A 57,322-nucleotide genomic window follows, 5' to 3' on the forward strand; every position below is an offset into this window, starting at 1 on the left:
CGCGGGACCGTGTAGCGTGCGCTCAGCGCCGCCTTGACCATGGGGCGGACCACCAAGTGACCGTAGCGGCGCTCCATGGCTCTCGCCCCCCGTTTGGTATCCTCACCACGGGCCGGTCCAGTCCGTACTCGAAAACTGCGCTGGACGGACGTGAGCGGAGCAACGCCGTGCCACTGGCCATACATTCGCACTCCCCTGCTCGCCGTCCCGCGGGTGCCTGAGGCCGGGCCCACCGCCCTATGTGAGCCCGCGCGAGTTCCCGTTTGTGACCGCCTCTGATGCCGACCCACGGCCTGGCTGCCAACGTCGTCGCTGCACTGCTGCCACTGGCCAGCTATCCACTCCGGGGTGACGCCACTGCCCGAACGCTCGGGCGGCACCCCGCCCGGCTGCCGCCCTTCGGTTCATTTGAGCGAGTTGAACCGCCCTCCAGATGCTCGGCCCTGGGCGTTGCGGGGATCCTCGTCGCAGCCGGAGTGCACTAGAGGAAGGCTCGGCGGCCGTTCCATCCATTGATCTCAGCTCGTACGGCCGGTGGATACGGCGGTGGATATCCCTGTGGATAACTTTGTGGATTAAGAGTCATCCTTGTGGTACGGTAACGGGTCCGGGTGACATAGTCGAGGGCCTTCATCGACGCCTTGATAACCGTTGCGCATAGTGCGCGGCGATGTTTCACGTGAAACGCGACACCACGCAGTCCCCTATTGGCCGGAGCCTTCGTATTCGCGCTAGAAATCTACATCACCAGGTTAATTTCAGAAGGTTTTCCCCCGGATGAAATGGAGCATATTGAACTCCCGTCTCATCCAATCATCCACAAGGTCACCCCGGACTCGGCAATCGTGAGCCCCATAGCGGACAGGGGGTCAAACGGGCGTGGGAGGGCCTGTGGATAGAGCTGTGTGTAATCTCTCAGGCGCATGTGGAAAACTATGTGCATAAGTCCTGCGGAGAAAGGTGCGTCGCGACCCGACCAGGGGCCGTATGCCCGATGAGGCGTCGATGCGACGAGCCGACATTTTAGGATTACCTGGCCGCAAATTCGCTCGGTCACACCGGAGGAAGGGACTGCCGAAGCCGCGATCGTGTTCGCCGGAACCGAGGGACTGGACTCCATTCGGGCTTACCTTGTGCATCACTCAGCAAGACGGTGTCTAGCACTTCCCTCCGTCGGGCACTCCCCGCCGCTGGATCGGCCGCTTGCTGCGTGACCCACGTTGACCAGCGGGATCAGCTCACCGTACGGTCGGACCAGCCGACAGCGTCCGTGAACCAGGTTCCGCGGATGGGTTTCCCCTTACCAATCGGGCGGCGAAGGATCACTGGGCTGTGGGCGGAGGAAGCTGGGTACTGGCAGACTCCCAGGTCTATGAGCCGTGGGAACTGCTGACAGCAGCTGCGCGCGGTGTCGACACACAGTGTCTGCTGGCCCCGACCTCAGCGACGAGACAGAGCCCTATGACTGGGCAGACCGAGCTCGGTGGGACCGGCCAGGTCCGGACAGGTGTCAGGGCGTCGGGGGCAGCGTGCAGGATCCTTACCGGTACACCCTCGTCTCGCTGCGTGGGTGTGGCCGACCTACGAGTCCTGTGACGACTCAGGACCCCTACCCTGATCGTGGTTCGCAGGACGGTCTAAGTGTTGGTTGTCTCCACTGCAGAAAGCTCACGCCCCACGGCTGGAAGATCTCCCGTAGGCAACTATCGGGAGCCCGGCCCTATGCCATGAGTTACCTGCCGGCGTGCGAGGGGTCAGTTGAGCGGACGGACGGGGAAAACCCAAGGCCCAGATGTCGTCGTTGAATTGGTGGCTCCATTCCTGAACCCGTAGCGCTGCTACCTGAGCGCGCTCTTAGCGGGCCTAAAAGATGCCCCGGCTTCATCCCCCGTGGCGCGGTGCCGATGGCCGCTTGACCGTCGGAGGCGTAATGAATGACGATCACGAAGCGCCTTCACTGCTGCGATGAGGCTACTGCGTCCCGCCTGTGAATGCTCAGTCGGAAGATTACGCGGATCGGAGACGCAAGCCATGTGTTGATCGTCGGCAACGGCCAAGGGGCACCACACAACCGGTAACCGGCAACCAGAGCCTGCAAAAAATGGTGGCCAAATGCAGTCGACGATCGCCTGCCGCGCTCAACTACCGTTTCACGTGAAACATACATGTCCTGGCGGCGGAAGTTTGTTCGGGGCTTGCATTGCCGCCGCTCTTGTTCGGGTTGGCACGTTCCGGTTGGCACATCATCTATCGGATTTCGCCGTGGACTGACGGGCTCAGTGCGGCAGACTGCTCCCGCTCTGCCACCAGGGCTGACCGGGTGGCCTGCACCGTATGCCGTGTGAAGCACTGTTCGCGACTTGAGCGTCGCCTGGCGTACAAACCGATGAGTTGCGGGAAATTGCGGGCCCAACCTGGCTCCTGAAGCACAGTATTCGATATCCAACTATCGTTAGTCATGCGGTTCGGCGAGGTGGCAGGCCAAGCCAAGTCGCTGGGAAGTGGGGTGCCAGCTGCGCTGGACGTCGCATGTTTCACGTGAAACGCTCAAGCTCATCGCCTATTGTCGGACAGCGCGAGCACTAGGCAGTCGGCTTGGGTAGTACGCTGCCAGGCGGGATTTCGGGGGGCGCAATTTTTTTGGTGAACTTGCCGTTGTCGATGCGTCACAAGATACCCGTATTCAGGCTCATTAGGCTTGTCCGCAGACGCAACGGTCCCCCACTGCGGGGGTAGTTGCACCGTACAAAGTGAATGACTTGTGGAGGCGTAGCTCAACCTGACGGTCAACATATACCTCTTCGCCTCGTAATTCGTCCTGGGAATTCAAACGGATCAGAAAAGAAGACACTGGCGCCGGCCCGGTTTCACGTGAAACACTGGCACGCCTTGTTTCACGTGAAACATCGTACAAAGACGTAGTGCTCTCCGTGGTCGCTCCATTCGACTGGACAGTCAAGAGCAAAGGTGGGGTCGGAGCCGCGCGTCTTTCGGACCACCATCAGCAATTGCAGGGTGGAGTGGCTTCGATACCCTCGGGGAGCCGCTGGCGACACTAGACCACGTACTGGTTCAGAATGGCCGATCGAAAGACGCGTCCGCCGTGTTTCACGTGAAACCACACCGTAGATTGGTCGCCGCGTCGCAGCCGCAACAACCTGCTCAGTTGCGCCAAGCCGTCCTAAACTCACCGCCCCTTGCTAAGCGCCCGGTTCGGAGTTGCTCAGAACCACCGATCGGCACGCCGCAAGCGGTCCCACTGGTCGAGTAGACAAGCGAGGTCCACCAAGGACGCCGGGCAGCCACAATCATACAAAAAGTGTTGTTCACCCGGCCGCGATTCCCTGGGCAACGCCTGAACGGGTGGGCCGCTCCTGACGCCCCTCCCCTCACTGAGTCCGGAGCATTCAGGGCAAAAGAATGGCGGCTCCCTCACAATGAGGGAGCCGCCACGCAGGCAGACCCTGCGAAGGGCCGCCCGGACGAAGATTGCCCGGTTAGGACAAGACGTCCGCGAATTCCTTTTCGAAGAACTGCTTGGGCTTGGCACCGATGACCGTGCTCTTCACTTCCCCGCCCTGGAACAGGTAGACAGCCGGAATGGAGGTGATGCCGTATTCGGCTGCGATTGCCGGGTTGTCATCAACGTTCACCTTGACAACGTTGACCTTCTCGGCGTATTCGACCGAGATCTCGTCCAGGATGGGGCCGAGCTTGCGGCAGGGACCGCACCATTCCGCCCAGAAGTCCACGATGACCGGCTTGTCGGCTCCCAGCACATCGGTGCTGAAGCTGGCGTCAGTTACGTCTTTAGCGTTGCTCATAACCTTGTCTCTCTCTTGGGTTGCTTGCCGCGCGCTGATTAGGCGTGGAGGTCTGCGAGGTAGTGCTCGACGTCGAGGGCGGCAACGCAGCCGGACCCCGAGGCGGTGATGGCCTGGCGGTACGTCGGGTCGATCACGTCGCCGGCGGCAAAGACGCCCTTGATGCTCGTCTTGGAGGTACGACCCTGGACGGCGATCGTGCCTTCCGGCGACAGGTCCAGCTTGCCCTTCACCAAGTCGGTGCGGGGATCGTTGCCAATCGCCACGAAGACGCCGGTGACGGCAAGTTCGGTTTCGGTGCCGTCAACGAGGTTCTTCAACCGGAGGCCGGTGACTTTGTCCCCGCCGAGGACGTCCTCCACCCCGCTGTTCCAGATGAAGTTGATCTTTTCGTGCGCCAGGGCACGGTCGGCCATGATCTTGGAGGCGCGCAGGGTGTCGCGGCGGTGGACCACCGTGACGGACTTCGCGAACTTGGTGAGGAACAAGGCCTCTTCCATGGCGGAGTCGCCACCGCCGATGACGGCGATGTCCTGGTCCTTGAAAAAGAAACCGTCGCAGGTTGCACACCAGCTCACGCCGTGTCCCGAGAGGCGCTTCTCGTTGGGCAGGCCGAGTTCGCGGTAGGCCGATCCGGTCGACAGGATGATGGAGCGGGCCTGGAAGGTCTCCCCCGTCGCGATGGTGACGGTCTTGATGTCGCCGTCGAGGTCCAGTTCGGTAACGTCCTCAAACTGGATTTCAGTGCCGAAGCGTTCGGCCTGCTTCTCGAAGTTTTCCATCAGGTCCGGGCCCATGATGCCGTCCGGGAATCCCGGGTAGTTCTCGACGTCGGTGGTGTTCATCAGCTCGCCGCCGGCGGTCACAGAACCGGCCAGCAGCAGCGGCTTCAGGTTGGCGCGTGCCGTGTACACCGCGGCGGTGTAGCCCGCGGGGCCGGAGCCGACGATGATGACATCACGTACTTCGGACGCGGTGTTTTCTGCGTTGCTCACTGAACGGTGAACCTCTTCCTTTGTCGATGCGCCCGCCTGGGTGGCCGGCCACATGGCACAACTACCTTGGAGACACGAATATTCCGCCCTCGCCGCTCACAGCGAGGGTATCCATAACTACTCAGCGTACCGGTGGGCCGGTAAAGGCTGCTCCCGCCGCCTCCGGGTTACGACCGGCGGCTACTGGATTTTGATCTCGGCCAGGCGCAGGCCGAAGCCGTAGCGGGTCTTGGGTGCGGCCAGCTTGGGCAGGCTCTTGATGGACACAATCACATACTGTGCCGTGACGGGCTCCGGCAGCGGCAGGGTGAGCTCCGGCGAAGTGAAGCTGTTGCTGCCCACCTGCTTGGCGCCGTCCAGCGAGGGCCGGTCGTTAGTGAAGACGCTGATGTTGCCGCCGGAGGCACCGAGCTGGCTTAGGGTTACCGAGGAGATCTGCGCCGGGCCCTTGAGCTTGACGACGAGCGGAACGCCGTCGGGCGCGAAGCCGCCCCAGCTGTCGGTGGCAAATTCCATGTCGGACCAGTAGCTGGCGGCATTGCCGTCGTAGGTCTTCACCAAGTCACCGTCGTAGGTGGCGGCGAAATCGAAGTTCCCCTGGCGGGTGACTGACTCAATGGCCGGCGGCACGGCTGCCGGCGGCGCACTTTGGCTTGCCGAGGCGGTCCCCGACTGCGCCGGAGTTCCGGTTGCAGGCGTGGTTTTGGCAGCCTCGGGCGTCCCGCCCTTGAAGAGGCCGCCCAGGTTGGTAACGGCGAAGATCAGGCCGATCACCAGTACGGCGGCGAGCAAGGCACCGACCAGCCAGCGCATGGAGCGCGGCTCGCGGCGTGGCTCATCGTCGTCGTTGTCGTCATCGGCGTCGTAGTCGCGGTACTGATCCTCCGCCGCGTCCTTCCGGGCGAAGGCCGGGAAGCTTCCCGCGGCCCGGCCGCCGCCGGCGCCCTTGGAGCCAGCCTTCTCCATCGAGGTGGTCCGCTGCTCGGTCTCGGCGTAGTCGTAGTTCTCGTCCTCCCACAGGGACACCTTCGGCGTCTCGCCGGCCGGTGCCTCCTGCGCCGAGGGTGCCGCGGCCTGCGTCGGCTGGACCGGGTGCGCGGCGGTTGGCTGGGGCGCCGCGTCCTGCGGCGCGGTCTTGGGGGCCTTGGCGGCGCTGGCAGCGGCCGCCCCTGCAGCTACTCCGGCAGCGCCGGCAGCCGCACCCGCCACTCCCGCACCACGGGCGCCTGCACCCGCACCGCGGGCACCCGCGGACGGAGACGCCGCGGGCGGGACCGGAACGCGCTGCGGAGGGGCTGACGGCGTCGCGGGACGCTGACCAACCGGCCGCTGCGGGTCCCCGTAGTTGATGTACCCGGCTTCGACTTCCTCGTCGTCGTAGAGTCCGTCGTACGTCTCGGGTTCGGTGGAGCGGGCCTGCCCGAAAATTTCACTGCCCAGCGTGTCGGTGAAGAACGGCTCCACATACGGCGGGTTGGAACTGACCACCAGGTCCAGGAGGTCGGCGGCCGAGGTGTGGTTCGTGATCAGGTAGGTGGCGGCGTCGCTCACCCCGAGGTCGAGGATCTGGACGTGTCCGGGACGTTCTCCGGTCGCCACCTCGCGGGCGCTCTGGGCCACCTGGTCGGCGTTCCCCGGGCCGGCGACGAGGATGCTCACCGGGCGGTTGAGCACCTGGTCCACTCCGTCCAGCACCAGATCCTGGTCATGCGAGGTCAGTACCGTGGCTGTGACCTTGTAGCGGCCGCCAAGTACTGATCCGACATCGATCGGGTGGGACACGGGTTCCTCCTAGACTGTCCGGGAACTGCCGGCCTTGATGACGACAACAGTCACCGCAGGCCCCCCGGTAAGCCGGTGGACCTCAGGTCTGCAACTCCCCTTGTTAGTCTTCGATCCTAGCCGATGCAGTGTCCGCGCCGCGTGATTCCGGCATCCGGAAGCGCGGGCACGTCATTTTTTCTTCCGCCGGCCGAACGGGAAGTACGGGTTGTGGCCCGCCTGGCCCTGGTAGGTCCGGCGGCCAGGCAGCGGTATTTCGGACCGGCCCTGGCTGCCCTGGGCTGTGCTGGGAACCTCTTCCTCCGGGAGGTAGCCGCCGTCGGCGCCCCAGCCGCGGCCATCGTCGTGGAGGTCGGGGCCGGCGCGGAACGAGGCGGCGTCGAATTCGCCGGAGATCCGGGGGATCAGGCCGGTATCCACCGAGGTGGTGGCCCGCTGCGGCGCCGGGCGGACTGGGGCCGGAGCCTCGTGCGCCACAGCCTCGCCGGCGCCGGTGTCCTCGGCGGTTTCCGGGCCGGGCGCGGCGGGGGCGCGGCGGAGCCGGCCCAGCAGCGGCTGCAGCAAATCCTGCAGTTCCGTCACACGGAGGACCTTGAGCAGGACGAAATAGACGGCGAGCATAACCGGGCCGACGACGACGATCGTCACCAGGGCCGCGGGCCTGCTGCTCCAGGCGAAGCCGTCGGCCCGGTAGCTGCCCATGAGCCAGAGGGCTCCGGCCCCGGCCAGTGCCGAGCCCAGCGCCGCGTAGCCCATCCGGATGTAGGAGCTGGCCACCCGGGGCCCGTCGAGGTGCCCGAGCAGCCGGCGCAGGAAGAACGCACTGACGATGACCGAGAGGACGTTTCCGCCGGTATAGAGGACGGCAATCGCGAAGATGATCTGGTCGAAGGGCAGGAATTGGATGAAGAAGGCCGCCACGACGTTGACGGCGGCCAGCACCAGCTGGATGAAGAACGGGGTCCGGGCGTCCTCGTTGGCGTAGAACACCCTGGACATCATGAAGTTGGCGCTCATAAACGGGGTGCTGAGGGCCAGGATGGTGAGCGTCTGGGCCAGCATGACGCCGTCCTGCCGGTTTTCGCCCGAGAAGAACATGCCCAGCGGGCCCGCAAGGGCGAAGAGCGCCAGGGCCCCGAAAACCGTGGCGACGGCCATGGTCCGCAGGCCGTGCGACAGCGCCCGCCGCAGCTCGGCCCGGTTGCCGTCCTGGGAGGCGCGGGTCATCCGGTTAAACAGGACCGTGGCGAGCGAGAGCGCGATGATCGAGTGCGGGAGCAGGTAAAGCTGGCTGGCCACTTCCAGCACGGCGTTGCCGGGCAGGGTGGACGCCGCCGCGTGCTCGCCGGCGCGTTCGAGCCGGAGGCGTTCTGCGCCGGGGATCGTGGCGATGCGCATGACGTAGAGGAAGGCCAGCTGGCCGGCGGCGGCGGTGGCCAGCGTCCATACGCTCAACTTCGCGGCCTGCCCCAGGCCCACGCCGCGCCAGCCGAAGCGCGGCCGCAGGCCTAGCCGCAGCCGGAAAACGGGGACCAGCAGGATGGCGGTCTGCGCTACGACGCCGATGGTGGAGAAGCCGGCCACCAGGAAGGTCTGGAAGGAGCCCCAGTTGTCGAGCGTGTGCGGGTTGGCCGCGTTGGCGCCGAGGATCCAGATGAACATACCCAGACCGGCAATGGCGACGATGTTGTTCAGGATGGGTGCCCACATGGCGGGCCCGAAGGCGCCGTTGGCGTTCAGGACCTGGGTGAGCAGGGCGTATAGGCCGTAGAAGAAGATCTGCGGGAGGCACCAGAAGGCAAAGGACACGGCCAGTGACTTCTGCTGCGGTGAATAGCCCTGCGTGGTCAGTTCGATCACCCAGGGGGCCAGCAGCGTGACCAGCAGCGTCAGCGAGAGCAACACCACCACGGCCAGGGTCAGCAGCCGGCTGATGTAGTCCGCGCCGCGGTCCGGTCCCTTGCTGGCCTTGATGATCTGCGGCACCAGGACGGCGTTGAAGACGCCGCCGGCCACCAGCAGGAAGATCAGGTTGGGCAGGTTGTTGGCGTTGATGAATGTGTCGGTAACCGTGGAGCCGAGACCGAGGGCTGCGGCCAGCATCCAGGTCTTCCCGAAGCCCAGGAAGCGTGAAACAAGCGTTCCCGCGGCCATAACGGCGCTCGAACGGGCCTCTCCGGAACGGGCGGCCTGGGCGGCGGCTGCCCCGGAGGGGGCGGGCTTTTCTGAGGGGGGCTTGGCTGCAGACATTGTCTTCATCGTCTCACCCGGGCGCGCGTTTGTACGCACGCCGGCCCCGGGGCGCCTTAGCGGTGTTCGGGCAGGACTTCCCGGGCGAGGTCCGCGATGCGGCGCTCATTCGGGAAGGAGAGCTTGCGGGCCAGTTCGTGGAGCGGGACCCAGGCGACGTCGACGGCCTCCTGGTCCGGATCGTTCTCGATGGTCAGTTCCCCGCCCGTGGACTGCAGCAGGTAGTGGTGGACCGTCTTGTGCACACGGTGTCCGCTGACCGTAAACCAATAGTCGATGCTGCCCAGCGGCGCCAGGATCTTGCCTTCAATTCCGGTTTCCTCCGCGATCTCGCGGACCGCGGCTTCCTCGTTGCTTTCCTCACCCTCCGGATGGCCCTTCGGCAGGCACCATTCGAGGCGTCCGCCGCGGTTGAGGCGGGCGATGATGGCGACCCTCAATTCGGCGTCGGACGTGTCCACCACTACGCCGCCGGCGGAGACTTCCTCGACGGTCGGCAGCGAAGCCTGTCCCGGGTGCTGCGCGGGCGCGACGTTGGCACCGATTGCCGAAGGCAACGGTGCGTTTGTCCTCCTGCCGGGAGCACTCGGTACGGGATGGGCCATGAGGTCCACTCTAACGACTCTTGCCCGGACTTGATGACCTAAACATGACGGGAACGTGGCCGAGCGGAAAACCGGCGTTGCCTTCCGGCCGCGTCGCGCAGCGGCCACCGGCGGATCGTGCACACGGCTCCGGTGTGGTGCTGGCCCGGATTTCTGACAAGCTTAAGAGACTATGGCGCACGCACATCACCAGACTGACTCCCACACCGTCGACTTCCAGGTGGACCCGGTGGTCCTTGAACTTGGGCAGCGCTTTGTCGACGCCGGTCATGAGCTGTCCCTGGTGGGCGGCCCGGTGCGTGACCTCTTCCTAGGCCGGGTCTCGCCGGACCTGGACTTCACCACTGACGCGACGCCGGATGAGACGGTGGCGCTGATCAAAAAGTGGGCCGACAACTACTGGGAGATCGGGCGCGCCTTCGGAACGATCGGCATGCACAAAGCCGGGTTCCAGATCGAGATCACCACCTACCGGGCCGAGGCCTACGATCCGGAGTCCCGCAAGCCGGTGGTGGCGTTCGGTTCATCGCTCACCGACGACCTGCTGCGCCGCGACTTCACTATCAACGCCATGGCCCTGCGGCTGCCGGCGATGGAACTTGTGGACCCCTTCGGCGGCGTCCGGGACCTGCACTCCTCCACCCTCGCCACCCCCGGATCACCGGAGGACTCCTTCTCCGATGACCCGCTGCGGATGATGCGCGCGGCCCGCTTCGCGGCCCAGCTGGGTGTCACCGTGCACCCGGACGTGCGCCAGGCCATGACGAAAATGGCCGAGCGGATCAAGATCATCTCCGCTGAACGGGTGCGGGACGAACTCGTCAAGCTCATTTGCGCTCCCCGGCCGCGGATTGGTGTGGACCTGCTGGTGGAGACCGGGCTGGCCGAGTTCGTGCTGCCCGAGGTCTCCGCGCTGCGGCTGGAATCCGATGAGCACCACCGCCACAAGGACGTTTACCAGCACTCGCTGCAGGTCCTGGAGCAAGCCGCCGCGCTCGAATCGGAGGCCGACGGGCCCGTGCCCGGCCCGGACTTCGTGCTGCGATTCGCGGCGCTGATGCACGACGTCGGGAAGCCCGCGACGCGCCGCTTCGAGTCCGGCGGTGCGGTGAGCTTCCGGCACCATGACATGGTCGGGTCCAAACTGACGTCCAAACGGATGAAGGCTCTGCGCTTCGACAACGACACCATTAAAGCCGTGGCCAGGCTGGTGGAGCTGCACATGCGCTTCTACGGCTACGGCGACGCCGGCTGGAGCGATTCCGCCGTGCGCCGCTACGTCACCGACGCCGGACCGCTCCTGGAGCGCCTGCACCGCCTGACCCGTTCGGATGTGACCACCCGCAACCAGCGCAAGGCGGAGCGGCTCGCCTTCGCCTACGACGACCTCGAGGCGCGCATCGCGGCGCTGCGCGAGCGGGAATCCCTCGAAGCCGTCCGGCCGGACCTGGACGGCGGCCGGATCATGGCGCTGCTGGGGCTCAAGCCGGGTCCCGTGGTGGGCCGGGCCTACAAGTTCCTGCTGGAGGAACGGATGGAGCACGGCCCGCTCGATCCGGAAGTGGCCGAGGCCAAGCTGCACGAATGGTGGGCGGCGCAACCCGAAGCCGCCGCCGTCGACGTTTCCCCGACAGAGGAGTCCTAAGTGATTGCATCGTCTGGCGGACCCCGCCCCCAGCTCTGGATCCTGCGCCACGGCGAAACGGAATGGTCCAAGAGCGGGCAGTACACCGGCCTCACCGACCTCCCGCTCACCGTGGAAGGTGAGCAGCAGGCCGTCGAAGCGCGGAAGGTGCTCGACGCCGTCGACTTCGACCTGGTGCTGACCTCGCCGCTGCGCCGGGCACGCCGGACCGCGGAGCTGGCGGGCTTCCCCGACGCCCAGCTGGAACCCCTCGCGGTGGAATGGGACTACGGCGAGTACGAAGGCATCAGTTCCGACCTGATCCGCAAGGACAACCCCGACTATCTGATCTGGACGCACGGCGTGCCCAACGGGGAAGCCCTCGACGACGTCGCCGCCCGCGCGGACAAAATCGTGGCCCGGGTGCTCGAATCCGGCCTGGACAACGTGCTCATTGTGGCGCACGGCCATTTCTCCCGGATCCTGACCGCGCGGTGGCTCGGCCTCGACCCCCACGAGGGCCGGCACTTTGTGCTCGGCACCGCGAAAGTGTGCACCCTGGGCTGGGATAAGAAGACCCCCGCGATCGTCCGCTGGGGACTATAAAGCCCGCCGCAAAAGTTTTTCTGAAATTCCTTATGAATTGTGTGGTCAATGGCCGCATTCATGGTGTATTTTTATTCCTGACCCCAGTGCGACTTGCCAGGGTCACGGCGCGCGTCGCCCGGCCAGTACGCCGGAGCCACGGCAGAACAGAAAAGGAGGTTGGGAAAATGATTACTACTTTGACTCGCGGATGGATGTATACCTTCACCGCCACCCCGGCCTCTGACGCTGCCGCGCGCCCGAAAGTCGGACGTTCCGCCTGCTAGAAACCCCGGCCCTGAGCCGGCGCCGGTAGCTTGCCAGGGCCTCTCCTCCGGGGAGGGCCTGGAAGGAACGTCGGACCCAGCGGACCCGCGCGGTTGCGCAGTCACCCCATAGTTCGGAACCCAGCTTCTTTGTTGGGGCTGCGGCGCACTGCGTTCGGGGGCCATTCATTCACGGTTGTTCTTCACGGCTGCGAAACCACCTCATTAGTATCGGGCATTCCCGTGTCTAATTCAGGGTCTTTTTCATCAATTCAAGGGGCTCTAATTGTCGTGGCCAAATTCTTTTCCACTTACCCACAATGAAAGGTCCACCGTGACTCTTGCACCAAGTTCCGCCGCCCGACCCGCCGCCGTGCGGAACCAACGTCTCCACCGAAACCCCCGAAGGGAGGTGACCCCCATGCTCCGAAAACTGCACGACGTACTCGTCTTCAGCCCAAGCCCGGCACGCCGGGAGAACACCCAGTTCAACGCCCAGCTGCTGGAACAGCGGCGCGAAGATGCTTTCCTCGCCATGTACCGGCTGGGAATGCTCCGCTGATGCGCCGGCGATTCGGCCCGTCCCCGGCAGGGAAACCTGCCCGGCGAAGGAGGAACTGGTGACAGCCATGGCTACCGATCCGCAAGGAGCCCACGCGGCGACGCGTGGGCTCCCCCGTTTAACCGCCGCGCCGTCCCGGTAAGCTCGAGGCATGCAGGAGACAAAGCCGCCGGAGAACCGCAAGCGGACCCGACTGGTAGTCCCCAGCCGCAGTGACCTGCTGCTGCGGAACTTCACGGAACTCATCGGCGGCCCGCTCGGCCGGCGCACCGCTCCCGGCGTCGTCTCCCCCGGATTCTTCACCGTGGAACGTGTCCTGGTGGTGCTCACCGTCCTCGCCGCCCTGCTGGGGATCCTGCTCAAGGGCTACTGCCGCGCCAACGGGTGGGGATCCCCCGGCCAGTTCTACGCCACCTGCTATTCGGACTTCCCCGAGCTGTTCCGCAACCGCGGACTCGGCGACGGCGCCTTCCCGTTCGTCACCGCCGGCAGCTTCTTCGAGTACCCCGTGCTGATGGGATTCATCGCCGGCGCCACAGCCCTGCTGGTCCCCGGCGACGGCGTCACCGACTCCCGCGTCCTGGCCTATTTCGACGTCAACGCCACGCTGATCGCCGCCGTCTGGATTGTCACCGTGTTGGCCACCGCCCGCACCGCCCGCCGCCGGGCCTGGGACGCCGCCATGGTGGCCCTCGCCCCCGGCATTGTCCTCGCCGGCTTCATCAACTGGGACATGTGGGCCGTCGCGCTGCTGGCCCTGGGCATGTACTTCTTCGCCAAGGACAGACTGCTTCTGGCCGGCCTCTTTGTTGGCCTTGGCACCGCGACCAAGCTTTACCCGCTGTTGATCCTGGGCGCGGTGGTGCTGCTGGCCATCCGCACCGGCAGGATCCGCGCCTTCCTCGTCACCGCCGGGGCTGCCGCCGCCACCTGGCTGGCCGTGAACATCCCGGCCGCCACCAGCGACCCGGCGGGCTGGAAGTACTTCTACCAGTTCACCGAGTCACGCCCTGCCGGCTACAGCTCCCCGTGGTTCGCCTACAACCTCGTCGCCGGACGCCTCGGCTGGAAGCCGCTGGAGGCCGAAGCCATCAACGCCCTGGCCCTCGACCTCTTCCTGGTGGCCTGTGTGCTGATCGCGGTGCTTGCCCTCGCGGCGCCGCGCCGGCCGCGGCTGGCCCAGCTGGTGTTCCTGATCGTGGCCGCCTTTATCCTCACCAACAAGGTGTATTCGCCGCAGTTCGTGATCTGGCTGATCCCGCTGCTGGCCCTGGCGCGGCCCCGCTGGCGCGACTTCCTGATCTGGCAGGCCGTCGAGGGCCTGCACTGGGCCGCCATCTGGATGTACCTCGGCCAGGTCACCAGCGGGGGCGCCACCCAGCACAACATCGACATGCCCTATTACGTCCTCGCGGTCCTCGCCCACATGCTCGCCACCGGGTACCTGATGGCGCGGGTGGTCTGGGACATCATCGACCCGGGCTACGACGTCATCCGCCGGCATGGCGTGGATGATCCGCACGGCGGCCCCTTCGACCGCGCCCCGGACTGGTTCCGGCTCGATCTGGCTCGCCCGTCGGCGTCCGTGCTGCCGTGGCGGCGCGCCCGCACCGGAGCCTGATCCGGGTGCCCGACGTCGCCGTCGTTGGATCCGGGCCGAACGGGCTGGCGGCCGCGGTGACGATGGCGCGGGCCGGGCTGGCGGTGCACGTCTACGAAGCGGCCGGGTCCGCGGGCGGCGGGCTCCGTACCGCCGAGCTGATTGAACCCGGACACTTCCACGACGTGTGCTCGGCGGTGCATCCGATGGCTTTGGCCTCGCCGTTCTTCAAGGCCTTCGAACTGTCCCGGCGGGTCCGGCTGGAGGTGCCCGAGCTCTCTCACGGCGCGCCCCTCGACGGCGGCCGGGCCGCCCTCGGCTACCGCTCGCTGGAGCGGACCGTCGCCGGCCTGGAGCGCGACGGCGGAGCGTACCGGCGGCTGATGGGGCCGTTGCTGGACCGGCTGGACGGGATCACCGACGTGGCCCTCAACCAGCTGCTCCGGGTTCCTAGGGACCCGCTGGGGGCCGCGGTCTTCGGCCTGCGGACGCTCGAACAGGGCTCGGCCCTGTGGGGACTGAGGTTCCGTGGCGACCTGGCACCGGCACTGCTCAGCGGGGTGGCCGCCCACGCCGTCGCGCCGCTGCCCACGCTGCCCGCGGCGGCAGCGGGCCTGCTGCTCGGCGCCCTGGGCCACGCCGGCGGCTGGCCCATCCCGGTGGGCGGCTCAGCCGCGATCGCCGGAGCGATGGTGGCCGACATCGAGGCCCACGGCGGCGTGGTGGAGACCGGGGTGAGGATCGACTCGCTGGCGCAATTACCCCCGGCCAAGGCCACGCTGCTGGACGTCGCGCCGCCGGGGCTGCTGCGGATTGCCGGCGACCGGCTGCCTTCCCGTTACCGCCGTGCGCTCGGGCAGTTCCGCTTCGGCAACGCCGCCTGCAAGGTGGACTTCATCCTTGACGGGCCGGTGCCGTGGGCCGCCCCGGAACTCGCCGACGCCGGCACCGTCCACGCGGGCGGCACCCGGGCCGAGACGGCGGCTGCCGAACGCCTCGTGGCCGCCGGCCGGCATCCCGCGAAGCCGTATGTCCTGGCCTCCCAGCCGTCCCGCTTCGATCCCGGCCGTGCCCCCGGCGGCCGCCAGGTTCTCTGGACCTACTGCCATGTTCCCGCCGGGTCCACGGTGGACATGGGCGACGCGGTCACCGCCCAGCTGGAACGCTTCGCTCCGGGCTTCCGCGACCTCGTAGTCGGCCGCCGCGTGACAACGGCCGCGGAGCTGGCGCACTACAACGAGAACTACGTCGGCGGCGACTTCAGTGCCGGCGTAATGGACCTGCGCGGCCTGATCCGGCGGCCCGTGCTCGGTCCCGTCCCGTGGCGGACCCCCCTCCCCGGCGTGTACCTCTGCTCCTCGTCCACGCCGCCCGGTCCCGGAGTGACGGGCATGTCCGGCTTCCACGCGGCAAAACATGCCCTGAAGGACATCTTCGGCCTGTCCCTGCCGGCCCTGGCGCCCTAGCGGGCATCCGCGAGGACCCCGGCCGACAGGCGGCCGTCGCGCATGGTCGCCACCGCGTCGGTGAAGGACAGCAGCCCGGTGTCGTGGGTGACCATCAGGGTTCCGACGCCGAACTCGTCCGTGACCTCGCGCAGGAGCCGGACAATCTCCTCGCTCCGGCCGTGGTCCAGTGCCGCCGTGGGCTCGTCCACCAGCAGCACCGCCGGGCTGGCCATCAGCGCCCGCGCGATGTTCACCCGCTGCCGCTGCCCGCCGGAGAGTTGGTGCGGCCGCTTGTCGAGGACCGACGCCAGCCCGACGCGTCCGAGCAGGCCCGCGGCCTTTCGCCTCGCATCCCCGAGCGGTTCGGCCCGCAGGTGGGCGGCGACCAGAAGCTGTTCCACCGCGGTGAGGGACGGCAACAGGTTTGGCTGCTGGAAGATGATGCCGATGCTCTCCCGGCGCAGGGCGGTCCTGCCGGCGTCCGTGAGTGAACCGGCGTCCTGGCCGGCCACCGTAACGGATCCGGCCGTGGGCCGCACCAGCGTGGCGGCCACGGCCAGCAGCGAGGACTTTCCGGAGCCTGACGGGCCGACCAGGGAGACGAATTCCCCCCGTCGGAGGTCCAGGCTGACGTCGTCGAGGGCGCGCAGGGTCCCCTCGCCGTCGGGATATTCGAGGGTGACGTGGCTCAGGTGCAGGACGGTTTCCATAAATATGCCTTTCGAAGAATGTTTTTCCTGGCGGCGGCCGGCGGGCGCCGGCAGCCGGGAGGTTGGTCAGTTGCCGCCGAGGGCCAGGAGCGGGTCGATCCGGGTGATGCCGCGGACCGCCAGCGCCGCGCCGGCGAGGCCCAGGACCACAATTCCGGCGACGGGGAGCACCGTGGTCTGCACGGTGGTGAGGAACGGCGCCGCCTGGGCGGCCAAGAGGCCGCCGACCACGCCGGCTGCGCCGCCGGTGGCGGCCCCGGCGACGAGGACGACCGCCGCCTGCACCATGGCGTCCTTGAGCACGTACGTCGTGGAGCCGCCGAGTGCTTTGAGGACGGCGATGTCCCGGGTGCGCTGCACCGTCCACACCGTCAGGAACGCCACGATCACCAGCGCGGAGATGCCATAGAGGAAGGCCTGCATGAGCATCAGCGAGCCGTTCTCGCTGCGGTAGGAGCCAAGCGCCTGGAAGGATCCCTCCCGGCTGGCACTGACCGTCCCGGCAGCCTGGTTGGCCGCGGCGACATCCGGGCCGGCGGCGTCGAAACTGGCCGCGATCACCGTGGCGATGGCCTCCCCGCCGGCCAGGTGGGCCAGCTGCCGCCAGTCCGCCAGGGTGGTCCAGACGACGCCGGTGTGCGAATACCACTGGTCCTCGACCACGGCGGAGACAGCCAGTTCGGTGCCGCCCACCGAGACCCGGCTGCCGACGGCGAGGTCGAGTTCCTTGGCGAGTCCGGCCCCGATGACCACGGTGCCGGCGCCAACCGGGGCGGGGGCGAGGCGGCCGCCGGCGTCGACGCCGAAAACGGCCACGTTGGCGGTGCCGGCCGGGTCCCCGCCGGCGCCGAGGCCCTGCAGCCGGCTTTGGCTGATGCCCAGGGCTTCGGCCCGGCTGACGCCGTCGCGGGCGGACCAGGCGGCCAACTGGGCGCCGGTGACCTCGGATTCCGTGTAGGAGGCCTTGGGGCTGCTGCCGGCCGGTGCCCCGAAGATGAGGTGATCGGCCGGAAGGTCTGCGATGGCGGACGTGGACTGGTTGCCGAGCCCGGCGGTGAGCCCGGAGAGCATCACGAGCAGAAGGGTGATGAGGGCAACGACGCCGCCCATCAGGGCGAAGCGGCCCTTGGCGAAGCGGATGTCGCGGATGGCGAGAAACATGGGTGTCCTTTGTGGTGGTTACTGGCTTTCTTCTACTCTGGCGCGGCATGGCCTGCCTGCCATCGGGGGTCCGGATGGTCCGCGGCGGCCCTCCGGTTGATCCGCCGGTCAACCAATTGGGTGATTGTGGCCGGGCAGCGCCGGATTCCCCCGCCGTTCTCCGGCTTGCAGCCAATCCCGGCGCTAGGCTGAAATCATGGAGGTCAAAAGCGGCGAAGCGGAGCGAGACGCCAGCGGCGCCGCCGTGATCCTGCGGATCCTTCGGGTCAGCCTGCACGTGGGGTTTGCCGTGCTGCTGCTCGTCGCGCTGGTCCGGCTGCTGTCCAGCGGCATCAACGGCACGGCGTGGCTGCACGTGGGCCTGGCCCTGAGCCTTGCCGGTATCCATCTCGCCGGCACTGTGCTGGAGAAGCGCCACTCCGCCCGGCCGGGCCGCTTTAACCCCCGGCCGCTGTCCGCCTGGTGGCTGGGAGCGGTCTGTCTGCTTTGGCTGCTGCTCATCTGGGGCAGCCCTGACTTCGTCTGGCTGGCCTTCCCGCTCTTCTTCCTGCAGCTGCACGTGCTGCGCCGGGGTCCGGCGCTGGCCGCCATTGCGGCCAGCACCGCGCTGGTGGTCGCCGCCCTGTGGTTCCACAACGGCGGCCTGGCCGGGAACCCGCTGCAGCTGCCCATGGTGCTCGGGCCGGTCTTCGGCGCGGCCTTTGCCGTGGTCACCGGGCTGGCCTACCGGGCGCTGTACCTCGAGGCGGAGAACCAACGGCGGGCCGCCGAGGAACTCCGCCGCACCCGCGCCGAACTGGCCCGCAGCCAGCACAACGCCGGGACCCTGGCCGAGCGGACCCGGCTGGGCCGCGAAATCCACGACACCCTGGCCCAGGGCTTTTCCAGCATTGTGCTGATGGGACGATCCGCCGAGCAGGCGCTGGAAGCCGGCGACACCGCGGTGGCCCGCGACCGGCTCCGGACCGTCCAGGACACCGCCGCCGCCAACCTGGCCGAGGCCCGCAATTTCGTCCGCGGCCTGCAGTCCCCCGACCTGGAACAAAGCTCGCTGGTGGACAGCCTGCGCCGGCTGTGCGCCCAGACCGAAACGGAGGCGGCGGCCCGCGGCACGGCACTGCGCTGCCGCCTCGAGGTCGACGGAACCCCGGCGGAGCTCCCCTACCCCTACCGGACCACCCTGCTGCGGGCCGCCCAGTCCAGCCTCGCCAATGTGTGGACGCACGCGAACGCTGGCACCGCCGTCGTCACCCTGTCCTTCCTCGGCTCGGAGGTGGCCATGGACATCTTCGACGACGGCGCCGGCTTTGACCCCTCCGCGGTGCCGGAGAGGACCGACGGATCAGGCTACGGGCTGGCATCGCTGCGGGACCGGGTGGCGGCGCTGGCCGGCACCATCGATGTTGAATCCGCCCCGGGTGAGGGGACCGTGGTGGCCATCCGGCTGCCGCTCGAGGGGGGACCATCACCGGCGGAGCCGGCCGGCGCCCCCGCGAAGGGGGAACAGTGAAAGAAATCCGCGTCCTGCTCGTCGACGACCACCCCGTGGTCCGGGCCGGCCTGCGGGCCATGCTCACCGGGTTCGAGGGCATCGCCGTCGCCGATGAGGCGGGCGACGGCGCCGCCGCCCTGGCGGCGCTGGGGCGGCTGAACACCCTGGGCGAGCCGGTGGACGTTGTGCTTATGGACCTGCAGATGGGCGCCGGCATGGACGGGGTCGCGGCGACGGGCAGGATCAAGGCCGGCGAGGCCGGGACGCCGGCGCCGCCCGTGCTGATTCTCACGACGTTCGACTCCGACGCGGACATCCTCGCCGCGGTGGAGGCGGGCGCCAGCGGCTACATGCTCAAGGATGCGCCGCCGGAACAGATCCGCGAGGCGGTGCTGGCCGCCGCCGCCGGCCGGACGGCCCTGGCCCCTGAAGTCGCTGCCCGGCTGCTGGGCCGGATCCGAAACCCCGAGCCGGCCCTGTCCCCCCGCGAGATCCAGCTGCTGGAGCTGCTCGCCACCGGCCTGGGGAACCGTGCGATCGCCCGGCAGCTGTTCATTTCCGAGGCTACGGTCAAGACGCACCTGGTGCACATCTACGGGAAACTCGGCGTGGACAACCGCACGGCCGCCATCGCCGCGGCGACGCAGCGGCGGATCATCCGGCGGGGTTAGGGGCTGCTCCATGACACCGGGAAAGTCCCCGGCACAGGGCATAATGTCGCGAATGGGGAAAATTCAGAAGCTTTCACTGGGCCTGGTGGGCCTCCTTCTTGGCGCCTCGCTGGTGGCCTGCGACGACGGCCGGACCGGCGCGCAGGACGCTGCGAGGACGCTCGCGTCCGCGGTCGCCGCGCTCGACGTCGGCGCTGTCCCGTTTGACGGCAAAGACTCGGGGGCGGCGAACGAGCAGCTCCGCGCAGCCTTCAAGGGGCTGGATCCGCTCAAACCCGCGGTCCGGAGCGGCGAACTCAAGCTGGACTCCGGCACCGCGACCGTGCCTCTGGACTACAGCTGGAAGGTCGGCGCCGCCGAGTGGAAGTACACGGTGACCGCCCAGCTGAAGAAGTCGGGCGACAAATGGCTGACCGTGTGGAGCCCGGGGCTGCTGGTGCCGGGACTGGCCGACACGGAAGTCCTCGGCACCGCCAGCGAAGCTCCGCAGCGGGCCGACATCCTGGGCGCCGCCGACGCCAAGCTCGTCACCTACCGGCCTGTGGTCCACGTGGGCATCGACAAGCCCCGGCTGGGCTCGGCCGACCCCGCCGCCGCCGCGGCCGAACTCGCCCAGCTGGTGGGCGCCGATCCTGCCGCCTACACCCAGCAGGTCCAGGCCGCGGGCGCCGAGGCGTTTGTCACCGCCATCACCCTGCGCCAGGACGGCCGGACCGTCACGGACGAGCAGATCGCCGCGGTGCCCGGCGCGCGGGCGATCGCCGATTCGCTGCCGCTCGCTCCGTCCCGCACCTTCGCCCGCGCGTTGCTGGGCAGCGTGGCCGAGGCCAGCGCCGAACAGATCGAGAAGTCCGGCGGCGCGCTCAAGGCCGGGGACAGCACCGGAACCGGCGGGCTGCAGCAGCAGTACGACGCCCAGCTGCGCGGGACCGATGGCATCCAGGTCTTCGCCCAGACGGCAGGGCTCACCGCGGAACAACGCCAGGCGCAGCCCAACGGCGGCCGCCGCATCCTCTTCCAGGAACCGATGAAGGCCGGAACCCCGCTGAAGACCACCCTGGACCCGAAGCTTCAGCAGCTGGCCGAGGACATCCTGGCCAAGGTGGGCCCGGCGTCGGCCATTGTGGCGCTCAGGCCCTCCAGCGGGGCGGTGCTGGCGGCCGCGTCGGGTCCGGGCAGCAACGGCTACGACACGGCCATGCTCGGCCAGTACGCCCCCGGATCCATCTTCAAGATCGTCGATTCCCTGGCCATGTTCCGCACCGGAATGACGCCGGACAGCAAGGTTGACTGCCCCGCGACCCTCACCGTGGACGGCCGGGCGTTCAAGAACGCCGAGGGCTACCCGGCGACCTCGCTGGGCTCCGTCGCCCTGCGGGACGCCTTCGCGCACTCCTGCAACACCGCCTTCATCAACGCCCGCGAACAAATCAGCCAGGCGCAGCTGGAATCCGCGGCCACGTCCCTGGGCGTCGCCGTGGAGGCGCCGTCGCTGGGCGCCGCGGCGTTCCTGGGCTCCGTCCCCAGTGAGGCGGCCGGCACCGAGCACGCCGCCTCGATGATCGGCCAGGGCAAGGTGCTGATGTCCCCGCTCGCCGCGGCCATCATGGCGGGCTCCGTGGCCAAGGGCGGCCCGGTCGCTCCCGTGCTGGTCATGAACCCGAACGCCGCCCCCGCGGGAAGCCCGGCACCGTCGGCCGGCGCCACCGCTGAGCCGTCGACGTCGGCCCCCGCCCCCGCAAAATCCGCCGGCCCCCCGGTGACCGCCGCCGAGGCCGCTTCCCTTGCGGACATGATGCGCGCCGTGGTGACCTCTGGCCACGCGGGCTTCCTGGCCTCGGTGCCCGGCGCGCCCGTGGGCGCCAAGACCGGTACCGCGGAATTCGGCAAGGACAACCCGCCCAAGACCCATGCGTGGATCGTGGCCGTGCACGGGGATTTGGCGGTGGCCGTGTTCGTGGAGGACGGCGGCCTCGGCGCCACGACGTCGGGTCCGCTGCTCAAGGAATTCCTCACCGCCGCCGGCTGAGGCACGAGTCCGCCTCCGGTTGAGGTGCCCCCGCAGCCGCCGCCGAAAATGGCGGACGCTCCTTCCCCCGATGTGAAGGAGCGCCCGCCATTCCAGTGCGATGGTGCCGGGGGTATTAGGCAGTGAAACTGTCCGCAATGTCCAGTACGTCATCCAGAATGGAGAGTCCGGCCCGGGTGTCTTCCACCAGGGTGTTGCAGGGCGGAACCACATGGATGCGGTTGAAGTTGGCGAAAGGCAGGAGGCCGCGGGCCTTGCACGCCGCCACGAGCTGGTTCATTTCCGGGCTTGAGCCGCCATAGGCAGCCATCGGCTCGCGGGTCTCACGGTTCTTGACCAGCTCGATGGCCCAGAAGACCCCTGTGCCGCGGACCTCGCCGACGGACGGATGGTTCTCCGCGAAGCCGTTCAGGGCCGGTCCGATCACGGTCTCTCCGAGCATGGCCGCATGCTGCACGGTCCGCTCGTCCTCCATCGCGTTGATGGTGGCCACCGCGGCCGCGGTCGCGAGCGGGTGGCCCGAGTAGGTCAGGCCACCCGGGTAGACTCGCTTGCCGAATGTGGCCGCGATTTGGGGGCTGATGGCGACGCCGCCCAGCGGAACGTAGCCGGAATTCACGCCCTTGGCGAAAGTGAGCAGGTCCGGGACGACGTCGAAGTGCTCGACGGCGAACCATTTGCCGGTCCTGCCGAAGCCGGACATGACTTCGTCCGCGATCAGGACGATGCCGTGTCTGGTGCAGAGGTCCCGTACGCCCTGGAGGTAGCCGGGCGGCGGCAGATAGATTCCGGCGGTCCCCGGAATCGATTCGAGGATCAGCGCCGCGATAGTGGACGGTCCCTCGAAACTGACCAATTGCTCCAAATGTTCCAGGGCGCGCTGGCTCTCTTCTTCCTGCGTAGTGGAATGGAACGCGGTGCGGTAGAGGTAGGGCGGGAAGAAGTGGATGGTCCCGGTGCTGGCGTTGTCACTGGCCCAGCGGCGCGGATCCCCTGTCAGATTCACGGCGAGCTGGGTGCCGCCGTGATAGGAGCGGTAGGCCGAAAGGACTTTGTGGCGGCCCGTGTGGAGTCGCGCCATACGGACGGCGTGCTCATTGGCGTCCGCGCCTCCGTTGGTGAAAAAGACCTTGTCCAGCTCACCGGGGGTCCGTTCCGCGATCAGACGGGCCGCCTCGGAGCGGGCGTCATTAACGTAGCTCGGGGCGATGGTGCAGAGTTTGGCTGCTTGCGCTGCGACGGCGGCCACCACTGCGGGGTGCTGGTGGCCGATATTCGTGTTGACCAGCTGGGATGAGAAGTCCAGATACTTGTTGCCCTCACCGTCCCATACATGGGATCCCTCGGCCGCGGTGATCACCATAGGGTCCAGGAGGTCCTGGGCTGACCATGAGTGGAAGACGTGCTTGCGGTCCAGCTCGTACGCCCGGCGGGCGCCTTCGGCTTCGTGCTGGACCGGCAGAACGCCGCTTTCAATTGTGGAAGTCATGTCGAGTGCCTTTCTGGTGAAGTGCTGGTCAGGCGTTCTGCGGGAAACCGAGGTTGATGCCGCCGTGGCTGGGATCCAGCCAGCGGGAGGTCACAGCCTTGCCCCGGGTAAAGAACCCGACGCCCTCGGTGCCGTGGGCGTGGGTATCGCCGAACAGCGAGTTCTTCCAGCCGCCGAAGGAGTAGTAGGCCATGGGGACCGGAACAGGGACGTTGATGCCGACCATGCCCACCTCCACCTCGTTCTCGAAGCGGCGGGCCGCGCCGCCGTCGTTCGTGAAGATGGCAGTGCCGTTGCCATAGGGGTTGGCATTGATCAGCTCCAGCGCCTGCTCGTAGCTGTCCACACGAACCACAGACAGGACCGGGCCGAAGATTTCGTCCTGGTAGATGGACATGTCCGGGGTGACGTTGTCAAAGAGGGTGGGGCCGACGAAGAAGCCGTCCCCTTCGGCGTCGGCTGCGACGTTGCGCCCGTCGACCACCAGCGTGGCGCCGGAGGCCTCCCCGGCGTCTACGTAGCCTGCGACCTTGTCGCGGTGGACTGCCGTGACGAGCGGGCCCATGTCGCAGCCGCGGAGGCCGTCTCCGGTGCGAAGCGACCGCGTACGTTCCGCGATTTTCGCCACGAGCTCGTCGGCGATGCCACCCACCGCGAGGAGCGCCGAGATGGCCATGCACCGTTCGCCGGCGGAACCGAACCCGGCGTTCACCGCCGCGTCGGCGGCGAGGTCGAGGTCGGCGTCGGGCAGGACAATCATGTGGTTCTTGGCGCCGCCGAGGGCCTGGACGCGCTTCCCGTTCGCCGTAGCGGTCTGGTAGACGTATTTGGCGATCGGCGTAGATCCGACGAAGGACACGGCCTTAATCTCGGGGTGGCTGAGCAGGGCATCGACGGCCACTTTGTCGCCGTGCAAGACGTTGAAGACGCCGTCGGGCAGCCCGGCTTCCTTCCAGAGTTCGGCCATCCAGTTGATGGCCGTGGGGTCCTTTTCGCTGGGCTTGATGACGACGGTGTTGCCGGCGGCGATGGCAAGCGGGAAGAACCACATGGGCACCATGGCCGGAAAGTTGAACGGGCTGATGATGGCGACCGGTCCCAGTGCCTGCCGGATTGAGTGGACATCCACGCTGGTGGAGGCGTTCTCCGTGTAGCTGCCCTTGAGCAGGTGGGGGATGCCGCAGGCGAATTCCACGACTTCCTGCCCCCGGGTCACTTCCCCAAGGGCGTCATCAAGGATTTTGCCGTGCTCGGACGTGATGATGGCGGCGAGCTCGCCCTTGCGGGCATTGAGCAGTTCGCGGAACGCGAAGAGGATCTGGGTGCGGCGGGCGATGGAGGTGTCCCGCCAGGCGGGGAATGCGGCCCTAGCCGCTGCGACGGCGGCGTTGCTCTCTTCCTGGCTGGCCAGCGAAACCTGGCCAGTGACCTTGCCCGTCGCCGGGTTAGTGACAGGGGCTGTCCGGCTGCCGGCCGGAACGTAGCTGCCGTTGATCCAGTGCTCGATGATGTTCAAGTAGTTCTCCTCATGCGCGGTGGCGTGGTTGTTGCGTCCAGTGTGTCCGGCGCGGAGACACACCGTAAGGGCCGGTGTGTAAAGAGATTGATGATGTGTTTTACACTTTGTAAATGTTGCCCACCGTCCGCTCGATTCTCGGCCTTCCTGTGCTGCGCGAGGCAGGTCCCCGCCTCCTCGGCGGCGAAGGGGCGCTGGATCATCCCGTCCGCTGGGTCCATGTGAGCGAAGTACTCGATATTTCCGGGCTGCTGTCCGGGGGGGAGCTTGTGCTCACCACGGGCCTCGAACTGGAGAAGGCGCCAGGTCTCACGGAATCGTTCATCCGCTCGCTGGAGGACGCCGGGGCAGCAGGCCTGATTGTGGAAATCACCGGAAACCGGACGCGCAGCCTGGAAGCACTGTGCCTGGCCGCGGTCGGCACGGCGCTCCCCGTGATTGTGGTGGAGCGGCGGGTGCGCTTCGTGCAGATTACCGAGATCGTGCACCGGATGATTGTCGCCGAGCAGCTGGAGCGGGTGGAACTGGCCCGGGACGTCCACGAGGCGTTCACGGTGCTGAGCCTGGAAAGCGCAGGAACGGAGCAGGTCGTGGAACAGGCGGCCGCTATGATCGGTGCACCGGTAGTCTTGGAGGACCTCTCGCATCTAGTCCTCGCGTATTCGGCCGCCAAGCTGCTTACGGTCGAGCTCCTCGACGACTGGGAGCGCCGGTCGCGCACCACCCCGTCCGCTCCGGAGACATCACGGAGTGGCGCCGAGGCCTGGCTGCAGACGCCGGTGGGCGTGCGCGGGCAACTCTGGGGCCGGCTCGTGGTTCCGGTGCCGCTCGACGACGACCAGGCGGCGGCCATGGTCCTGGAGCGCGCCGCGCAGGCGCTGGCCATCAATCGGCTGGCCGAGCGGGACCGCCGCGAGCTGAGCCACCAGGCGCAGGCCGGGCTCCTCAATGCCCTGCGGCAACCGCGCGGGCTGGGCGAGGGCGAAGCGCAGACCCGGGCCGCCGCACTGGGTCTCAGGCGCGCGCCCTATTACGTGCCGGTCGTGTTCCGGAGCCGCGGAGCATCTTCCGCCGCCCCGCCCGACGACCCGGCTTCCGGCCGAGATCCACTCGCCGGTCAGCAGGAGGAGCGCGCACTGCTGGAGCAGCTCGCCCGGGCACTGAAGTCTGTCTCCGGCACCGCGCTGACCGCGAGTATCCGTTCAGGCTCAGTCGGAATGATCCTGGCGATTCCAGCGAAACAACTCGAAGACCCGATGCTCCACCGCCTGGCCGAGGCCCTCGCCGGGGACACCCCGCCGTCCGGCACGTCCCTCGACGGAGCCCTGCCGGCCGGGCCCACGGACGTGGAGTGGAGCGTCGGCGTCGGCCGCCTGCGGGGTTCTTTGCTGGAGGCGGCGGCAGGCATCGATGAAGCCTCACACGTCGCCGAAACGGCGGCGACCCTGCCGGGCGACCGCAAGCCGTTCTACCGGGCGACTGACGTCCGCCTGCGGGGGCTGCTGGCTTTGCTGCGCAAGGATCCCCGCGTGCAACAATTCGTCGAGTCCGAGCTGGAGGGCATACTCCATGCCGAGGCCCGCGGCGCGGAAGGCTACCTCGAGCTCCTCGGTCAGTACCTGGAGTCCGGTGGCAACAAAGCCGCCCTCGCCCGCAGGGGCTTCCTCAGCCGGCCGACGCTCTACGCCCGGCTGGGCAAGCTTGAGGAGCTCCTCGCCGTCGACCTCGACGATGCCGAATCTCGGACCTCGCTGCACGTCGCCCTCCTCCTGCACCGGCTGCGAACCCTGTGACGGTGCGGATCCACGCAGAATGCGAGCATTGACCCATGGCAAAGCCCTTTACCCTGACCCAGCTTCGATATTTCGCTATGGTGGCAGAGCTCGAAAACATGACGGCCGCGGCCGATCGGCTGCTGGTGACCCAGTCCACGCTGTCCACGGCGATGGCCCAGCTCGAGGCCAGCCTGGCGACGCAGCTGTTTGTTCGCCTGCGGACGCGCGGCCTGAGGCTGACGCCCTCGGGCAGGCAGCTGGTCCAGGACATCAAGGTGTTGCTGGAACACGCCGATTCCCTGTACGAATCGGCCCGGGGGCTGGCGACGAGCCTGGTCGGCGAACTCAAAGTCGGGGTTTTTGCGCCGCTGGCGCCGTTCAGGCTCCCGGCTATTCTGCAGACTTTCGAAGGCCAGCATCCGGGAGTCGAGGTCTCCTTCCTTGAGGCCGACCTGGCCAGCCTGCAGTCCGCACTGCTCGAGGGGCAGTGCGATGTGGCGTTGATGTATGGCCTCGGCTTGGGCCGGGGATTCACCCGCACGGTGCTGGAGCGGGTGCCGCCCCATGTGCTGGTCCACGCCGAGCATCCCGCGGCTGTCCGCTCCGAGCGGAGCATCGCCCTGAAGGAGCTCGACGGCGAACCGTCCGTGGTGCTGGACCTGCCGCACAGCCGGGAATACTACGAGCAGCTTTACGCCATCGCCGGGGTGACACCCAATGTCCGGCACCGGTTCGCAGGCTATGAAACGGTGCGGTCATTCGTGGCGAAGGGCCACGGGTACGCGATGCTCAACCAGAGGCTCCACAGCGACCTGACCTACTCCGGGGGAAGGGTCGTGGCGCTCACCCTGACCGATGATTTGCCCCCGATCGAAGTGATGCTGGTCCGTCCGGAGGGGGTCACGCCCACCCGCAGGGCCCTGGCCTTCGAGGAGACGTGCATCCGATTGTACGGAGCCGCGCGGCACTAGGCCCGTGCAGCTGGCCACTGGGCAGCGGAGTTGGCATCGGCAAAATCGATTGGGCTGCCCAAAACTATCAATTGGACAGATGTGAAGCGGATCACACACAGTTGCTGCAGTGCGGGGATGACGGAGACTCTCCGAAGAGAAAATCCCCGCAGCGACGGCCCCCGGCCGAATTCGTCAGCACGAAAGCCATGTTGATCAAAGGAGATTCAATGGTTCCGATTCACGCCCCACGTGTCCGAAGCATGTCCATGCTGGGGCATGCCGGCAATACGGCGGCAACAATGTCAGATTTCATTTCCCGTGGCCGTAACACGCCACAGGACTCCGGAAACACGGCGACTCTAGCGTGGCAGTCATGACAATCAACGACATCACGGACCAGTCTCCCGTCTCCGGGACCCCCACAACGACCGAGCGCCAGGGGACCGCCCCCGGAATCCCGCCCATCACCAAAATGCAGAAGAGGGTTCTGGCCGGAGGCAGCATTGGCCAGTTCATCGAGTTCTACGACTTCACGCTCTACGGACTAACCGCCGTCATCTTCTCGCAGCTCTTCTTCCCGGGCAGCAACCCCGTCGCGGCCATGCTGGCAACCTTCGCCACGTTCGGCGTCGCGTTCGTGGTCCGCCCCATCGGGGGGTTGTTCTTCGGAGCCCTGGGCGACCGAATCGGCCGGCGCCGGGTCCTGACCATCACGCTCATCGCCATCGGCGGGGCAACCGCACTCATGGGGCTGCTCCCGACGTACGGCCAGATCGGCGCCTGGGCACCTGTCCTGCTGGTCCTCTGCCGTCTGATCCAAGGCTTCTCCGCCGGCGGGGAATCCGTGGGGGCACCGTCTTTTGTCTTCGAGCACGCCCCCGTAAAGAGCCGAGGGTTCTGGCTCAATATCACCATCGCCGCCACCGCGCTACCCTCCGTCTTTGCCGGTTCGATGATCCTCATCCTCAGCCAGTCGATGCCGAACGAAGCCTTCATGGCGTGGGGCTGGCGCCTGCCGTTCCTGCTGGCACTGCCACTGGCACTCTTCGGCGTCTGGATCCGCAGCCGTACCGTGGAGAGCGACGCGTTCAACGAGGCAAAAGCTGCCCAGACCAAGGAATTCAGCCCGGTCCGGGAGGCCTTCCGTGAAAACAGGCTCCGCATGGTCCAGGTCATCTTTGTTATGGGTCTGACGGCGATGGGCTTCTACTTCCTCTCGGCGTACTTTGTGTCCTACGTCCAGACCACCGGTCACCTGAGCCGCGAGCAATCGCTCCTGGCCAATGCCGCGGCCCTGGCCCTCTACGCCGTCCTGCTTCCCGTCGGCGGCCGGCTCAGTGACCGCTTTGGCCGCAAACCGATGCTTCTTGCAGGTTCGGCCGCGCTGGCCTTGTTCTCGGTCCCGAGCTTCATGCTCGTGACGAGCGGCAGCCTGCCCCTCGCGCTGCTGGGTCAGGCGCTCTTCGTCGTCGCGCTCTGCATCTATGGCGGCGGTTGCTATACCTTCTTCGTTGAAATCTTCACGACGCGCACACGCTTCACGTCTGCGGCGATCAGCTACAACGGGGCCTACGCACTCTTTGGGGGCACAGCGCCATTCATCGGTACCGCCCTCGTCGGCGGCACCGGTGTGCCCCACGCCCCCGGCTTCTACATGGCGGCCGCCGCCCTCGTCGTCCTCCTCCTGGTGCTGTTCACCAAGGTTCCCGAGACGCGCGGGCGTATGGGCTAAACCCCCTCCTGCTTCCCGCCACCGCTACACACAAAGGATTTCCCATGAACTCAGCAGCTTTCCTCCAAGATTTCCACCACGTGGCCACCATCGGTGCCACCTCCAACAACGGTGTCGACCGCCAGGCGGCCACGGCAGAGGACGCGCAGACACGCGACTGGTTCGCCGGTTGGGTGCGCGACGCCGGATGGGAACTCCGGGTGGACGGAATCGGCAACATGTTCGGGCTGCTGGAGTGGACACCGGGGGCGCCGTACGTGCTCATCGGTTCGCATCTCGACAGCCAGCCGCTCGGCGGACGCTTCGACGGAGCATATGGTGTCGTCGCCGCCATGCATGCCGCCCGGCGGCTCGACGCCGAGATCGCCGACGGCGGCGCGGCGCCTCGGTTCAATCTGGCTGTCGTGAACTGGTTCAACGAGGAAGGCGGCCGCTTCGCCCCGAGCATCATGGGCAGCTCGGTCTTCGCCGGACTGCTGCCGAGGGAACGGATGCTGGACGTTGCCGACCTGCAGGGCATCACCGTCCGCGAGGCCCTGGACGGTATCGGGTATCTCGGCACATCCGAGGGGCCCGAAGTCGCCAGCTACGCGGAGATCCACATCGAGCAGGGCCGGATCCTTGAGCGCGAGGGCATCACGATCGGCCTGGTCGACAGCAGCTGGTACACCCAGAAACTCGACATCGAGGTGCTGGGCGAACAGTCGCACACGGGAGCGACGGCCATGGCCGACCGGCACGACGCTCTGGTCGCGGCGTCGAAGATCATCCTGATGGTCCACGACGTCACGCAGGATTTCGCCGACGAGGCCCTCGTCTCGTCTGTGGGACAGCTGACCCTTGAACCCAATTCTCCTATTGTGGTGGCGCGCCGGGTGCATCTCGTGGCGGACCTCCGCTCGGGCGACCCCGACATCGTCAAGGCCGCCCGGGCCAAGCTCATCGCGGACATCGACGTGCTCGCCCGCGCGCACGACATCAAGGTCAACGTCAAGGACTTCGACATCCGCCCCATCCGCCGCTTCCCCGAAGCGGGCCTGGAACTCGCGGACAAGGTGGCCGCCGATCTAGGCCTCTCCTCGCGGCGTATCCAGACCATGGCCGGCCACGATTCTGTCGCCATGAACACCCTGGCGCCGTCCGTGATGCTCTTTATCCCCAGCGTGGACGGCGTATCGCACTGCGAACGGGAATTCACCACCGACGCCGACATGGTGACCGGAGTGGACATGCTCACCGGAGTCGCCCGCCAGCTCATCGGCGGCGCCCTCGCCGAAGCCGTTTCCCGGCCGGCGGCGGGCGTCGCATGACCGACCTGCACTATCTTGATGCCACCACGGCACTACGGCTCTTCCGGACCAGGGAGTTGTCCCCCGTGGAACTGCTGGAAGCCGTCGCAGCCAGGACGGAGGCCGTGAATGCAGGCATAAATGCCCTGACGGAAACCCTGTTCGAGGAAGCCCTCCCTGCCGCCCGCCAGGCAGCAGCCGGCTATGCCCGCGGCCGGAACCTGACACCGCTGCTCGGGCTGCCGGTAGCCGCCAAGGAGAAACACGGGCTGAAGGGGCGCACCCTCTCGCAAGGGCTCCTCGCCCGCAAGGCAGAGTGTGCGGCGGCCGACCATCCCGTCATCGACCGAATCCGGCGCGCCGGCGGAATCATTCATGCGCGCACCACGACGCCGGAATACAGCTGCGCCACGGTCACCCACAGCCCGTTGTGGGGTGTCACCCGTAACCCCTGGAATCCGCAGTACTCTCCCGGGGGATCCTCGGGCGGCTCCGGCGCGGCGCTGGCCGCCGGCCTCGCCCCGCTCGCCACGGCCTCCGACATCGCCGGCTCAACCAGGCTCCCGGCGGCCTTCACAGGGACTGTCGGCTACAAGGCGCCGTACGGCCGGATCCCCGGGCTGGCGCCGCTCTCCGCGGACCACTACCGCGGTGACGGCCCGATGGCACGGACCGTCGCGGATGCGGCGCTCCTGGCCAACGTGATGGCCGGCCGGCACCCCGGGGACCACACGTCGCTCGACGGCGGCCTGGCACTTTCCATCCCCGCCGGCGGCGCCGCCTCGGTGGACGGACTGCGGATCGCGCTGTGCATCCGGCTGGGGAACTACCCGGTGGCAGCGGACGTGGAGGCCAACACGCGTGCCGTGGCGTCCGCGCTCAGCGACGCGGGCGCCGTGGTGGAGGAGATCGAACTGCCCTGGACAACCGAGGACATCAGCAGGACGATATTCACGCATTTCGGCTACCTACTAGGTCCGGCGATGGAAGACGAGACCGCGGATTCACCCGACCTGCTAGCCGCCTACACCCGGCGCTTCATGGCCGACGCGCGCAAGGCGGCCGGGGAGAACCGCTTCATCGACGGGACCCGGGCGGAAACCCGCCTCCAAGCCGAGCTTGGCGCGGCGATGGCAGGCTTCGATGCCCTGATCTGCCCGGTCTCCGCCGTCTCTGCCCTAGACGCAGATGGGATGTACCTTGATGGGATCGACGCAGAGGGCGGCGTGCGACTCAACCACTACTGGCAGGGCCACATGACGGCACCGTTCAACATAGCCAACCGCTGCCCCGTCCTGGCGGTGCCGAGCGGAATGGCCGACTGCGGCATCCCCACAGGGGTCCAGATCGTGGGCCATCCGTTCGATGACGCGATGGTCTTCGCTGTTGGTGCCGCCGTAGAAGCCGTTCGACCATGGGCAGCACGTCGGCCGGATCTCCTGGTGATGAGCTAGCCACCGACCCCCGCCGCCGGCTGAGGCACGCGTCCGCCTCCGGTTGAGGTGCCCCCGCAGCCGCCGTGGGAGGATTGCTGTGTGGCTCATATTGACGTTTCCGGCATCGACTACTTCCTCTCCGACGGCACCCAACTGCTCAACGGGGTGACGTTCAAGGTCCCGGACGGCACCAAAACGGCGCTGATCGGGCCCAACGGGACGGGCAAAACCACGCTCTTCCGGATCATCGCCGGGGACCTCGTCCCGGACGAAGGCGTGATCGGCCGCTCCGGGAACATGGGCATCATGCGCCAATTCGTCGGCCAGGTCCGCGACGACTCCACCGTGCGCGACCTGCTGGTCTCCGCGGCGCCGCCCGCGCTGGCGGCCGCCGCGCGCGCTGTCGACGAGGCGGAACTGGCCATGGTGGAGCACGAAGACGAACCCACCCAGATGGCCTACGCTCAGGCAATCGTGGACTGGGGCGACGCCGGCGGGTACGACGTCGAAACCGTCTGGGACGAGGTCTGCATGGCCGCGCTCGGCCTACCCTTCGACCGCGCCCAGCACCGGCCGGCGTCGAGCCTCTCCGGCGGTGAGCAGAAGCGGCTGGTGCTCGAGGCGCTGTTCGCCGGCCCGGACGAACTGCTGCTCCTGGACGAGCCGGACAACTACCTCGACGTCCCCGGCAAGCGCTGGCTCGAGGCGAAACTCAACGAGTCCAAGAAGACCGTGTTCTTCATCAGCCACGACCGCGAGCTGCTGAACAACGCCGCGGGCCGCATCGTGACGCTGGAACCGGGCATCAACGGCGCCGGCGCGTGGATCCACGGCGGCGGCTTCGGTTCCTACGTGGACGCCCGCGCGGACCGCAACGCCCGCTTCGAGGAGCTCCGCAAGCGCTGGGACGAGGAGCACGTGAAGCTCAAGGAACTCGTCAACATGTACAAAAACAAGGCCGCGTTCCGCTCCGACATGGCCAACCGGTACCACGCCGCGCAGACCCGGCTGGCGAAATTCCTCGAAGCCGGGCCGCCGGAGGCGTTGCCGATCGAGCAGAACGTCACCATGCGGCTCAAGGGCGGCCGCACCGCCAAGCGCGCCATCGTGGCGGAGAAGCTGGAGCTCACCGGGCTGATGAAGCCCTTCTCCACCGAAGTGTGGTTCGGCGACCGCGTGGGTGTGCTCGGCTCCAACGGTTCCGGCAAGAGCCACTTCCTGCGCCTGCTCGCGACTGGCGGCACGGACCCGGAACGCGAGCACCTGCCGGTGTCCGACGTCGAAATCGCCGAGGTCCCGCACGAGGGCACGGTGAAACTTGGCGCCCGGATCCGGCCCGGCTTCTTCGCCCAGACGCACGTCCGGCCCGACCTGCTGGGCAAGACCCTGCTGGAGATCCTGCACCGCGGCGACGAACACCGCTCCGGGCTCGGCCGCGAGGCGGCCGCCGGAGCCCTGGACGGCTACGGCCTGGCCTCCCAGTCGGAGCAGAAGTACGAATCCCTCTCCGGCGGCCAGCAGGCCCGGTTCCAGATCCTGCTGCTGCAGCTCTCCGGCGCCACCCTGCTGCTGCTCGACGAGCCAACGGACAACCTGGACCTGCACTCGGCCGAGGCGCTGGAGCGGGCCATCGACCACTTCGAGGGAACGGTCCTGGCCGTCACCCACGACCGCTGGTTCGCCCGCACCTTCGACCGCTTCCTGGTCTTTGGCTCCGACGGCAATGTCTACGAATCCGCCGAGCCGGTCTGGGACGAGAAGCGCGTCGAGCGCGCCCGCTGAGACGGCAGACCCAGTGGAAGCAGTGATCGTATGACAGGCACCACGACCGCCGCCTCGCTGAAGGCCGCCGCCGCGGCGACCTTCCTGGTCTTTGGCATCAACGGACTGGTCTTCGCCAGCTGGGCCGCCCGGATCCCCGCGGTGACCGAGATCCTACAGATCAGTTCGGGACAGATGGGCACCCTGCTGCTGTGCGTCGCGGTGGGCTCGCTGATCGCCCTGCCGACGGCCGGCGCGGTGGTGGGCCGGATCGGCACCGCCAACACGGTCCGCGCGGCCGGCATCCTGGCAGCGGCCGCGGGCGTCGGCATCGCGCTGTCCCTCAACGCCGGTTCCATTGCCGGAACCGCGGTGTCACTCTTCTTCTTTGGCATTGGCATCGGCCTCTGGGACGTCTCGCAGAACATTGAAGGCGCCGACGTCGAACACCGGCTGGGCCGGACCATCATGCCTCAGTTCCACGCCGCGTTCAGCGGCGGCGCCTTTGTGGGCGCACTGGTAGGCGCGGGGCTCTCCACGCTGGGCGTGGGGCTCGCGGCGCACCTGCTGGTCATCGCCGTCATTGTGGCCGCCGCCGCGTTGATGGCGCCGCGCTACTTCCTGCCACACGTTCCGGCGGCGGTTCCGGCCGAGGGCGCCGCCAAGCCTCCCCGCGCCGTGTCGGCCTGGCGCGACGGCCGGACGCTGCTGATCGGCGCCGTCGTCCTCGGAGCCACCCTGACCGAGGGTGCCGGCAACGACTGGATCGCCAAGGCCGCCGTGGACGGCCTGGGCGCCGAACAGTCCGCCGGCGCCCTGCTGTTCGCGGTCTTTGTGCTGGCGATGACGGCCATGCGCTTCTTCGGCGGACGGGCGATCGACGTGTACGGCCGGGTGGCGGTGCTGCGGGCCAGCATGGCCGCCGCAGCCGCCGGACTGGGACTCTTTGTCCTGGCCGGCAACCTCTGGCTGGCCACCGCCGGCGCGGCGTTGTGGGGCGTCGGCGCCGCCCTCGCGTTCCCGATGGGGATGTCCGCCGCCGCCGACGACCCGAAGCACGCCGCGGCCCGGGTGTCGGTGGTCTCCACGATCGGGTATGTCGCGTTCCTGGCGGGTCCGCCGCTGCTGGGCTACCTCGGCGACCTGACCGGAATCCGGCTGGCGCTGCTCGCTATCGGGGCGCCGATTCTGGGGGCGCTGCTGCTCGCCGGCGCCGCGAGGCCCTTGCGCGCCAGCTGAGCAGCCGGCGGGCGTCGGTGTTCTCACTGACGCAGCTCCCCTGCCAGCCGAGCCAGAGCAGCAGCACCAGCGGCACCGCGAGGCACAGGGCGCCGACCGTGTCCGTCAGCCAGTGCGCCGACAGGTACGTCCTGCTGATCATCATGGCCACGGTTCCCGCCCCGGCGGCCAGCCAGACCCAGGCCTTCGCCATCAGCAGGGCCAGCACCAGGACAAACGCCGCGGTGGTGGCCACGTGCCCCGAGGGGAAGGAGCCGGTGTCGGTCAGGACCACCGTGTTGGGCGGCCGTTCGCGCTGCAGGGCGGCTTTGAGCAACTGTGTCGCCACAAGCACGGCCACCCCGGCCGCAGCGCTGAAGACGGCGGCCCGCGGACGCCGCCGGGCCAGGAGGGCCACCACCAGCAGCCCATGCAGCACCAGCACGCCGCGGTAACCGGCGATATTCAGGAACGCGTTGATGCCGTCCCAGAACGGGCTGCGCAGGCCCGTGATGAACCCGGCCCAGGCGTGGTCGAGGCCCAGGAACGGGGGCCTGGCGACGTCGGCGAGCAGCATCCCGCCCAGCACCGCCGCGACGGTCAGCATCGCGGTACTGGCCGCGAGAAGGCGGCCCGTGGGAACACGCCGGGGATCCAGCACTCGGGTCATCGCCTCATCCTAGCGGCGCTCCGCAGTAGGCTGGGGAAATGCGAAGCATGCTGAGAAAAGCGCCGGGCCGGTTCGAAAAGCTGGACCGGAAGCTGGTCCGGGCCGTGTCCGGCCTGCCCGGCGGGGGCCACGACGATTTTTTCCGGCGCCTCTCCGCCGCCGCCAACAACGGCAAGCTCTGGTTCGGGATCGCCGCCGTCATGGCACTCTTTCCCGGCAGGACCCGGCGGGCGGCCCTGCACGGCGTCCTGGCCCAGGGTGTGGCCTCCGCCGTGACCAACCTGGTGTTCAAGACCCTGCTGCCGCGGGCCCGCCCGCTGCCCGAACACCTGCCGGTCTTCCGCTTCGTCCACCCGCAGCCGACGAGTTCCTCGATGCCCTCCGGGCACTCCGCCTCGGCCGCGGCCTTCGCCCTTGGCGTGGGGCTGGTCCGGCCCGCGCTGGGCGCCGCCGTGGCGCCGGTCGCGGCCGGGGTGGCGTACTCCCGCGTCCACACCGGGGCGCACTGGCCCTCCGATGTCTTCTTCGGCTCCGCGATCGGGGCCGGAGCGGCGCTCGTGACGCGGAAGTGGTGGCCGGTGCGGCCACCGTTCCCCGCGGTCCAGCGCACTCCCGTGCCTGCCCCCGCGCTGCCCGACGGCGAGGGGCTCGGCATCGCCGTCAACACCTTGGGCGGTTCTTACGCCGAGGAAACAGTGGACGCCCTGCAAGAAGTATTCCCAAAGGCGTATATAAAGGAGATCGGTCCGGACGAGGACGTCGCGGACGAGATCGAGGCGGTGGCGACCCGGCCCGGCGTCGTTGCCCTCGGTGTGTGGGGCGGAGACGGGACGGTGGGCACCGCGGCCGCGGCCGCCGTCGAACACTCCATCCCGCTCCTGGTGCTGCCCGGCGGCACTTTGAACCACTTTGCCCGCGACGCCGGCACACCCACCCTGCAGATCGCCGTCGACGCCGCCAGCAACGGTGAGGCGGCGCGGGCCGACATCGGCCACGTTGCGGTGGAACGGGGGCTGCCCGAGAACCCCGAGAAACTCGAGATCACCATGCTGAACACCGCCAGCATCGGCCTCTACCCCAACCTCGTGCGGCGGCGGGAGCAGCTCCAGCCGGCCTTGGGGAAACCGCTGGCCGGCGTTGTCGCCATGTTCCGGACCTTCGCCGCAGGCACCCCCACCACCCTGGTGGTGGACGGCGTGCGGCACAAGCTCTGGATCCTCTACGTAGGCCGCGGCCGTTACTACCCGCGCGACCATGCGCCGCTCGTCCGCCCGGTGCTCGACGACGGTGTGCTGGACCTGCGCATGATCACCGCGGACGAGTCGTTCGCCCGCCTGCGCCTGCTGTGGGCCGTGCTGACCGGCACGGTGGCGACTTCGCGGATCACCCACCTGCGCGAAGCCAGCCGGATCCGGGTGGAACCGGCCGACTCGACCATGGTGCTGGCCGTGGACGGCGAGGTTATGCCGGCGGTCCGGGCCGTGGAGTTCTCGGTCAAGCACGGCGGGCTGGTCTACTACACCCCGCAGGCGGACGGCTGACCGCGGCCCGTCCCTTGGGGCCGACCCTGATTCGCCCCTGAATCATCCCTGAAAACGGCGAATTCGCGGCCCGGCCTCGGTAGCGTGGTGCGTACACAACCACACGCTACGTAAAGGAACGCTTCCATGATCGAAGCACGAGGCCTGACGAAGGTGTACGGCGAAAAAACCGCCGTCGCCGGCGTCAATTTCACCGTCGAAGCCGGCCGGGTCACCGGCTTCCTGGGACCCAACGGCGCCGGCAAGTCCACCACCATGCGCATGATCATGGGGCTGGACCGGCCGACGTCGGGCTCCGTCACGGTCAACGGGGTGCCCTTCAGCCGCCACCGCGCGCCGCTGCGGGACGTCGGGGCGCTGCTGGACGCCAAGGCGGTCCACACCAGCCGCTCAGCGTACAACCACCTGCTGGCCATGGCCGCCACACACAGCATTCCGAAAAAACGGGTACACGAGGTCATCGAAATGACCGGGCTGGCCGAGGTGGCCAGGAAAAAAGTCGGCGGCTTCTCGCTCGGCATGGGCCAGCGGCTGGGGATTGCCGCGGCTTTGCTCGGCGACCCGCAGACCGTCATCCTCGACGAGCCGGTCAACGGCCTTGACCCGGAAGGTGTGGTCTGGGTCCGCAACCTGGTCAAATACCTGGCCTCCGAAGGCCGCACCGTGTTCCTCTCCAGCCACTTGATGAGCGAAATGGCCGTCACCGCGGACCACCTGATTGTGATCGGCCGCGGCAGGATCATCGCGGACGCACCGATCCAGGAGATCGTCAACGGCACGGGCCAAAACCGCACCCGGGTCCGCACCGACCAGCCGGAGCAGCTGGTGCGCCTCCTGGCCGGAACCGGCGTCTCCGTGGAGGCCCAGGACAACGAACTCCTGGAGGTCAAGGGACTGGAGCCGCGCCGCATCGCCCGGACCGCGCTCGACAACCACGTCATGATCTACGAACTCACCCCGCTCCAGGCCAGCCTCGAGGAGGCCTACATGGAGCTGACCAAGGATGAGGTCGAATACCACTCGCTGATCACCACGGGCGCCAGCGCCCAGGCCGGAGGCCACTAAGCCATGAGCTCGACCACACTCGAACCCACCCCGTCCCGCCGCGGGGCGCACTCCGGCGCAGCCAACAACCAGGCCGGCAACCGGGCCGGCGAGGGCCTGAGCACCGGCCCCGGCCCTAGCTTCGCCCGGGTGCTCAACTCCGAATTCATCAAATTCCGCACCCTCCTGTCCACCCTGATCCTGCTGGGCGCCACCATCGCCGTCATTGTGGGGGTCGGCGCCCTTGCCGCCTGGGGAATCGGCCAGGCCCTGCAGGCCTCCGGCACCGATCCGCGGCGCTCCGCCGCACTGGCTGCCCAGGGCGACATCGCCGCCGCGGCGCCCAGCGCGGGCATCTCCTTTGCCCAACTGATCCTCGGCTCGCTGGCCGTGCTGATCATCAGTTCCGAGTTCACCACCGGAATGGCCCGGTCCACGTTTATGGCCGTGCCGAAACGGATCCCGGCCTTCATTGCCAAACTCCTCGTCGTCACCGTTGCCGCGTTCCTTGTCACCGCACTCTCGCTCTACCTCGCCGGCCTCGTGGCGGTACCGATCTTCGACCAGTATGGCCACACCCTCGACGTCTCCAGCGGCCACTACTACCGGACCCTGCTGATCAGCAGCGCGTACGTGGCCGCCGTCGCCGCGATTGGGCTGGCCCTGGGCGCCTTGCTGCGCAACTCGGCCGGCGGCATCATGAGCCTTGTCGGCATCTTCTTTGTGCTCCCGATCGCGCTGCAGATCATCCAAGGCGACTTCGTCAAGGAACTGCGCAAGTTCATCCCCGACAACACGCTGGCCCCGATGACCGCCGCCGAGCACCTACCGGACACCCTTGAAGCCTGGCAGGCGGCCCTGGTGCTGGGCGCCTGGGTGCTCATCCCGGTGCTGCTGGCCGGATACCTGCTCAAGAAGCGGGACGTCTAGTCGGGCCAGCCCGGTCGGGGCAGGCCGCGGCCTGCCCCGACCCCAAACGGGTAGGCAGAACAGTGGTTTCCGGCACATTTCAGAATTGCCCGTGAGGCAACAGGTTTTGCCACTCGGGCCCTCCCACTGGAGATTCGCCCCAAAACAGGCGGCGTAATCTGTGGGCCTGCACAGAACATGGCCGTTCTTTTGCCGTCTAGGGTGAAACGACATTGTGGTCCGCCGCACATCCGGCCCCGGCTCCGCCGGGCACGGAGCGCGGGCCGACACCACCAACGAAGGACGGCGCTTCATGCAGGCTGACCAGCAACTCTCCAAATCCCTGAAACCCCGGCATCTGTCCATGATCGCCATTGCCGGCGTGATCGGCGCCGGGCTCTTCGTCGGCTCCGGCGCGGCCATCCAGCAGGCCGGCCCGGGCATCCTCGTCGCCTACCTGGCCGCAGGCCTCGTGGTCATCCTGGTTATGCGGATGCTCGGCGAAATGGCGGCGGCGAACCCGGAAACCGGCTCGTTCTCGACCTACGCCGACAAGGCGCTGGGCCGCTGGGCCGGCTTCAGCATCGGCTGGCTCTACGCCTGGTTCTGGATCATCGTGCTCGGCATCGAGGCCACGGCGGGAGCGGCCATCATGCACCGCTGGGTCCCCGGCATCGACCAGTGGGTCTGGGCCTTGATCCTCATGGTGCTCCTGACCCTGACCAACCTCGGGTCGGTGAAGTCCTACGGCGAGTTCGAGTTCTGGTTCGCCTCCATCAAGGTCGCCGCGATTGTGCTGTTCCTGCTCTTCGGCGCCGCCGCCATCCTCGGCCTGATCCCCGGCGTCCCGGCCCCCGGCCTGGACAACCTGACCGGCAAGGGCGGCTTTATGCCCAACGGCCCCGGCGCCGTGCTGGCCGGCATCCTGGTGGTCGTCTTCTCCTTCTTCGGCGCCGAAATCGCCACCATTGCCGCCGGCGAATCCGAGAACCCGGTCGACGCCGTCAAAAAGGCCGTCAAGTCCACGGTCTGGCGCATCCTGGTGTTCTACATCGGCTCGATCGCCATCGTGGTGACCCTGCTGCCGTGGAACTCGGCCTCCGTGGCGAAGAGCCCCTACGTCGCCGTCATCGAACTCTTCGGCATCCCCGGCGCCGGAACCATCATGGACATCGTGGTGCTGACCTCCGTGCTCTCGTGCCTCAACTCGGGCCTCTACACCGCCAGCCGCATGCTGTTCTCGCTCTCCCGCCGCGGAGACGCGCCCCGGTCCTGGATGCGGATCTCCAAGCGCGGTGTCCCGGCCGGCGCCGTGCTCGCCTCCACCGTGGTGGGCTTTATCACCGTTGGCCTGAACTACATTGCCCCGGACACCGTCTTCCTCTTCCTGGTCAACACCTCCGGGGCCATCGCCCTGTTCGTCTGGCTGGTCATTTCCGTTTCCCAGCTGATCCTGCGGCGCCGCATGGGCGCTACCGCCCGGGAGCTGGAGCTGAAGATGTGGCTCTTCCCGTACCTGACCTGGGTCGCGATCATCAGCATCGTCGCGCTGCTGGTGGGCATGGTGGTGCTCGAATCCACCCGGGAATCGCTGCTGCTCTCCCTCGCCCTGGCCGCCGTCGTGGTCGGAATCGGGCTGTGGCGCTACCGCAAGCACGGCGCCGCCACTGCGGAGCCCCAGGGCCAGCTGGCCGAGGCCCCCAGCGAGCAAGCCGCCGCCGGCGTCGGGTCGGCGTTGTAGCCCTCCCGGACTCGCCCCACCACCGGACATGCCCAACGCCGGCGGCCGCGGATGGACATATTGCCCATATGTCCATCGGCGGACGCCGCGGCAGGGCATGTCCGATGGTCTGCGGCCACACTGCGGCCACAGGGCGGCCACAGCGACGCCCTAGCCACGGCACAGCCCGGCGCGGTTGCATGGGGGCATGGACACCCCGCCCCCGCACACACCGCACCCCAACCATGACCGCGGCCTGGAATTCGACCTCGGCACGCTGATGAGCCGCCGCTCGCTGGGCATGTTCCTCGGCGCAGGCACCGCCGCGGCCCTCGCCGCCTGCACCCCCGGCGGCTCCTCCTCCGGCGCCACGCCGTCCGCCGCCACAACCTCTGCCGCCACGACGGCGGGTCCGACGGCGGCGGCCTCCGGCGCGGCGGCCACCGCCTCCGCCTCTCCCACCCTGACCCGCGCCATCGCCGAATGCGGCGTTGAAATTCCAGAGGAAACGGCCGGGCCGTTCCCTGGCGACGGCTCCAACGGACCCAACGCCCTGGCCGCCTCCGGGGTGGTCCGCAAAGACATCACGGCCAGCTTCGGGACCTCCTCCACCAAGGCCGACGGCGTGCCGCTGACCGTCACGCTCACCCTGCTCGACAACGCCCAGGGCTGCGCCCCGCTGGCCGGCGCCGCCGTCTACGCCTGGCACTGCGACAAGGACGGAAAGTACTCGATGTACGACGCCGGGCTGAAGAACGAGAACTATCTCCGCGGCGTCCAAGAAGCGGATGCGAACGGGCAGGTTACCTTCACCACCATCTTCCCGGGCGCCTACAGTGGCCGCTGGCCGCACATCCACTTCGAAGTCTTCGAATCCATGGGCAACGCCACCTCCGCCGGAAAGATCCTCGCCGTCTCGCAGATCGCCCTCACGGATGCCGCCTGCAGGGACGTCTACGCCTCGGCCGGCTACGAGTCCAGTGCCCGGAACTTCCCGAGGACCACGCTCAAATCGGACAACGTGTTCGGCAACGACGGCGGGATCTACCAGCTGGCCACCATGGCCGGTTCGGCCGCCGGAGGGTACACGGCAGGACTCAACGTCACCGTGTAGGGGCGGCGCTAGACTCGGAGCCATGCCTTCCTCCAGCACTGCCGCAGACCACATCCAGGACCTCGGCGCGTACGTCAGCGCGTCGCCGTCGAGCTTCCACGCCGTCCACGAAGCCGCCCGGCGGCTGGATGAGGCGGGGTTCACTGGCCTCGACGAGCTGCAGCCGTGGGACGGCAACGGCGACGGTGCCGGCGCCGGCAAGTTCTACGTGATCCGCGACGGCGCCCTCATCGCGTGGGTGACGCCGCAGGGTGCCGGACCCGCCACCGGCTTCAACATCCTCGGTGCGCACACCGACTCGCCCTCCTTCAAACTCAAGCCCAAGGCCACCACCGGCAAGTTCGGCTGGCTGCAGGCCGGCGTCGAGGTCTACGGCGGGCCGCTGCTGAACTCCTGGCTGGACCGCGAACTGCAGCTCGCCGGGCGGCTGGTCATGCTGGACGGCACCGAGCACCTCACCGCCACCGGGCCGCTGCTGCGCTTCCCCCAGCTGGCCATCCACCTGGACCGCGCCGTGAACGATGGTCTGGCCCTGGACAAGCAGCAGCACATGAACCCGGTCTTCGGCCTCGGCGACCCCGCCGGCGCGGACCTCCTGGGCCTGCTCGCGGACCGGGTTGCCGGCGCCGACGTCGACGCGGCGCAGATCGGCGGCTACGACATCGTCATTGCCGACACCCAGGCCCCGGCCGTGTTCGGGGCGCACGGGGAGTTCTTCGCGTCGGGCCGGCTGGACAACCTTTCCGCCACGCACGCCGGGCTCACCGCGCTCATCGCGCACGCCTCCGCCCCGGTGCCGCCGGACGGCCCGATCGCCGTGCTCGCCGCGTTCGACCACGAGGAAATCGGCTCCGCCTCCCGCTCCGGGGCCTGCGGGCCGGTCCTCGAGGACATCCTGATCCGCATCTCCGACGGCCTCGGCGCCACGGCGAGCCAGCGCCGGCAGGCGTTCGCGGCGTCGTTCTGCGTCTCCGCCGACGCCGGGCACGCCGTGCACCCCAACTACCCGGAGCGCCACGATCCGGCCAACCGGCCCGTCCTCAACGGCGGGCCGCTGCTGAAGATCAACGCGAACCAGCGCTACGCCACGGACGCGGCCGGCGCGGCTTTCTGGGCCGGGCTCTGCGCCGGCGCCGGGATCCCGTACCAGGAGTTCGTCTCCAACAACGTGATGCCCTGCGGCTCGACGATCGGCCCGCTGACCGCCACCCGGCTCGGGATCCGGACGGTCGACGCCGGCGTGCCCCTGCTGTCGATGCACTCGGCCCGCGAGCTGTGCGGCGTCGAGGACCCGCACCGGCTCGCTGCGGTGACCGAACTGTTCTTCCGTACCGCCCCCCAGCCCGGCCGGAACAGCTAGGAGCCGGCGAGGCCGATCACGAGGTTGACCGTGGCCGCCAGGATGACCGTGCCAAACACATAGGACAGCAGGCTGTGCTTGAGGGCCTCGGCCCGGATCGCGTGGTTCCTCAGGGCGGTGTCCGAGACCTGGTAGGTCATGCCCAGGCTCGTGGCGAGGTAGGCGAAATCGGTGTACTGGGGCGGACCGTCCTGGTTGAAGTCGATGCCGCCCACCTCCGCGCCGGCTCGCGGTTCGGTGCTGTAGTACAGCCCGGCGTAGCGCACGGTGAAGAGCGTCTGGACCAGCATCCAGGACAGCGCGACCGACGCCAGCGCCAGCAAACCGCCGGCCAGGCGGGAACCGCCGTTGTTGCTGTGCGCATCCACGACGACAGCGGCCACGGCCGCCAGGCTGGCGACGTTGGCCGCCAGGATCAAGAGGTCGGTGGTGCTGCGGGACGGATCCTCAGCGGTGGCATGAGCCTCGGTGCCCGCGGCGTCCAGCGGGCCGATCACGATCCAGACCCACAGCACATAGATCAGTGCCGCGCTGCTCCAGCCGATTGCGGGCGCCTCCACCCAGTAGCCGCTGATCCCGGAGGCGACGGCGGCGAGCAGGCCGGCCAGCACCATCACGGCGAAGCGCAGCCGGCTGCGGTGGACAGGGGACGCCGTGGAACGGGAGGGCGAACCAGTGCTCATGCCCCGATCATTGCATACGCACCCGTGAGGTTATCCACATGCCGGGCGGGGCGCTTCCGGCGCGGGCGCCGCGGGGTCTACGGTGGCGGGACAAGAAATCGCCGAAACCCGCCCGGATGCACTAAGCTATTGAAGTCTGTGCTGCGCCCTGCCTCCGTTCCGGGGGCGATGTGCCGCACCGGTAACCGCAAATGAACCTCCTGTTACGGAAATGCCGTAACCGCTTAGCCCAAAGGAGGTGGGTTCACATATGCGTCCTTACGAATTGATGGTAATCATCGACCCCGAGGTCGAAGAGCGTACCGTTGAGCCGTCGCTTCAGAAGTTCCTGAACGTCATCACCAACGATGGTGGAACCATCGAAAAGGTTGACATCTGGGGCCGTCGTCGACTGGCTTACGAAATCCAGAAGAAGTCCGAAGGTATCTACGCCGTGGTGAACTTCACCGCTGAGCCGGCTACCGCCAAGGAACTTGACCGCCAGCTGAGTCTCAATGAGACCATCATGCGCACCAAGATCACCCGCCCCGAAGAGCAGAAGGTTGTTGCTGAGTAATCAGCTCCACCCCTCAATCTTTAACCCCGCAGGAACGAACAAGGAGGCAGTAGATGGCAGGCGAAACCACTATTACGGTCATCGGTAATCTCACCAATGACCCCGAACTGAGGTTCACACCGTCAGGTTCGGCAGTAGCGAACTTCACCATCGCGTCTACTCCGCGCACCTTCGACCGCCAGTCCAACGAGTGGAAGGACGGGGAAACCCTGTTCCTCCGCGCGTCGGTGTGGCGCGAGGCAGCCGAAAACGTCGCCGAGTCCCTCACCAAGGGCATGCGCGTGATCGTTTCCGGCCGCCTGAAGAGCCGTTCCTACGAAACCAAGGAAGGCGAGAAGCGCACCGTTATCGAGCTTGAGGTCGACGAGATCGGCCCCAGCCTGCGCTACGCCAACGCCAAGGTCAACCGCACCCAGCGCTCCGGCGGTCAGGGTGGCCAGGGCGGCTTCGGCGGCGGCAACAGCGGCGGTTTCGGTGGCAACTCTGGTGGAAACCAGGGCGGCAACTCCGGCGGAAGCTGGGGCGGCAACCAGCCCGCGCAGCAGGACGATCCCTGGGCCACGCCCGGGGTCAGCAATGCAGGCGGCGGCTGGGGCAACGGCCCTGATTCCGAACCTCCCTTCTAAACAACATCTAAGGTCCGACGTCGGGACCTGCGAGGCTGCCGCCCGGCAGCCGCGCGACGACCGCCGCGGACCACCACCATCCCGTGGATCAATATCCACGGGCTCCCTAGAATAGGAGCTCCACGATGGCTAAGGCTGAACTCCGTAAGCCCAAACCAAAGTCCAACCCCTTGAAGGCCGCTGACATCACTGTCATCGACTACAAGGACGTAGCATTGCTGCGCAAGTTCATCTCCGACCGCGGAAAGATCCGCGCCCGTCGCGTCACTGGCGTCACGGTGCAGGAACAGCGCAAGATCGCCCAGGCAATCAAGAACGCCCGCGAAGTTGCTCTGCTGCCTTACTCCGGCGCTGGCCGCGGCTAAGGAAGGGATTAACTAACATGGCAAAGCTCATTCTGACCCACGAAGTAACCGGTCTCGGTGCTGCTGGCGACGTTGTCGAGGTCAAGGACGGTTACGCACGTAACTACCTGCTGCCCCGCAACTTCGCCCTGACCTGGTCCAAGGGTGGCGAGAAGCAGGTTGAGTCCATCAAGGCTGCCCGTGCCGCCCGCGAGCACGCTTCCCTGGAAGACGCTCAGAAGCAGGCCGCTGCACTGCAGGCCAAGCCGGTCAAGCTCGTTGTCAAGGCTGGCGAGACCGGACGCCTGTTCGGCACCGTCAAGCAGGGCGACGTGGCCGACGCTGTTGAGGCCGCCGGCCTCGGCCGCATCGACAAGCGCAAGGTTGAACTGCCGGCTCACATCAAGTCGACCGGTTCCTACCAGGCCAACGTCCGTCTGCACGACGACGTTTCCGCTGTGATCGAGCTCGACGTAGTCGCAGGCAAGTAGCCCTCACCGGCTGCAGCCCTGAACTGCTGGAAGGCCCCCGCCTCCGGACCCCGCTAAGGGACCGGACGCGGGGGCCGTCCGCTTTAACTCCAACGAGGACTCAGCCGTGGTGCAGCTCGGTGGTGACGTGCCGGTAGCCGCGCCGGATCAGTTCGGCGAGCACGGCCTCATCGACGTCGTCGAGCTTGTTAACGTACAGGCAGCCGGCGCCGGTCTTGTGCTTGCCGAGGCTGTTGAGCAGTTCGGCGGCCTCCGGCCCGTACGTGAGGCCGTAGAGCGAGAGGCTGGATTTCCTGGGGGAGAACCCGACGGCAGCGGCGTCGCCCTCCCTGCCGCTGGCGTACTTGTAGTGGTAGCGGCCGAATCCCACAATTGTTGGACCCCACATTCGCGCCGGCTGTCCCGTGATGTCGGACATCAGGGCCAGCAGGCGTAATCCGTCTTTGCGCCGCACCGGGTGTTCGACGGCGGCGAGGAACTCCTCCACGGACGCGCCCGTTGCCTGCGTTTTGTTTTCTGCCATGGGGGCAGTCTCGCAGACAGGGTCCGTGCTGTCAGCCGCAGCCGCCGCCCCAGCCGCCGCCGGTGATAGCCTGCTGCGGTGAACGCCACGCCCGCAGCGCCCCGCCTCCGCCCCTTCGCCCAGGTGGACGTGTTCACCGATGTGCCCTACCGGGGGAACCCGCTGGCGGTCGTCGTCGACGCCGGGGGCCTCGACGGCGGGACCATGCAGCAGTTCGCCAACTGGACCAACCTCTCCGAGACGACCTTTCTGCTGCCGCCCACGCAGCCGGAGGCCGACTACCGGGTGCGGATCTTCACCGGCAGTGAGGAATTTCCCTTTGCCGGCCACCCCACCCTTGGCTCGGCGCACGCCTGGCTCGAAGCCGGCGGCGTCCCCCGGTGTGACGGCATCCTGGTCCAGGAATGCGTGGCCGGGCTGGTCAGGGTAAAGCGCGACGGCGCCCGGCTGGCCTTCGCGGCCCCGCCGCTGACCCGGACGGGTGCCGTGGCGGAGGAGGATCTGGTCCGTATCGCCGCCGGCCTCGGGCTGCCCCGGGAAGCGCTGCTGGACGCCACCTGGCTCGTCAACGGCCCGCAATGGATCGGCGTGCTGCTGGAGTCCGCCGGGCAGGTGCTGGCCATCAGGCCGGACTACGCGGCGATGGAGGGGCTCAAGGTGGGGGTGATCGGCCCGCACCCGGCAGGGTCCGCCGTCGATTTTGAGGTGCGCACCTTCATCCCCGGGGACGCGGCCGCGGAGGATCCCGTCACCGGCAGCTTCAACGCCGGGGCGGCGCAGTGGCTGATCGGCAGCGGACGCGCCCCCGGGTCGTACCTCGCGGCGCAGGGAACGGTGCTGGGCCGGGCCGGCCGGGTCCACGTCGAGGCGCTGGGGGACGACATCTGGGTCGGGGGCAGCTCGGTCAGTTGCATCGAGGGGTTCGTCCTGCTCTGACCGGGCCGGCGGCGGGAATAAACGGGTTGTCCCGCCGCTTGTACGGATAGATGCAAACGCATGTAGTGGCCTTGCTGATCTGGATCCAAACTAGGAGCACACCGTGGAAACCCGCCGTATCACCGTTCTCTCCGCCGGACTCGGCGTCCCCTCGTCGTCCCGCCTGCTGGCGGACCAGCTGGCGGCCGCAGCCGAACGCCGGCTGGCCGGCGCGGGCTACGCCGTAACGGTCGACGTCGTCGAACTGCGGGACCTGGCGGTCGAAATTGCCAATAACTTCGTGACCGGCTACGCCGCGCCGCGCCTCGCCGAGGTGATTGCCGGCGTCGAGGCGTCCGACGGCATCATTGCCGTCAGCCCCGTGTTCAGCGCTTCCTACAGCGGTCTCTTCAAGTCGTTCATCGACGTGCTGGACCCGAAGTCCCTTGAGGGCAAGGCGGTGCTGCTGGGCGCTACCGGCGGCACCGACCGGCACCAGATGGTCCTGGACTACGCGATGCGCCCGCTGTTCAGCTACCTCCGGACCCGGACCGCGGCCACCGGCGTTTTCGCCGGCCCGCAGGACTGGGGAACCACCGGCGACGGCGGATCGCCGCTTTCGGTGCGGATCGACCGCGCCGCAGGGGAGTTCGCCGGCCTGCTCGACGGCGCCCAGCCGCGGCCGCGCCAGGCTGCGCTGGAGTCCTTGCCGTTCGAGCAGCTCCTCGCGGGGATCTCCGGGGGCAACTAGCCGGACCCCCTCCGGGCCGGCCCGCCTGACCGGGCCGGCCTGAACTTATTCGGCGGCCGGTTCGTTGTGCGGGACATGAAATGTCCTGTGGATTCCGTAGACCTAGTGATGAGCGAACGAAGCGGCGTGGAGATCGACTACTGCCCGCAGTGCCGCGGCGTGTGGCTGGACCGCGGCGAGCTCGACAAGATCATCGACCGTGCGGCAGAGGGACTTGCCCCGTCCGCCCCGGCCGCTCCCGCCCCGGCGCCGACCCCCCCGGGGCACATTCCGCCGCCGCTCTACAACCTGGACCCGCGCCGGGATGACCGCCGCCCGGACGACCGGCGCTACGACGAGCGCCGCGACCGGCCACGGTATGACCAGCCGCGCTACGACGACCGCCGCCGGCCCAAGAAAAAGGAAGGCTGGCTCGGGGACCTGTTCGACTTCTAGCCGCGGCCTGTCGCCGTAACGGTCATTCCTCGAGCAGGGCGATGAACTCGCGTGCCTGCTTAAGGGAGATGTCCGAATGCCGGGTCAGCGCGGCCGCCGCACCCTCGGTGTCCCCGCTCCTGGCCAGTGTGCGGATGCGGCCGTAGATCTCGTCGTTGAGCATGTTGCTGCTGACCTCGCGGGTGACCTCGCCCTTGCTGGCGATGGCCCGGTACCGGTAGGGGAAGCGCTGCGGCGCGTCCTCGTCGTCGTCGTGCGCGGGCTGCTGGGGCGCCTCGCGGGGCCGGTACGGCTGCGGGTGGGCGGCCAGGGCACCCACCGCATCGCGGGAGGCGCGCAGGCCCTCGCCGGTGGCTTCCAGGTAGAGCTTGATGGCCGCCATGGCCTGGCCCTGGGCAATGAGGGCGTACAACCGGCGGTGCTGCTCCTGGTCCAGCTTCGCCGCGGCCGTGCGGGCGAGCTCCGCCGAATTGCGGATGGGCTTCGGGGACTCGTCCGGCCGGGCGGCCGGGCGGCGGCGCCCGAGGGCGCGTGCGGCCAGTACGACGGCGACGCCCGCGAGCACGAGGATCAGGAGGGGGACGAGCAAGGCTTCCATGGACTACAGCCGATCTATGTAATTCTTGGCGGTCAAGAGGTCTGAGTGGGTGGCCTGGCGCAGCAGCCTGATCGCCTGCAGCTTGTGCCCGGAGCGGGCCAGGGACTGCAACTGCAGGGTGAACTGGGGGCTGAGTTGGCCGCCGGGCAGCACGGCACCCGGGTGCCCGGTCCGGCCCGCGTCGTTGAAGGAGCCTGCGCGTGCATCGAGGGCCGCGCGGGCGTGCTCCTGCTGCTGCGAGTGCTGCTGTTCGTTCTGGCTGGGGCGGGTTGAAGCGTCCACCCGTGCGCGCGCGGCCAGGGCGGCCTTCACCTGGGCCTCATAGTGGGCCCGGGACCGCATGGCCAGTTCCAGCTGATAACGCTCGGCGTCGGACATGCCCAGGTTGCGGGGCCTCAGCGCCGCGGCAACTGCCCACAGGATGCCCGCGAGGATGAGGGCAGGCAGTATGACTATCAAGACGTCGCCCATGGCCACAGCTTATGCCAGTTAGCAGTTATCCACAGCACATTCCGTGTTTCGCATACGAGCCCCCGTCAGGGAGGTCACTTCCGCGCCCGTGCGGTGACAAACATCACAAAGTTCGCATATTCGGGGCCTTTTGTGGCCCGGTCGCGCGGGCGGTATCCCCAGCCGCCCGGTGCCGGCTGTGGATGAAGCGGGGCAGAACTTCTTTTTCGTCCACAAGGGATAACGAGTGTTTCCGCAGGTCAGCAGCTAATTCGGTGGAAAAGAATTCTTCTATCCACAGGGCTTCCCACAGGCTGTGCACAAGCAGGGGCCACTAGTCCACAACTTATCCACAGGGTTGCCGTCAAGCCGGGTTGGAGCCGGCCCGATCGGGGGCTAACGTTGCGGGTGTCCAGCCGCGGAGGCGCGGCAGACCGGCCCGCAGCGCTACCCCGGTCTATCGGCTGAAGCGTCCGGCGGAGTCGGATCGGCGCCGGAGCTGGGGCAGCACAAACTGTCGGTGCGGGCTGATACGAATTAACCGGCGGGTACCTGCGGACGCGTGGCACCTTGGGCCATAACCCAGGCGCCGCTGCCGGCAACACACCACATGGCTTATCCGCCGGCGGGGAACGCCACCCCGCCGGAACACAATGAAGGACGGCAGTTTTGTCAGTTACGCATCTGGACACGGTCGAGGGCACCCGGGGGGCCGAAGGCAGCCGCAAGCCGCCGCAGGACATCCCCGCCGAGCAGTCCGTGCTGGGCGGCATGATGTTGTCCAAGGATGCCATCGCGGACGTTGTGGAGATCCTGCGCGGCCAGGACTTCTACCGCCCGGCGCACGAGACCATCTACGAGGCCATCATCGACCTCTACGGCCGCGGCGAGCCCGCCGATGCCGTCACCGTCTCCGACGAGCTGACCAAGCGCGGCGAAATCAACCGCATCGGCGGGCCCGCCTACCTCCACGAGCTGATCCAGACCGTCCCCACCGCGGCCAACGCCGGCTACTACGCCGAGATTGTGGCCGAACGCGCCGTCCTCCGCCGCCTGGTCAACGCCGGCACCAAAATCGTCCAGCTGGGGTACGGCCAGGACGGCGAGGTGGAGGATCTGGTCAACCAGGCCCAGGCCGAGGTCTACGCCGTGGCCGAGCGCCGCACCGCCGAGGACTACGTGGTGCTCAAGGACGTGATGGAATCCACGGTCGATGAGATCGAGGCGTCCGGGCACCGGGGCGAGGGCATGGTGGGCGTCCCCACCGGCTTCTATGAACTCGACGAACTGACCCACGGCCTGCACCCGGGCCAGATGATCGTGATCGCCGCGCGCCCCGCCGTCGGCAAGTCCACCTTCGCCCTGGACTTCGCCCGCTCCGCGGCCATCAAGAACAACCTGGCCACCGTGATGTTCTCCCTGGAAATGGGCCGGAACGAGATCGCCATGCGCCTGCTCTCCGCGGAGGCCACCATCGGCCTGCAGGACCTGCGCAAGGGCACTATCAAGGACGAACAGTGGTCCAAGATCGCGACCACCATGGGCCGGATGAACGACGCCCCTCTGTTCATCGATGACAGCCCCAACATGTCCCTGATGGAAATCCGCGCCAAGTGCCGCCGGCTGAAGCAGCAGCACGACCTCAAACTCGTCATCCTCGACTACCTGCAGCTGATGAGCTCGGGCAAGAAAGTCGAATCCCGCCAGCAGGAAGTCTCGGAGTTCTCTCGAGCCCTGAAGCTGCTCGCCAAGGAACTCCAGGTGCCGGTGATCGCGCTGTCGCAGCTGAACCGTGGCTCGGAGCAGCGCCAGGACAAGCGCCCCATGGTCTCGGACCTCCGCGAGTCCGGCTCGATCGAGCAGGACGCCGACATGGTCATCCTGCTGCACCGCGAGGACGTCTACGACAAGGAGTCCCCGCGCGCCGGCGAAGCGGACATCCTGATCGCCAAACACCGTAACGGCCCCACCAAGGACATTGTGGTGGCCTTCCAGGGCCACTACTCCCGGTTCGCGAACATGGCAGGCGACGCCGGCGGGGGAGGCTTCTAGAGCAGGTGGTTGGGCAGCCGGTTTCCGGGCGCCCGGCCCCGGATTTCGAGCAGTTCACGGGCGTGGGCGTGCAGCCGCTTGTCCTCCCCGGACACCGGAACCCACTGCGGGATCGGCACGGAGGTGCCGCTCGCGTCCCGGGCCACCATCACGGTCAGGCAGTACGTGGTGAGGTTCAGTTCGTGGCCCTTGGGGTCCCCGGAACGGACATGGACGGCAATGTGCATGCCCTTCGTTCCGGTGTAGACCAGCCGGGCCTCCACCTCCACGAGGTGGCCGATCAGCAGCGGGCGGTAAAACCGCACGCCGCCGGAGAAGACCGCCACCGTGTCCTTGCCGCAGTAGCGCGAGGCGCAGACGTAGGCGGCTTCGTCGATCCACTTCATCACGATGCCGCCGTGGACCTTGCCGCCCCAGTTCACATCTGTGGGGGCGGCCATAAACCGCAGCGTGACGCGTTCGGCGGTCCCGGCGTCGGTGTATTCCTGCCCGCTCATGGCCTGGACGATGTCTTCACGGACCTTGATCCGTGCCAGGGCGTGGTCGCGCTGCTCGATTTCCGCCGGTGTGGACGGTTCAAACTGCGGAACCGGGATCGGCTTGCCGTCCTCGCCCACCGCCACGAAGATCACCATGCACTGGCTGCGCATGGTGGCCGGTCCGCCCTTGGGGTCGCCGGAGGAGACCACCGTCCGGATGTGCATCGAGGACCGGCCGGTGTAGACGATGGTGGCCGTGACTTCCACCATGTCGCCGCTGTTGACCGGATCCGCGAAGTGGATGTTGCCCACATACGCGGTCACGCAGTAGGCCTTCGCCCAGCCGACGGCGGCGGCATACGCGGCCTTGTCCACCCACTCCAGCACCGTCCCGGCGTCCACCGAGCCGCTGTGGCCGACGTCCGTGGGGGCGGCGAGGAAGCGCAGGGTGACGGCGTTGGCGGAAGTCTCACTCATGGAAGTGAGTGTACTGACCGGCCGCCCCGCCGCCCGCGGCCCGCTGACACAATCGCGGCGCCGGCTGCCATACAAGGCCTCACTACAAGGCCGCCACACAGGGCCCCCACACGGACGACGGAGACGACGGCGGGCGGCCACCGTGGGGTGACCGCCCGCCGTCGGACGTGCTGGGGGAGCCGCTGCTAGGCCAGGGCGCTGAGCCGGGAGCCGCTGCGGCCGAAGAGGGCCTTGTCCACGGAGACTTTGCCGGCGCCGACCAGGGCCACGGCCAATGCCGCGGCGGCCAGGATCAGCACCAGTTCGTAGCCGCCCGCGGCGGCGAATATTCCGGCCGGGGCATGTACCAGGAACAGGGCGCCCAGCATGTCCACGGCGAGCAGGACGCCGAAGACGCGGGTCAGCACGCCGAGGATCAGGGCGACGCCGCCGACGAGCTCGAGGGCGGCGACTACCGGGGCGACAAGGTTCGCGGCCGGGACACCCATCTGGGCAAAGGCGGCCTGGGTGCCGGCAATGGTGAATTCGTTGAATTTCTGCCAACCGTGGGCGGCGAAGAGGAAGCCGGTGACGATGCGCAGGACCGTGCGGGCGAGGGTGGTGAGTGTGGGCTGGTTCATGGCATACCGTTCTGGGATCTGGAAGGCGGCGGCACAGCCTCCCTTTTACTTGAAGATTCAAGTTATATTCTTCAGGGACATAGTTGAAATGTCAAGTAAAACGACGCCCGGCGACGTCCGCGGCCCGCGCGGGACCGCTAGGGTGGTTTCGTGCCCGCGTCAGCCCCGAGTCCCGTCACTCTTCCGCCCCCGGCCCGCCGGCGGGAAATCCTGCGCCTTGCCGTCCCCGCCTTCGGGGCCCTCGTCGCCGAGCCGCTGTTCCTGCTGGCGGACTCCGCCATTGTGGGGCACCTGGGGGTCGCCCAGCTCGCCGGCGTGGGACTGGCCTCGGCAGTGCTCCACACCGCGGTGGGGCTGATGGTTTTCTTGGCCTATTCCACAACGCCGGCGGTGGCGCGGGCCGTCGGCAACGGGCAGCTGCCCCGGGCGCTGGCGGCCGGCCGCGACGGCGTCTGGCTCGCGCTGCTGCTGGGGCTTGTCCTGGCCGCCGCCGGATTCCTGGCCGCCGAACCGCTGCTGGACCTGATGGGCGCCCGCGGCGAGGTGCGCACCTTCGCCGTGGACTACCTGCGCTTCTCCATGCCCGGCCTGGCCGCGATGCTGCTGGTCTTTGCCGGCACCGGCGTGCTGCGGGGCCTGCAGGACACCCGGACCCCACTGGCCGTGGCCGCGGCCGGCTTCACTGCCAACATCGTGCTGAACCTTGTCCTGGTCTACGGGCTGCAGCTCTCGGTGGCCGGTTCGGCGCTGGGCACCAGCATCGCCCAGTGGGCTATGGCGCTGGCCTATGTGGTGATGGTCCAGCGCAACGCGCGCACCCACGGGGTGTCCCTGCGCCCGGACTGGCGCGGCATCCGGGCGCTGGCCAGGGTGGGCTCCTGGCTGATGCTGCGGACGCTGAGCCTGCGGGTTGCCATCCTGGCCACCGTGCTGGTGGCCACCGCGCAGGGCCCGGCCAACCTGGCTGCGCACCAGCTGGCGATGACCATCTTCACCTTCCTCGCATTCGCCCTCGACGCCCTCGCCATTGCGGCCCAGGCCCTCATCGGCAAGGAACTCGGGGCCTCCCGCGCGGCCGCCGCCCGGGAGCTGACCGGAACCATGGTCCGCTGGGGCCTCGGTTTCGGGGCGCTGACCGGGGTCCTGCTCGCCGCCGCCGCGCCGTGGGCAGGGGTGTTGTTCACCCCCGACGACGGCGTCCGGTCCACCCTCACGCTCGCCCTGTGGGTCCTGGCCGCGGGCCAGCCGCTCGCCGGCTACGTGTTTGTCCTGGACGGGGTGCTGATCGGCGCCGGCGATGCGCGGTATCTGGCGATCGCCGGCGTCGTGAATCTGGCCGTCTACCTGCCGCTGCTGCTGGCGGTCCGGCTTTTTGCCCCCGACGGCGCGACGGCGCTGGCCTGGCTCTGGGCGGCCTTCTCGCTCGGCTACATGCTGGCCCGTGCGCTCACGCTGGGGCTGCGGGCCCGCACCGACCGGTGGATGCGGCTCGGCGCACACTGACGCGGCCTCGGCGCGGCAGACCGAGCCGCCCGCGGCAGGCCGGTGCGGCCGGGATCCGGCACCCCCTAAACTGGACGGGTGACTCTCCCCGTATCGCCCCGCACCGCCACAGCCCTGACCGCCGCCGCAGACCTGTGGAAACCCGTGCTGGTCCGGGCCGCCGTCGCGCTGGCGTTCGGCGCCGTTACGGTGTTCTGGGCGGCCCCCTCCGTCGACGGAATGGGCTGGACGGGCGGCCTTTACCTGCTGGCCACCGGGGTCGTGCTGATCTGGAGCGTCAAAAAGACCGGCCTGCCGCACGGAGCGGCCGCCGCCAAGACCCTCGCCGCCGCCGGCGCCGTGCTCACCGGGACCGGCGCCGCCGTCGGGCTGCTCCCCGGAAGCCTTGTCTTCGGCACGGTCGGCGCCCTCGGCCTGAGTCTCGCCGGGGCCGCGGAACTTTACCTCGGCCTGGCCACCCGCGGCCGTTCCGTGCTGGCGCGCGACTGGATCGCCTCCGGCGTGATCGGCCTCGGCACCGCGGTGGCGCTGCCCTTCTTCATCGACCTCGGCCCGCACGCGCTGCTGGGCGTTGCCGGCGGCGGCGCGATCATTGGCGGCGTGCTGTGGACCCTGGCGGGGCTGACCCTGCGGCATGATGCGCGGGGCGATTCCGCGGAGGCCGTAAACTAGAGGGGACAGGTTCTACCCTGCGTAGAACAACCGCGGTATCACGACTGCCACGCCTGCCCGGCGCTGGCGGCAGGAGGAAAGCACCTTGGCAGAGCAGAAATCAGGAGAACGCCGCAGCCTGCGGACCTCGGTCAAGGGACCGCTGATGTTCTCCGCGTTCTGGGCAGTGCTGGCCTTTGTCGCCGTCCTGATCTTCGCCTCCGGTGGCAGCGCCAGGGCCCCCCGTTTCGACCTGGCCTTCACCGGCGCGGGCATCGCCTTCATCGTCACACTCGTGATCGCCGCCATGCTCTCGATGAGCTACAAAGACAACGCCGAGCACCTCGGGAAGGGCTCCGGGGTGAACCTGAGCTCGAAGCGGCCGGGCTCCTCGCACGGCGGCCCCGGCACGCAGCCGGCCCCCGACGCCGACGACGCCGGCGGCGAACTCCGCTAGGACGCAGCCTTCCGCGCCCGGTAGGCCGCCACATGCGCGCGGTTGGCGCAGTTCCCGGTGTCGCAGTAGCGCTTGGACCGGTTCCGGCTGAGGTCCAGCACCACGGCGTCGCAGTCATCCGCCGCGCAGACCAGCATCCGGTCCATTTCCTTGCTGCGGATCACATCCACCAGGGCCATCGCGGCCTCCGTGCTCATCCGGTCGGCCAGCGGAGCCTCCGGCGTGGTCGCATGCAGGTGCCAGTCCCACTGATCGTGTTTGACCAGCTGCGGGAGCGCCCGGGCCTCACGCAGCAGCCGGTTGACGGTCTCGACGGCGGTGCCCTCGCCGGCCAGCCAGAGCGCGGACAGCTCCCCGCGCAGCCGGTGCACACTCGCCAGTTCCGCCGCGTCCCGGGTCCTCGAGCCGGTAAAGCCCTCGGACGCGAGGAAGCGGTCCAGGTCCTCAACGGTGGCCAGCTGCTCGTCACCGTTGGCGGCCGTGTTGATCAGGCCGACCACGGAGCGCAGCGCGACTTCCGTGTCAGGGGCAAAAACCATCTTGACTCCTTACGTCGGCCGGGCGTACTGTCATGACCATAACCCTACTTTACTCCTGACAGGAGGCAGCCCGTGTCTGCCGCACGCCGCCCCGCCGCGCCCCCGGACCTGAACCAGACGACCCCGCGCACCGCCAGCCTAAGTCCCGGCGGCGCACGGCCGGGCACCACGGGCTTCCTGGCCTCGGGGCTGGGCGTGGCCCTGTTCTCCTCGGCCGTGTTCGGCCTCTCCGGCTCCTTCGCAAAAGCGCTGCTGGAGACCGGCTGGACACCCGGCGCCGCGGTGACCGCGAGGCTCAGCGGGGCCGCGCTGGTCCTGGCTATCCCGGCCGCCCTCGCCCTGCGGGGCCGCTGGCACCAGCTCCGGGACAACTGGCTCACCGTGCTGCTGTTCGGCGTGATCGGCGTCGCCGCGTGCCAGCTGTTCTACTTCAACGCCGTCGCCCGGCTCTCGGTCGGCGTCGCGCTCCTGCTCGAATACCTGGCCCCCGTCATCATCGTGCTGTGGCTCTGGGCGGCCAGCCGGAAACGGCCGCGGCCGCTCACGATTGCCGGCACGCTGCTCTCGCTCGCTGGGCTGGTCCTGGTGCTGGACCTCACCGGGGCGGTGAAGATCGATCTCATCGGGGCGCTGTGGGGGATTGCGGCCGCCGTCTGCCTGGCCATCTACTTCTTCATCACGGCCAAGGAGAATGACACGCTCCCGCCGATCGTGCTGGCCTCCGGCGGGCTGATGGTGGGCGCTCTCGTGATGTGGCTGGCCGCGGCCACCGGGCTGCTGCCGATGGCCGCCAGCACGGCCGACACCCGGCTTGGCCCCTGGGTCACGCCCTGGTGGGTGGCGCTGGGCGGCCTGGTGGTCCTGGCCACCGTCCTCGCCTACGTCTCCGGCATTGTGGCCGCGCGGGCGCTGGGGTCCAAGGTGGCGTCCTTCGTCTCGCTGACCGAGGTGCTCTTCGCCGTGATCTGGGCCTGGCTGCTCCTGGGCGAACTTCCCGGCCCGGTCCAGCTCCTGGGCGGTGCGCTGATCGTCGGCGGGGTA

50 protein-coding genes (1 of these 50 cut by a window edge) are annotated in these 57,322 nt (G+C 68.2%); 33 read left to right on the plus strand and 17 right to left on the minus strand.

Going from position 1 to position 57,322, the window contains the following annotated elements; all coding sequences use genetic code 11:
• Positions 1 to 3,497: 3,497 nt before the first annotated feature.
• From trxA to E7Y32_RS05405, 5 genes are all read right to left on the minus strand, one after another.
• Complete coding sequence (trxA, locus tag E7Y32_RS05380; protein ID WP_146336223.1) at positions 3,498 to 3,824, minus strand: thioredoxin; 327 nt, start codon at positions 3,822 to 3,824, stop codon at positions 3,498 to 3,500.
• A gap of 38 nt (positions 3,825 to 3,862) precedes the next feature.
• The gene (trxB, locus tag E7Y32_RS05385; protein WP_146336224.1) at positions 3,863 to 4,819 is read right to left on the minus strand and encodes a thioredoxin-disulfide reductase; all 957 of its coding nucleotides are present in this window, start codon (positions 4,817 to 4,819) and stop codon (positions 3,863 to 3,865) included.
• A gap of 180 nt (positions 4,820 to 4,999) precedes the next feature.
• Entirely contained in the window at positions 5,000 to 6,601 is a 1,602-nt protein-coding gene (locus E7Y32_RS16255) for an ABC transporter substrate-binding protein (protein ID WP_186467048.1), read from the minus strand.
• A gap of 171 nt (positions 6,602 to 6,772) precedes the next feature.
• The gene (murJ, locus tag E7Y32_RS05400; protein WP_261382545.1) at positions 6,773 to 8,851 is read right to left on the minus strand and encodes a murein biosynthesis integral membrane protein MurJ; all 2,079 of its coding nucleotides are present in this window, start codon (positions 8,849 to 8,851) and stop codon (positions 6,773 to 6,775) included.
• 56 nt (positions 8,852 to 8,907) lie between these two features.
• Positions 8,908 to 9,408, minus strand: a complete 501-nt coding sequence (locus E7Y32_RS05405) for an NUDIX hydrolase (RefSeq protein WP_146336228.1) — start codon at positions 9,406 to 9,408, stop codon at positions 8,908 to 8,910.
• Positions 9,409 to 9,628: 220 nt separating this feature from the next.
• Between E7Y32_RS05405 and E7Y32_RS05410 the strand changes: the two genes are divergently transcribed.
• From E7Y32_RS05410 to E7Y32_RS05425, 5 genes are all read left to right on the plus strand, one after another.
• A complete protein-coding gene (locus E7Y32_RS05410) occupies positions 9,629 to 11,101 on the plus strand; it encodes a CCA tRNA nucleotidyltransferase (protein WP_146336229.1) in 1,473 nt (490 codons plus the stop codon).
• The gene (locus tag E7Y32_RS05415) at positions 11,102 to 11,686 is read left to right on the plus strand and encodes a histidine phosphatase family protein (RefSeq protein ID WP_395940440.1); all 585 of its coding nucleotides are present in this window, start codon (positions 11,102 to 11,104) and stop codon (positions 11,684 to 11,686) included.
• Positions 11,687 to 12,352: 666 nt separating this feature from the next.
• A complete protein-coding gene (locus tag E7Y32_RS16260; RefSeq protein WP_186467049.1) occupies positions 12,353 to 12,493 on the plus strand; it encodes a hypothetical protein in 141 nt (46 codons plus the stop codon).
• A 151-nt stretch (positions 12,494 to 12,644) separates the two neighbouring features.
• The gene (locus E7Y32_RS05420; protein ID WP_146336230.1) at positions 12,645 to 14,114 is read left to right on the plus strand and encodes a glycosyltransferase family 87 protein; all 1,470 of its coding nucleotides are present in this window, start codon (positions 12,645 to 12,647) and stop codon (positions 14,112 to 14,114) included.
• Between the two features lie 5 nt (positions 14,115 to 14,119).
• Positions 14,120 to 15,559, plus strand: a complete 1,440-nt coding sequence (locus tag E7Y32_RS05425; RefSeq protein WP_146338255.1) for an NAD(P)/FAD-dependent oxidoreductase — start codon at positions 14,120 to 14,122, stop codon at positions 15,557 to 15,559.
• Here the strand turns inward: E7Y32_RS05425 and E7Y32_RS05430 are convergent.
• Together E7Y32_RS05430 and E7Y32_RS05435 are read right to left on the minus strand one after the other, a co-directional pair.
• The gene (locus tag E7Y32_RS05430) at positions 15,556 to 16,251 is read right to left on the minus strand and encodes an ABC transporter ATP-binding protein (protein ID WP_146336231.1); all 696 of its coding nucleotides are present in this window, start codon (positions 16,249 to 16,251) and stop codon (positions 15,556 to 15,558) included. The genes E7Y32_RS05425 and E7Y32_RS05430 overlap by 4 nt on opposite strands.
• 66 nt (positions 16,252 to 16,317) lie before the next feature.
• Entirely contained in the window at positions 16,318 to 17,412 is a 1,095-nt protein-coding gene (locus tag E7Y32_RS05435) for an ABC transporter permease (RefSeq protein ID WP_146336232.1), read from the minus strand.
• Positions 17,413 to 17,608: 196 nt separating this feature from the next.
• Between E7Y32_RS05435 and E7Y32_RS05440 the strand changes: the two genes are divergently transcribed.
• The 3 genes from E7Y32_RS05440 to E7Y32_RS05450 are packed head-to-tail and all read left to right on the plus strand — an operon-like array spanning position 17,609 to position 21,604.
• Entirely contained in the window at positions 17,609 to 18,922 is a 1,314-nt protein-coding gene (locus tag E7Y32_RS05440) for a sensor histidine kinase (RefSeq protein WP_146336233.1), read from the plus strand.
• The gene (locus tag E7Y32_RS05445) at positions 18,919 to 19,575 is read left to right on the plus strand and encodes a response regulator transcription factor (RefSeq protein ID WP_146336234.1); all 657 of its coding nucleotides are present in this window, start codon (positions 18,919 to 18,921) and stop codon (positions 19,573 to 19,575) included. Before E7Y32_RS05440 ends, E7Y32_RS05445 begins: the two co-directional genes overlap by 4 nt.
• Positions 19,576 to 19,627: 52 nt before the next feature.
• Positions 19,628 to 21,604, plus strand: a complete 1,977-nt coding sequence (locus E7Y32_RS05450) for a penicillin-binding transpeptidase domain-containing protein (protein WP_146336235.1) — start codon at positions 19,628 to 19,630, stop codon at positions 21,602 to 21,604.
• A gap of 115 nt (positions 21,605 to 21,719) precedes the next feature.
• Here E7Y32_RS05450 and E7Y32_RS05455 read toward each other — a convergent pair whose 3' ends face one another.
• Complete coding sequence (locus E7Y32_RS05455) at positions 21,720 to 23,093, minus strand: aspartate aminotransferase family protein (protein WP_146336236.1); 1,374 nt, start codon at positions 23,091 to 23,093, stop codon at positions 21,720 to 21,722.
• A 28-nt stretch (positions 23,094 to 23,121) separates the two neighbouring features.
• A complete protein-coding gene (locus E7Y32_RS05460; protein WP_146336237.1) occupies positions 23,122 to 24,609 on the minus strand; it encodes a CoA-acylating methylmalonate-semialdehyde dehydrogenase in 1,488 nt (495 codons plus the stop codon).
• Between the two features lie 113 nt (positions 24,610 to 24,722).
• On the opposite strand from E7Y32_RS05460, the gene E7Y32_RS05465 reads away from it, so the two are divergent.
• The 7 genes from E7Y32_RS05465 to E7Y32_RS05495 all read left to right on the plus strand — a co-directional run bounded on the left by E7Y32_RS05465 (position 24,723) and on the right by E7Y32_RS05495 (position 34,794).
• The gene (locus E7Y32_RS05465; protein WP_146336238.1) at positions 24,723 to 26,402 is read left to right on the plus strand and encodes a PucR family transcriptional regulator; all 1,680 of its coding nucleotides are present in this window, start codon (positions 24,723 to 24,725) and stop codon (positions 26,400 to 26,402) included.
• 35 nt (positions 26,403 to 26,437) lie between these two features.
• Complete coding sequence (locus E7Y32_RS05470; RefSeq protein WP_146336239.1) at positions 26,438 to 27,355, plus strand: LysR family transcriptional regulator; 918 nt, start codon at positions 26,438 to 26,440, stop codon at positions 27,353 to 27,355.
• A gap of 454 nt (positions 27,356 to 27,809) precedes the next feature.
• Positions 27,810 to 29,069 (plus strand): MFS transporter, encoded by a 1,260-nt coding sequence (locus E7Y32_RS05475; RefSeq protein WP_395940449.1) that lies wholly within the window; start codon positions 27,810 to 27,812, stop codon positions 29,067 to 29,069.
• 44 nt (positions 29,070 to 29,113) lie between these two features.
• Positions 29,114 to 30,379, plus strand: coding sequence for a M20 family metallo-hydrolase (locus E7Y32_RS05480; protein WP_146336241.1), 1,266 nt, complete (start codon positions 29,114 to 29,116; stop codon positions 30,377 to 30,379).
• A complete protein-coding gene (locus E7Y32_RS05485) occupies positions 30,376 to 31,812 on the plus strand; it encodes an amidase (RefSeq protein WP_146336242.1) in 1,437 nt (478 codons plus the stop codon). Before E7Y32_RS05480 ends, E7Y32_RS05485 begins: the two co-directional genes overlap by 4 nt.
• Positions 31,813 to 31,893: 81 nt before the next feature.
• Positions 31,894 to 33,576, plus strand: a complete 1,683-nt coding sequence (locus tag E7Y32_RS05490; protein ID WP_146336243.1) for an ABC-F family ATP-binding cassette domain-containing protein — start codon at positions 31,894 to 31,896, stop codon at positions 33,574 to 33,576.
• A gap of 30 nt (positions 33,577 to 33,606) precedes the next feature.
• Positions 33,607 to 34,794: an MFS transporter gene (locus E7Y32_RS05495; protein ID WP_146336244.1), complete on the plus strand. Its 1,188-nt coding sequence runs from the start codon at positions 33,607 to 33,609 to the stop codon at positions 34,792 to 34,794.
• On the opposite strand, the gene E7Y32_RS05500 is transcribed toward E7Y32_RS05495, so the two are convergent.
• The gene (locus E7Y32_RS05500; protein WP_146336245.1) at positions 34,727 to 35,443 is read right to left on the minus strand and encodes a phosphatase PAP2 family protein; all 717 of its coding nucleotides are present in this window, start codon (positions 35,441 to 35,443) and stop codon (positions 34,727 to 34,729) included. The two genes, E7Y32_RS05495 and E7Y32_RS05500, sit on opposite strands and share 68 nt — an antisense overlap.
• Before the next feature lie 38 nt (positions 35,444 to 35,481).
• On the opposite strand from E7Y32_RS05500, the gene E7Y32_RS05505 reads away from it, so the two are divergent.
• From E7Y32_RS05505 to E7Y32_RS05530, 6 genes are all read left to right on the plus strand, one after another.
• Positions 35,482 to 36,984 (plus strand): bifunctional phosphatase PAP2/diacylglycerol kinase family protein, encoded by a 1,503-nt coding sequence (locus E7Y32_RS05505; protein WP_146336246.1) that lies wholly within the window; start codon positions 35,482 to 35,484, stop codon positions 36,982 to 36,984.
• A gap of 126 nt (positions 36,985 to 37,110) precedes the next feature.
• Entirely contained in the window at positions 37,111 to 38,049 is a 939-nt protein-coding gene (locus E7Y32_RS05510) for an ABC transporter ATP-binding protein (protein ID WP_146336247.1), read from the plus strand.
• A gap of 3 nt (positions 38,050 to 38,052) precedes the next feature.
• Positions 38,053 to 38,958 carry an ABC transporter permease subunit gene (locus tag E7Y32_RS05515; RefSeq protein ID WP_186467050.1) on the plus strand — a complete coding sequence of 302 codons (906 nt, stop codon included), beginning with the start codon at positions 38,053 to 38,055 and terminating at the stop codon, positions 38,956 to 38,958.
• Positions 38,959 to 39,250: 292 nt separating this feature from the next.
• Positions 39,251 to 40,678, plus strand: a complete 1,428-nt coding sequence (locus E7Y32_RS05520) for an amino acid permease (RefSeq protein WP_261382546.1) — start codon at positions 39,251 to 39,253, stop codon at positions 40,676 to 40,678.
• Between the two features lie 187 nt (positions 40,679 to 40,865).
• Complete coding sequence (locus E7Y32_RS05525) at positions 40,866 to 41,771, plus strand: intradiol ring-cleavage dioxygenase (RefSeq protein ID WP_146336248.1); 906 nt, start codon at positions 40,866 to 40,868, stop codon at positions 41,769 to 41,771.
• Positions 41,772 to 41,793: 22 nt separating this feature from the next.
• Positions 41,794 to 43,131 carry a M18 family aminopeptidase gene (locus tag E7Y32_RS05530; RefSeq protein ID WP_146336249.1) on the plus strand — a complete coding sequence of 446 codons (1,338 nt, stop codon included), beginning with the start codon at positions 41,794 to 41,796 and terminating at the stop codon, positions 43,129 to 43,131.
• On the opposite strand, the gene E7Y32_RS05535 is transcribed toward E7Y32_RS05530, so the two are convergent.
• Positions 43,128 to 43,814, minus strand: coding sequence for a DUF1345 domain-containing protein (locus E7Y32_RS05535; protein WP_261382547.1), 687 nt, complete (start codon positions 43,812 to 43,814; stop codon positions 43,128 to 43,130). The genes E7Y32_RS05530 and E7Y32_RS05535 overlap by 4 nt on opposite strands.
• A 250-nt stretch (positions 43,815 to 44,064) precedes the next feature.
• Between E7Y32_RS05535 and rpsF the strand changes: the two genes are divergently transcribed.
• The 4 genes from rpsF to rplI all read left to right on the plus strand — a co-directional run bounded on the left by rpsF (position 44,065) and on the right by rplI (position 45,831).
• Positions 44,065 to 44,370, plus strand: a complete 306-nt coding sequence (rpsF, locus tag E7Y32_RS05540) for a 30S ribosomal protein S6 (RefSeq protein ID WP_056736825.1) — start codon at positions 44,065 to 44,067, stop codon at positions 44,368 to 44,370.
• A gap of 53 nt (positions 44,371 to 44,423) precedes the next feature.
• Positions 44,424 to 44,996 carry a single-stranded DNA-binding protein gene (locus E7Y32_RS05545; protein ID WP_146336250.1) on the plus strand — a complete coding sequence of 191 codons (573 nt, stop codon included), beginning with the start codon at positions 44,424 to 44,426 and terminating at the stop codon, positions 44,994 to 44,996.
• A 125-nt stretch (positions 44,997 to 45,121) separates the two neighbouring features.
• Positions 45,122 to 45,361, plus strand: coding sequence for a 30S ribosomal protein S18 (rpsR, locus tag E7Y32_RS05550; protein WP_003800144.1), 240 nt, complete (start codon positions 45,122 to 45,124; stop codon positions 45,359 to 45,361).
• 17 nt (positions 45,362 to 45,378) lie between these two features.
• A complete protein-coding gene (gene rplI / locus E7Y32_RS05555; RefSeq protein WP_056736830.1) occupies positions 45,379 to 45,831 on the plus strand; it encodes a 50S ribosomal protein L9 in 453 nt (150 codons plus the stop codon).
• 100 nt (positions 45,832 to 45,931) lie between these two features.
• Here rplI and E7Y32_RS05560 read toward each other — a convergent pair whose 3' ends face one another.
• Complete coding sequence (locus tag E7Y32_RS05560; protein WP_146336251.1) at positions 45,932 to 46,354, minus strand: DUF1801 domain-containing protein; 423 nt, start codon at positions 46,352 to 46,354, stop codon at positions 45,932 to 45,934.
• A 78-nt stretch (positions 46,355 to 46,432) separates the two neighbouring features.
• Between E7Y32_RS05560 and E7Y32_RS05565 the strand changes: the two genes are divergently transcribed.
• From E7Y32_RS05565 to E7Y32_RS05575, 3 genes are all read left to right on the plus strand, one after another.
• The gene (locus tag E7Y32_RS05565) at positions 46,433 to 47,290 is read left to right on the plus strand and encodes a PhzF family phenazine biosynthesis protein (protein WP_186467051.1); all 858 of its coding nucleotides are present in this window, start codon (positions 46,433 to 46,435) and stop codon (positions 47,288 to 47,290) included.
• Between the two features lie 103 nt (positions 47,291 to 47,393).
• Complete coding sequence (locus tag E7Y32_RS05570) at positions 47,394 to 48,020, plus strand: FMN reductase (protein WP_146336252.1); 627 nt, start codon at positions 47,394 to 47,396, stop codon at positions 48,018 to 48,020.
• Between the two features lie 75 nt (positions 48,021 to 48,095).
• The gene (locus tag E7Y32_RS05575) at positions 48,096 to 48,455 is read left to right on the plus strand and encodes a zf-TFIIB domain-containing protein (RefSeq protein WP_146336253.1); all 360 of its coding nucleotides are present in this window, start codon (positions 48,096 to 48,098) and stop codon (positions 48,453 to 48,455) included.
• Positions 48,456 to 48,477: 22 nt separating this feature from the next.
• On the opposite strand, the gene E7Y32_RS05580 is transcribed toward E7Y32_RS05575, so the two are convergent.
• Together E7Y32_RS05580 and E7Y32_RS05585 are read right to left on the minus strand one after the other, a co-directional pair.
• Positions 48,478 to 49,053, minus strand: coding sequence for a hypothetical protein (locus tag E7Y32_RS05580; RefSeq protein WP_146336254.1), 576 nt, complete (start codon positions 49,051 to 49,053; stop codon positions 48,478 to 48,480).
• Positions 49,054 to 49,056: 3 nt separating this feature from the next.
• A complete protein-coding gene (locus E7Y32_RS05585) occupies positions 49,057 to 49,524 on the minus strand; it encodes a hypothetical protein (RefSeq protein WP_186467052.1) in 468 nt (155 codons plus the stop codon).
• Between the two features lie 648 nt (positions 49,525 to 50,172).
• Here E7Y32_RS05585 and dnaB point away from each other — a divergent pair.
• Positions 50,173 to 51,555, plus strand: coding sequence for a replicative DNA helicase (dnaB, locus tag E7Y32_RS05590; RefSeq protein ID WP_146336256.1), 1,383 nt, complete (start codon positions 50,173 to 50,175; stop codon positions 51,553 to 51,555).
• Here dnaB and E7Y32_RS05595 read toward each other — a convergent pair.
• On the minus strand, positions 51,552 to 52,511 hold the full coding sequence (locus E7Y32_RS05595) for an acyl-CoA thioesterase (protein WP_146336257.1): 960 nt from the start codon (positions 52,509 to 52,511) through the stop codon (positions 51,552 to 51,554). The two genes, dnaB and E7Y32_RS05595, sit on opposite strands and share 4 nt — an antisense overlap.
• Before the next feature lie 185 nt (positions 52,512 to 52,696).
• On the minus strand, positions 52,697 to 53,131 hold the full coding sequence (locus E7Y32_RS05600; RefSeq protein ID WP_146336258.1) for a DoxX family protein: 435 nt from the start codon (positions 53,129 to 53,131) through the stop codon (positions 52,697 to 52,699).
• 150 nt (positions 53,132 to 53,281) lie between these two features.
• Between E7Y32_RS05600 and E7Y32_RS05605 the strand changes: the two genes are divergently transcribed.
• From E7Y32_RS05605 to E7Y32_RS05615, 3 genes are all read left to right on the plus strand, one after another.
• A complete protein-coding gene (locus E7Y32_RS05605; RefSeq protein WP_146336259.1) occupies positions 53,282 to 54,634 on the plus strand; it encodes an MATE family efflux transporter in 1,353 nt (450 codons plus the stop codon).
• A gap of 78 nt (positions 54,635 to 54,712) precedes the next feature.
• A complete protein-coding gene (locus tag E7Y32_RS05610; protein ID WP_146336260.1) occupies positions 54,713 to 55,306 on the plus strand; it encodes a hypothetical protein in 594 nt (197 codons plus the stop codon).
• Between the two features lie 85 nt (positions 55,307 to 55,391).
• Positions 55,392 to 55,742 (plus strand): hypothetical protein, encoded by a 351-nt coding sequence (locus tag E7Y32_RS05615; RefSeq protein ID WP_146336261.1) that lies wholly within the window; start codon positions 55,392 to 55,394, stop codon positions 55,740 to 55,742.
• On the opposite strand, the gene E7Y32_RS05620 is transcribed toward E7Y32_RS05615, so the two are convergent.
• The gene (locus E7Y32_RS05620) at positions 55,739 to 56,281 is read right to left on the minus strand and encodes an ABATE domain-containing protein (protein WP_146336262.1); all 543 of its coding nucleotides are present in this window, start codon (positions 56,279 to 56,281) and stop codon (positions 55,739 to 55,741) included. The genes E7Y32_RS05615 and E7Y32_RS05620 overlap by 4 nt on opposite strands.
• 177 nt (positions 56,282 to 56,458) lie before the next feature.
• Here E7Y32_RS05620 and E7Y32_RS05625 point away from each other — a divergent pair, with 177 nt between their 5' ends.
• Positions 56,459 to 57,322, plus strand: partial view of a DMT family transporter gene (locus E7Y32_RS05625; RefSeq protein WP_146338264.1) — the 5' portion only. The gene runs 87 nt beyond the window's last position; 864 of the gene's 951 nt are visible here — the first part of the coding sequence; its start codon is at positions 56,459 to 56,461; its stop codon lies beyond the right edge, outside the window.

Source organism: Arthrobacter sp. UKPF54-2 (genome assembly GCF_007858535.1).
In the GTDB taxonomy this organism is placed as follows: Bacteria; Actinomycetota; Actinomycetes; order Actinomycetales; family Micrococcaceae; genus Arthrobacter.

Excerpts from the sequence above, each read along its gene's own strand:
- trxA (WP_146336223.1), bottom strand. The coding sequence starts at position 3,824 with ATGAGCAACGCTAAAGACGTAACTGACGCCAGCTTCAGCACCGATGTG.
- murJ (WP_261382545.1), bottom strand. The coding sequence starts at position 8,851 with ATGTCTGCAGCCAAGCCCCCCTCAGAAAAGCCCGCCCCCTCCGGGGCA.
- E7Y32_RS05410 (WP_146336229.1), top strand. The coding sequence starts at position 9,629 with ATGGCGCACGCACATCACCAGACTGACTCCCACACCGTCGACTTCCAG.
- E7Y32_RS16260 (WP_186467049.1), top strand. The coding sequence starts at position 12,353 with ATGCTCCGAAAACTGCACGACGTACTCGTCTTCAGCCCAAGCCCGGCA.
- E7Y32_RS05420 (WP_146336230.1), top strand. The coding sequence starts at position 12,645 with ATGCAGGAGACAAAGCCGCCGGAGAACCGCAAGCGGACCCGACTGGTA.
- E7Y32_RS05430 (WP_146336231.1), bottom strand. The coding sequence starts at position 16,251 with ATGGAAACCGTCCTGCACCTGAGCCACGTCACCCTCGAATATCCCGAC.
- E7Y32_RS05435 (WP_146336232.1), bottom strand. The coding sequence starts at position 17,412 with ATGTTTCTCGCCATCCGCGACATCCGCTTCGCCAAGGGCCGCTTCGCC.
- E7Y32_RS05440 (WP_146336233.1), top strand. The coding sequence starts at position 17,609 with ATGGAGGTCAAAAGCGGCGAAGCGGAGCGAGACGCCAGCGGCGCCGCC.
- E7Y32_RS05450 (WP_146336235.1), top strand. The coding sequence starts at position 19,628 with ATGGGGAAAATTCAGAAGCTTTCACTGGGCCTGGTGGGCCTCCTTCTT.
- E7Y32_RS05455 (WP_146336236.1), bottom strand. The coding sequence starts at position 23,093 with ATGACTTCCACAATTGAAAGCGGCGTTCTGCCGGTCCAGCACGAAGCC.
- E7Y32_RS05465 (WP_146336238.1), top strand. The coding sequence starts at position 24,723 with ATGTTGCCCACCGTCCGCTCGATTCTCGGCCTTCCTGTGCTGCGCGAG.
- E7Y32_RS05470 (WP_146336239.1), top strand. The coding sequence starts at position 26,438 with ATGGCAAAGCCCTTTACCCTGACCCAGCTTCGATATTTCGCTATGGTG.
- E7Y32_RS05475 (WP_395940449.1), top strand. The coding sequence starts at position 27,810 with ATGCAGAAGAGGGTTCTGGCCGGAGGCAGCATTGGCCAGTTCATCGAG.
- E7Y32_RS05480 (WP_146336241.1), top strand. The coding sequence starts at position 29,114 with ATGAACTCAGCAGCTTTCCTCCAAGATTTCCACCACGTGGCCACCATC.
- E7Y32_RS05485 (WP_146336242.1), top strand. The coding sequence starts at position 30,376 with ATGACCGACCTGCACTATCTTGATGCCACCACGGCACTACGGCTCTTC.
- E7Y32_RS05495 (WP_146336244.1), top strand. The coding sequence starts at position 33,607 with ATGACAGGCACCACGACCGCCGCCTCGCTGAAGGCCGCCGCCGCGGCG.
- E7Y32_RS05500 (WP_146336245.1), bottom strand. The coding sequence starts at position 35,443 with ATGACCCGAGTGCTGGATCCCCGGCGTGTTCCCACGGGCCGCCTTCTC.
- E7Y32_RS05505 (WP_146336246.1), top strand. The coding sequence starts at position 35,482 with ATGCGAAGCATGCTGAGAAAAGCGCCGGGCCGGTTCGAAAAGCTGGAC.
- E7Y32_RS05510 (WP_146336247.1), top strand. The coding sequence starts at position 37,111 with ATGATCGAAGCACGAGGCCTGACGAAGGTGTACGGCGAAAAAACCGCC.
- E7Y32_RS05515 (WP_186467050.1), top strand. The coding sequence starts at position 38,053 with ATGAGCTCGACCACACTCGAACCCACCCCGTCCCGCCGCGGGGCGCAC.
- E7Y32_RS05520 (WP_261382546.1), top strand. The coding sequence starts at position 39,251 with ATGCAGGCTGACCAGCAACTCTCCAAATCCCTGAAACCCCGGCATCTG.
- E7Y32_RS05525 (WP_146336248.1), top strand. The coding sequence starts at position 40,866 with ATGGACACCCCGCCCCCGCACACACCGCACCCCAACCATGACCGCGGC.
- E7Y32_RS05530 (WP_146336249.1), top strand. The coding sequence starts at position 41,794 with ATGCCTTCCTCCAGCACTGCCGCAGACCACATCCAGGACCTCGGCGCG.
- E7Y32_RS05535 (WP_261382547.1), bottom strand. The coding sequence starts at position 43,814 with ATGAGCACTGGTTCGCCCTCCCGTTCCACGGCGTCCCCTGTCCACCGC.
- rpsF (WP_056736825.1), top strand. The coding sequence starts at position 44,065 with ATGCGTCCTTACGAATTGATGGTAATCATCGACCCCGAGGTCGAAGAG.
- E7Y32_RS05545 (WP_146336250.1), top strand. The coding sequence starts at position 44,424 with ATGGCAGGCGAAACCACTATTACGGTCATCGGTAATCTCACCAATGAC.
- rpsR (WP_003800144.1), top strand. The coding sequence starts at position 45,122 with ATGGCTAAGGCTGAACTCCGTAAGCCCAAACCAAAGTCCAACCCCTTG.
- rplI (WP_056736830.1), top strand. The coding sequence starts at position 45,379 with ATGGCAAAGCTCATTCTGACCCACGAAGTAACCGGTCTCGGTGCTGCT.
- E7Y32_RS05560 (WP_146336251.1), bottom strand. The coding sequence starts at position 46,354 with ATGGCAGAAAACAAAACGCAGGCAACGGGCGCGTCCGTGGAGGAGTTC.
- E7Y32_RS05575 (WP_146336253.1), top strand. The coding sequence starts at position 48,096 with ATGAAATGTCCTGTGGATTCCGTAGACCTAGTGATGAGCGAACGAAGC.
- E7Y32_RS05580 (WP_146336254.1), bottom strand. The coding sequence starts at position 49,053 with ATGGAAGCCTTGCTCGTCCCCCTCCTGATCCTCGTGCTCGCGGGCGTC.
- E7Y32_RS05585 (WP_186467052.1), bottom strand. The coding sequence starts at position 49,524 with ATGGGCGACGTCTTGATAGTCATACTGCCTGCCCTCATCCTCGCGGGC.
- E7Y32_RS05595 (WP_146336257.1), bottom strand. The coding sequence starts at position 52,511 with ATGAGTGAGACTTCCGCCAACGCCGTCACCCTGCGCTTCCTCGCCGCC.
- E7Y32_RS05600 (WP_146336258.1), bottom strand. The coding sequence starts at position 53,131 with ATGAACCAGCCCACACTCACCACCCTCGCCCGCACGGTCCTGCGCATC.
- E7Y32_RS05620 (WP_146336262.1), bottom strand. The coding sequence starts at position 56,281 with ATGGTTTTTGCCCCTGACACGGAAGTCGCGCTGCGCTCCGTGGTCGGC.